We start from the raw sequence: 57,671 nt of genomic DNA on the forward strand, positions 1-57,671 counted from the left end.
GTTTCAGGTTTCAGGTTTCAGGTTTCAGGTTTGGATTGCGGTAACTTTGTCAAGGTTTTGGGCTTTTTTAGAGTTTACCTATCAAGTGAATATTCGCAATCATTGTCATTTCGAGGAACGAGAAATCTTCGTAAGAAACTAACGCAAAGTATTTCCTAAATTATGGAGCTACTTGCGAAGATTTCTCGTTCCTCGAAATGACAAAAAAAATGCGCATAATCTCAGGAAACCTTTATCTTCTCTTATTGCAAAGGTTTACCTTCTTTATCCAATGAACCGGATTTAATGACAATCATTTTATCTAACTGAATGTATTTTTTGATTGCATTATTGACTTGATCCAAGGTTGCTTTTTCGATATCTTTAGGATATTGTTCGATGTAATCTGGTTCTAAACCTCGTTCTATAAAACTCAAAATTGTTCTTGCCATTCCGTTTGTCGTAGACATTCCTACTTTAAAGCTTCCTATTAAATTGGTTTTCTTGTTTTCCAGTTCTTCTGTGGTAATTCCGTTTTTCACCCATTTATCAACCTGAACCATTGTTGCGTCTAGTCCTTTTTGAAATAATGTTGGATTAAATGAAGCATTTACCATCCAGTAACCGCCAGTATTAATGTTTCCTCCCATTCCTGATGAAATACTATAAGTTAATCCGTCGTTATCACGAACGGTTTGCATTAAACGTCCGGCAAAACCTGCTCCTAAAGTATAATTGGCGATGTAAAACGGAATGTAATCAGCATCGGCTCTTTTTAAACCTGTATATTGACCTATGAATAATTCGGCACTTGGTTTTTCGGCAATTGTAATGATCTCTGTTTTAGAAGGTGATTTTACAGCTTCTTCAAATTTCATGTTTTCTACAACTCCGCCATTCCAGTTTTTGAATGCTTTTTTTAGGGCAACATTTAAATTTGCTCCTTCTGTATCTCCCACAATTACAAGATGCATCGACGCTGGCCCAAAATATTTTTTATGAAAGGCTTTCACCTCATCAAGGGTTGCATTCTTGATATTTGCAATATTATCTTCTACGCTTAAACTATAATTTGGATTTGCTTTTGGATAAATTGCCTGCGATAATGCAATACTTCCCCTCTCGTCCGGATCGTTTAAACTTTGTTGTGTGTTGCCTGTAAATTGTTGTTTCAGGCTTTCAAATTCTTTGGCATCAAACAGCGGATTTCTTAATTCTTCTGCCAATAAAACAATAACCGGATCGAGATCTTTTTTGAGGCATTTAAATCCAATATTTACTTTAAAAACAGAAGCATTTACATTTATGTTTACTCCTAATTTTTGCAGTTTTTCAGAGAATTTAAACTTGTCGTTTAGCGTTGTTCCTTTTGATAACATAGAGGCTGTTAAGGACGGAATCATCGTATTTTTTGTTTCGTTTGCATAGTTTCCTAATGAAATACTGGCTGAAACGGTAACAAAATCTTTAGCCGAAGTTTTTACCGAAACGACATCAATTCCTGCTACTTTTTCTCTTTTATAAGCTGATGCTGTTTTTTCGATTCTATTTTCTGCTGCAATTTCTGTAGCGTTTTTTATTTCTTCTGATGAAATATTTTTTGAAATTTCTTTGTGATCGTGTCCGTGTTTTGGATCTCTGTAATAAAACGGTCCGTTTTCTGGCATAAAATTATTGGCTTGAGCCGAATCTTTATTTTGCGCACCATTTTGTTTCGGAATAAAATATCCGGTTGTACTTTGATCTTCAACCAGATATTTCTGCGCAACTCGAAGAACATCTGCGGGAGTTACTTTTTTCAATCGGTGAACTCCGGTAATATAATCTGTCCAGTCGCCGGCTGCAATGGCTTCGTTTAACTCAGATGCAATTACTCCTGAACCGTCGCGCGCCAAAATAGTTTGTGCACTAATTTTTGCTACTACACGATTTACCTCATCCTGGGTAACGCCATCTTTCTGAATTTTAGCAATAACTTCACTTATTTTTGCATCGATATCTTCGTGTTTCGAGGTTGTAGGAAATCCAACTCCAATCGTGAAAAGTCCCACTTCTTTAAAATTTGTAGCATTTGCATAAGCGTAAATTCCCATGCGGGTATCTACGAAAGTTTTGCTCAAAATAGCCGAAGGTCCGGAACCAATGATTTCCCCTAGAATATTCAAAGCGGGCAAATCTTCGTGTAAAGCACCCGGAATTTTATAAGCTTTGTTTACCACGCCCAATTCCCCCGGTTTTTTTACTACAATTTTACGTGGTCCGTATTGTTGTGGTTCTTCTGTATAAGGTTGTGGCATTGCGTTTGGCGCTTTTGTAATTTTACCAAAATACTGCTCGATTAATTCGAATACATTCTCTTTTTTAAAATCTCCAATTATGGTTAATGTCGCATTATCCGGCCAATAATAGGTGTTGTAAAAATTACGCAATACTTCGATTGGTGCTTTCTCTATATCAGATTTCCAGCCTATTGTAGAATGATGATACGGATGCGCAATATATGCCGAAGCCCATATTTCTTTGTCTAACAAACTATTTGGATCGTTTTCGCCTCGTTCGAATTCGTTACGGACTACGGTCATTTCGGCTTCTTTATCTTCTTTTAGTAATAAAGAATTTCGCATTCTGTCCGCTTCAATCTGGAGCGCCAATGCAATTTTATCGCTTGGCAAAGTTTCAAAATAATTCGTACGATCGTACCAGGTTGTAGCGTTTAGTTGCGCTCCGGTGTTTTGAAGGACATCTGTAATTGTTTTTCCGTTTTTCTTATTGAAAGTTGGCGTTCCTTTAAACATTAAATGTTCTAAAAGATGGGTTGATCCGGTGTTTCCTAAAACTTCATTTTTAGAACCTACACGATATACAATTTGCACAGTTACAACGGGTGAAGCATTGTCCTGCAAAAGCAAAACATTCATGCCGTTTGGCTGATACAAATACTCTTCTATTCCGCCTAACTCTTTTACCTTCTTAAAGTTAACGGATTTATTCTGCGCCGAAACAAGCATACAGAAAGCTAATGAGCAATAGCCCAGAAAGATATATTTTTTCATTTTTTATGATATTTTTTTATAGTGTTCAGTTTTCAGTTTTCAGTCGCAGTCTTCAGTTTGCAGTCGCAGTTTGCAGTCGCAGTTTGCAGTTAGCAGTTTTCACTGAGACTGAGACTGTGACTTTGACTGTGACTGAGACTGAGACTGCGACTGAAGACTGAGACTGAAGACTGCGACTAAAAACTGTGACTAAAAACTTCTTTAAGATTTACTAAAAATTTCTTTCAATTTAGACTGAAGTTCTGCTTCTCTCAGGTTTTTAGCAATGATTTTTCCGTCTGGTCCAATTAAGTAATTGGTTGGTACTAATTTTACACCGTATAAAGTTGCTACTTCATTTTGCCAACCTTTTAAGTCTGAAACATGTGTCCAGGTTAATCCGTCTTTTTCGATTGCTTTTTCCCAAAGTTTCTTTTTATCATCCAGTGAAACTCCCAAAACATTAAATCCTTTATCGTGATACGTTTTATAGGCTAAAACTACGTTTGGATTTTCTTTGCGACATGGTCCGCACCAGCTAGCCCAGAAATCTACCAAAACATATTTGCCTTTGTAGTCTGATAATTTTACGATTTTTCCGTTTACATCTGTTTGAGAAAATTGTGGCGCAACAGCTCCCGGAGCAGTTTTGTCGTTTAGGTCAATTGTTGCTTTTAATTGTTTGCCGTAAACTGATTTCTGAATTTCCGGTGTTAAAACTGCGTAGTATTTTTTTACTTGTTCCGGTGTTCCGTAAGATACTATACGGTCGCTGATTACTAATGCTGAACCAATTTTATCTTTGTTTTTCAGGATATATTTATCTGTCAAATCATCGGCGAAAACCTGAAGATCTTTCCATTTTTTATCCATCATGATTTGTTGTTCCGGTGTTAATTTTACTTTTCCGTTTTGCTGTAAGGAATCCGATAATTTGTAAATAGGTCCGGCAATTGCTTGTATTTTTTTGAATTCATTTTTATAATATGACTGGTAGATATCGTTTTGTGTGGCTCCGGTAATTTTCGCTTTAAAAATGGAATCTTTTTTGGCTTCAACTTTAATATTTTCATTATCTAATAAAAGAAAAGCACCGTATTCTTGTCCTTTCAATTTTATGGTGTACAATAAAGGCTCATTTACTTTTCCTTCAAATATAAAAGCGCCTGCTTTTATTTGGGTAGAATCTACAATTTGTTTGTTTCCTTTTTCATCTGTGTTTTCCAGATAAACAGTTCCTTTATCTAATCCGGCAATTGTACCGTTAATGGTGTAACCTTCCTTTTTAGTGCAGGAAGTAATTGTGGTTATGAACGCTAATGCGGCTAAACCTGATTTTAAGATTGTACTTTTCATGTTGTTATTTTTTTGTTGTTACGATGTGTTTTTTTTTATAGTCGCAGTTTTTAGTATTCAGTCGCAGTCGCAGTTTTTAATATCAGTATTCGACTGATTAACGGCACTGAATACTGCAACTGCGACTGAATTGCGACTGCGACTGAATACTAAGAACTATAAACTACGATTTCAAAAGTTCTTTTAATTTTTCTTCTAATGCAGCGCCTCTTAAGTTATCGCTTATAATTATGCCTTTACTATCTACTAAATAAGTGGCGGGAATTGTTTTTACATTAAAAGCATTGCTTACTTTGTTATCGTCTAAAAGATTGTGCCATTGCATGTTTTCCTGCCCCAGCGCTTTAAGCCAAGCTTTTTGATCTTTGTCGATTGAGATGCTTAAAATTTCAAACCCTTTATCCGAATAAGCGGCATAGGCTGTTTTTAAATTCGGAATTTCTTTTCGACACGGACCGCACCACGATGCCCAAAAGTCTATTAGAATGTATTTTTTTCCTGCTGTGATATCTTTTACATTCAATGCTTTTCCGTCTTTGTCATTTAAGGCAAAATTGGAAAGATTTGTCCCTACCAACGATTTAGGATTTACTTCCTTTTCTACCAATTGTCCGTAATAACTTTTCTTGGCTGTTTCAGAAAATTGTTCAAAAACTGGCTTTTGGTCAGGTGTAAAATAACTGTATTGTGTCAGCATAAAAAATGGTCCCCACCAGGTAGCTTTGTGCTTTGCTATTAAATTTTCAGAACTGGATTGTACTTTGGCAAAAAAGGCTTTTTCATCTGCTTCAAATTTTTTCCATTCTGGTGAGTTTCCAATAGAATCCATTAGCTTTTTATTTCCTGCTGTTCTGGCTTTTCCATATAAATTAGAAATGGCTTCGGTTCCTTTGTGATATGCTGCGTAGTCATTGTTTAAATCTTCCCTGAAAGCCGTTTCTTTTTTGAAATAATCATTTGATTTTGATCCTGTAACTACTTCATTTTTAAAATTGATTCTTTCATTCTCTTTTGAAGTTTCGGCTTCTGCTGTTACTTTTATTTTAGAATTTTCAATCAGAACGGGAATATATCCTTTGTTTTTTCCAAAGGAAAGATAAAATAAACGTGGTTCTTTTAATTTTCCTGTAAAGCTAAATTTGCCGTCTTTACTTGTAGTTTCTGCAACCGCGTTTTCCGATGAATGTGTTGCTCCGGGAATCAACTCAATTGTGGTTCCGTCACTTAATCCTTTTATACTTCCTTCAAGAATATATGATTGTGGAGCTGCCTTTTTTGTCTGTGCCTGATTGCTGTATGAAATCATGGAAAGCCCCAGACATAATCCGAATATTTTATATTTAATTGTATTCATATTTTGATTGCAGTTTTAGAAAAAGCTTCCTTTTCAGGGTTCTTAATCAGGAAGCTTTTAAGATTTTTATTTGTCTACATTTTGGGTAATTGTTCCGTTACCAGGGTTTTTAGTCGCGCCCTGAGGAAATGGCATTGTCCATAAATGAGAGGTTGACGATAAAGTATAGGTTGTTCCTGCATCTACTTTTGAGAAACTCACTTTATAAATTCCTTCTGCATTTAAACGACGCGCATCTGCAAAAGGAATAAGGGTTAAAATAAGTTCGTTATTCTTGGTTTTAAAAATAGCGTTTAATGCAGCCGTTTTATCTGTAGTTACAATATCCTGATACAAAACCGGAAGTATACGGGTTTTGCGAACTGTATTAAGTACTGTTAATGCATCGCTTATTTGTCCTGCTCGTGCCAGACATTCTGCTTTGATCAAATAAATTTCTACAGTTGTAATTCCGCCATAATTAAACATGCCTGACAAGGTTCTTCTGTAATAGGTTTCTACACCAACGGTCCTGATTTTCCAACGTGATTTAAAGCGGACATCTCCGGCTTCAAAACGCTGCGCACGGTCTACAGGAATACTAAATTCTGTAGATAAATAAGTGGTAGCGCCATGACGATACGTATAATTCTCAACATAATCATATCCCATTGGTGATGGTGTATTGGTATAAGAATTAGGCAAATCGATTATGGTTTTATTAGTGGTATAATAGGCGTTCCAGTCGTATAGTTTATTGTTTTCGGCAAGAGCCAGATTTGCATATTTTAAAGCTTCGGTATAATTACTCATTTGCAAATAAACGCGGGAATAAAACGCATAACCTGCTCCTAGATTAGGATGCAAAGCGGTTTGCGAAACTTTTGGTAAATAAGGCAATGCTTCTTTTACATCTGTCAGGATAAAATCATACAGTTCCTGAATAGTTACTTGTTTGCTTGGCGCATTAATATCTGCACTTGTAATTAAAGGCACTGATAATTTTGTCGATGCTGTTGATGCCTCGTAAGTATCTGCATAAAAATTTACCAGATTATAGTATGACATGGCGCGTAAAATTTTTGCTTCTGCCCAAACCACTCTTTTTTCAGCTTCCGTTGCTTCTGTTGTGGTTAAGGCATTCGAAATAATCAAATTAAAAGTAGAAATTCCTGCATATTGTCCGTAATACAATCTTTCGTCTGATTGTTTTAATTCGATACGATCAGCGGTTTCATCCCACATATAATTAGCTTTTGTCAAACGCTCAGCAGCGAGAGTGGCTACATCGATAAATTTATCGTTCATGAGGTTTAACGCTTGTGCTGCATCTACACTTTGGTTGGTGTATTCGTCACGAATAAAAGCTTCATAATCAGCTAGTGTTGTTGGTATTTTAGATCCTTTTGGTGCATCATTCAAATAATTATCACAAGATGCTACAACCAATCCTAATGCTAAAATGTATAGTATATTTATATATATATTTTTCATAGTATAGTCTTTTTAAATTAGAAGTTAATGTTTACACCAAAAACTAAACTTGGGGATTGAAAACCATTTAAAAGATATTTAGCATCTCTGCTTTTTGCTAGCGTAAAAACATTTTCTGCGTTAAGATTAAAGCGCACATCTTGTAAGTTCACTCTTTTTATCGCGTCTTTTGGCAATTGATAGGCTAATGAAACATTGCTTAATCTGATATTCGATGCATCAAGAATATTGATATCTGCGTAACGATAGATATCGCGGGAATCTGAAATAAAATCTGCTTCGTATTCGTATACCGCACGAGGTACATTAGTAAATGCTTCGTCGCCGGGCTGTTGCCAACGGTTTACGATATTTTTATTTACAGTGGTAATATCTGTTACATAACTTCCTAATGCGCTGGAATAATTATTCTCTAACATTGGCAAAAATGTATTTCTTATTTTATGTCCTAATTCATAGATAAATAATGCCGAAAGCGAGAAATTTTTATAGTTCACCGCAGTATGAAATGATCCGCTATGAGTTGGTACAGTTGAACCATAATCCTGAATTGCATTTAAATCAGCCGGATTATAAATCACTTTTTCGCCTTTTGCATTATAAACCTGAGGTAATCCTTTCTCGTTTAATCCTGCCCATTTATAACCGTAAATTGTGTTGTAATCGTTGCCTATTCTAGGATAAGCAGACGGATAATCTAATTGCAGGTAATATACGGGAGCTTCGACTTTTACATAATCGACTTTGTTTTTGTTATAGGCATATAGAACAGAAGCATCCCACGAGAATGAACCTGCTTTTACAATTGTTCCTCTTAAACTTGCTTCGATCCCTTTATTGGTCATTTCGCCGTTATTTATTCTATAAGTCGAATAACCAAATCCTTCTGTAGGAACTCCATTACTGCTTGCTAACAAATCTTGTCCTTTTTTATTGTAAACATCAAAAGTTCCGCCTAATCTGTTATTAAAAAATGCAAAATCTAAACCTATATTGGTTGTAGTAGTTTTTTCCCATGATAATTCAGGATTTGGTCTTGAATTAACATATCCCTGATTTCCACCCACATTTGTATTGGCATAATAACTGGCTGTTAAATATGGTGCAGAATCTTTGGCAACGTTTCCACCAATACCATATGATCCACGTAGTTTAAGAGAATTTATCCAATCAACTTTAAAAAACGATTCTTTATCAATATTCCACGCTGCTCCTGTAGACCACGTTGGTTTATTTTGGTATTTATTGTCTGTCCCCCAAAGGTTCGAACGGTCCCAGCGCAAACTTCCGGTTAATGAATATCTTTTGTCATATGTATAACCTCCTGTTCCGTAAAAAGAAACGTATCGGTTTACCAATTCGCGATCTGCTGCAAAATTATTTACTCCCATGCTGCCTCCAAAAACTGTTCCGTATACTTTTAGCAAATCAGCCTGATTTACCGGTGTATATGATAAAGTTTGTTCGTCCCAGCCGTAACGTGTGTTATCTCCGTATTCTACTTTTGAGTGACGAATTTCCAGACCTGCAATTGCGGTTACATCATGTACATTATTAAAAGTCTGATCAAAATTTAATTGCTGACGGAAGTTATAAGCATTTGTAAATTGATTTGTTTCTTTTAAAATATCACCATAAGGCAAATTATAAACTGCTTTGTTATTCGCAATAGTTACTAAACCATTTACTGTAGATCTAACATTAAACGATTCTTTTTCTCTTATTAAACTGCCGCGATCAACACCGTATTCGTACTGAAACATTGCATTATATGTAAGCGAATGACTGAATTTTACATTAAATTTTGCAAAAGTTCTGTTCAGGAAGTTTTTAGTTTCATTTATGTTACGTCCCAATTCATCCATTGGCGTAATATCCATGTTATAAAGACCATAAGTCTTCATGGATTGAAGCGTAAAATTATTATATCGAGATGCTGCTGTAGAAGTAAAATTTGATCCGTCATCATTTACTAACTGATTGTACATCTGAAATTTAAATTGTGGTTTGAGCATACTAAAAGGATCGTAAGTTTGTGTATCGCTTTTACTATAATTAATATAAGAACCTAAATCTAATGAAAGCCAGCTAGTAATATCAGTTGAATTTTTTAAATTAATTCCAATAGATTGATTGTCAGAATAACGGTTTTCGAATTTATTTCCTTTATAAGTCAGGGAAGCATTAAAACTATTCGATTCTGTTGCTTTGCCTAAACTTACGTTGTGCTGAATAAAATATTGATCGCGTTTTGCATATTTGGCAATATCATCATAATATCTGTATCCTTGCGATCCCAGTTGATTTAAACGGTTGTTCATATCTGTTTGGGAAATATTTCCTACATACCCATTTAAAAGAGTTTGCATTCCCTGGCTTGTAAATACGGCATTGTTTAATAGAGATTGTGCATAAGTATTTGCATTTGCTCCTTTTAAATTGGGATTTGCATCTGCCCAGCCTTTTTCCAGACCAATAATATCACCTGAATCAGTAAGGTTTCCGGTGTAATTTCTATAGGGAGTCACGGTCAGATTACTTGAAAATGAAATATTTGTTCGTCCTGCTTTTGCTTTTTTAGTCGTTATTACGATAACACCATTTGCTGCACGTGCACCGTAAATAGAAGACGCCGCGGCATCTTTAAGGACTGTAATGGTTTCAATATCTTCTAAGTTTAGGTTGGGTAAGCTTTCTGATAAACGAAAATTTTCATCATACTTTGTGTTCTCGATGGGGAAACCGTCAACTACATACAACGGATTCGTTAAACCATTCATAGAAGTTGTACCACGAATTTTACCTCCCTGATATCCTACAATACGTCCTTCCAGAATTTTGTCTAAACTGCTTAAACGCTGTTCCTGAAAATCTTTTGCTTTTAAACTTGAGAATGATCCTGTCGATTTTTGTGCCGAGATATTTTGATATCCAGTTGTCAGGACAACTTCGCCCAATTGCAGTGTTTCTTCTTTTAATATAACATTGATAACACTTTTGCCGTCTACTTTTATCTCTTGTCTGATATAACCCAGATAAGCAAAAGCCAATGTCGTTTCGCTGCTAACGGCAATAATTTGATATTCGCCATTAAAATCTGTCTGAACACCTCTTCCTGAACCATTATCAGAAATTGCTGCTCCTACTAACGGAATCCCTTTTTCATCTGTCACTTTACCTTTTACGATAAAATCCTGTTCTGGTTTTTCACGAACAGGCTGTACCGTTTCCGGTGCTTTTTTAGCCGTTAGAATAATGTGGGATCCTGAAACTTTATAATCTGTACCTGTATTTTTAAAGATCGTATTTAGAATCGTTTCGATAGAAACATCACTGAGCCTGATGTCTATTTTACGGTCTAAATCAACGGATCTTACATTGTAAACAAATCTATAATCTGTGGTATACTCCAGCTTTTCAATAACTTTACCAACGGTCATGTCGCTGGCATTAAGTGACATTTTTGCTTTTTGCGAGTACGAAACTCCCGCCTGCATCACTGTCAAAGTGGTCAATAAAAATAATGTAGTCAATTTCATCTTCAAATCAAATTTCAAAAAAGGCTTGTCGAACCTGATTTTGTTCAATAGTTTTTTCATACTTTTAAAATGTTTTTTTAATGTTGGTTGGTTAATTAACTGATCGCATTTATTCACCGGGAAATGTTGGCGCATTTTCCGGTTTTTTTATATAAAACACAATCCTTTTTTTTCCGGACGTTTTGTTACATAGGCTTTTTTAATTTTAGATTTTTTATTGTTAGATTATTAGACTTGTTAGATTGTTAGATTGTTAGACTATTTAGATTATTTACTATAAACTCACATCTCTATTTTCTATTCTCTTTATTCTTTCATCTTGCTTCTTTCATCTTTCTTATTTCCTCTTTCATCTCTTTCCTCTACTTAATCGTTATCTCATCTTCCTTTATCTTATAATCAATCGCATAACTATCGCTAAAATATTTCAGCACCACTTCGATCGGTTCATTGTCGAAACGGGCGTTGAAAATTTCTTTACCAAGTGCTTTATTTTTATTGATAAACGTTACGTTATAATGGCGTTCTAGTTTTTTGATAATCGCATCAAACGAAGCATTCTTAAATACGAGACTACCTTCTACCCAAGCCGTATAATAATCTGTATTTACAGGTTCAGCAGTGATTTTTTGCTGCCCTCTTGTGCTCGATCCTTTTAATCCGGGAGTTAAATAAACCTGATTGTCTGTTGTTTTTTTGTCTTTATAAAGCGAAACTTTTCCTTCGACCAGAACAATATCAGTGCTTGTATCTTCTGTATACGAGTTCACATTGAACTTAGTTCCCAATACTTCGACATTTACATCCTGAGTATTTACGGTAAAAGGATGTGTTTTATCTTTTGAAACTTCAAAATAAGCTTCACCAATTAAATACACCTGCCTGTTTTTATTTTTAGCAAACTGAACGGGATATCGCAATGAAGTTCCTGCATTTAAGTGTACAATTGTACCATCTGATAACTGGACTTCAAATTTTTTACCGTACGGAATTCTCAAAGTATTGTAGACTAATTCTCCGCTTGAATAAGCATTTGAATACACCAATCTGTTTTTCTCTTGTTTGCCAATTACTGTTCCGTATTTGTCCGTTATATTTCTGGCTTCGGCTGTATCGATTGTTTCAACAGATTCATTGTCTAATTGCAAAACAATATCATCTTCTCTGGGCACAACAACATTTTGTTTATGATGAAACAAATCCGATTTTTGATAGAAATAAAATCCGCCTAAAACCAGTACCAAAATTGCCGCATATTTATAATAAGATGAAAATCTTCTTTTTTGAAAAACGGTATTCTCTTTCTCAATTCTTTCTGATAATTGTTTTTTTACCTCGGCTGAATCAAAAGTGTACATTGCAGCATCAATTGCGTAGTTGGTTTTTACAAAATCCCGAAACACAATTTGATTCTCCTCTTCTTTAAGCCATTCCGTCAAGGTTTCGATTTCGTCTCTACTTGCCTGATTTGTGATAAACTTAACAATTAATCGCTCTGACTTTTTCACTGTCATTTTACTTGTTTTTAATATTATTACGAAGCAAAAAAACAAAACCCTAACAATTTGATAAAGTTTTTTTCATTTTGCTGATTTTTTTATTTTTCACAAGTCTTTTCTCTCAATAAACTATACTAATTTGATAGAAATAAAATAGTAAATGTTTTTATCTTTGCGTTTTTGCGTGTTTTTATTTGTACTAATTTTCAAATAGAAAATCAAAAAAAGGCTAAATTTCACAAAATACAGGGCGTATTTTAGTCCTAAAAACTATTAATTTATATATTTGATTCTATGAATATTGATGATTATACCGATAATGCGACACTAATTGATTCTCTCAGCAAAGGAGATGAAAGCGCATATACGTATCTTATCGACACCTATCATCATAAACTTTGTGTGTATGCCAATAGTCTGGTAAAAAATATTTATAGTGCCGAGGATATCGTGCAGAATGTTTTTATTAAGGTTTGGGAACAGCGCACGAGATTAAAACCCGATCACGCCATAAAAAGTTTTCTGTATAAATTAGTCTACAACGAATTCATTGATTTATATCGAAAAAACCAATCTTTATTCTCCCTCGAAAAATCGTATTATGACGCCTTAAACTCTGTTATTCAAGAAGATGACTCAGAGTCATTTCAGCGTGTGCTGAATGTGGTTAACAGAGAAATCCAAAACCTTCCGCCAAAATGTAAAGAAGTTTTTATATTAAGTAAAAAAGAAGGTTTAACCAATATCGAAATTGCAGAACATCTCGATGTATCCATAAAAACAGTTGAAGCCCAGATTACCAAAGCTTTTTCGATATTGCGATCGTCCTTAGAAGAAAAAGTAAGAAGTGTTTTATTTATGTTATTTTCTAAGAAAAAAAAATTCAGACTCAACTAATCGTTTCCTCTGAATTTCATATAATTTTATTTGAGTAGAATTTTTAAACACATAGAAACATCGCTTTTTGTTTGCTTAAAAAAGGCATTTCACTTTACATCAATTCACATAGCGATCCGCAGAAAACAGCTGACTTTTACAAAATGTATCAAGTCTATAATCTTTATTCTTGCCTCTATATTCTTTATTCTATACTCTTGCCTCTATAATCTTGCTTCTTGCTTCTTTACTCTTACTATTCTCCCTCCTTAAAACTCCAACACAGGTTTTTTCATATCGTGGTACAACAGCACTTTCCAATGTTCGTCTTTTGCTTGCTGTTCCCATTTTTTTCGCGATTCCATTGCACGTTTGCCATCATAATCTGTTTTGTAGGCAACATGCATTTTTAAATATGCTTCTTGTGGCAAGTCATCGGCTCCGTAAAAGGTAATTTCGTTATTTTCCTTAATCCAGAAAACCTGATGAAATGGCGAATGTCCTCCTGAAACTTCATAGAAAATTTCGTTTGTTATTTCTCCCTGATCTTCTTCAAGGAATTCTACATTTGGAAACTTTTTTATTTCATTCAAAATCTCCAGATTATAAGACGGATGTTGTTGGGTTAATGCAAAATCAAGTTCTCTTTTTTGCATGTAAATAGTTGCATCAGGAAAATTTTGAACGAAAGTTTCTCCTTCAAAAGAGCCAATTCCTTCGATATGATCTTTATGGAAATGCGAAATCAGGACTTTTGTAATTTGTTCCGGCCGAATGTTATGACTTTCAAGTAAATAATGAATAAATGGTTTGTCGTTTTTAGTAAATCCCAAACCTAAATCTAGTAGTATATAATCGTTTTGAGTAACGATCAAAAAAGGCTGAATCGCCATTTTTAATCCTGAATCAAGCGGAAATTCATTTATGAGTTTAAATTCTTTTTCGCCGTTTACAACGTAATTCCCTTCTTGTAATGGTATTATTTTCATTTTACTGTTGTCATTATTTTCTACAAAGGTCTAAAGAATTTCTATATTTGTAAAACCTTATTTTTCGATAGCATCAATCGATAAAACCGATTTACAAAATGGAACTCAGACAACTAAAATACTTTCTTAAAGCAAAAGAATTACTCAACTTTACCGAAGCTGCAAATAGCTTAAACATCAGCCAAAGTACTTTATCGCAACAAATTAAACAGCTTGAAGATGAGCTACAAATTTCGCTTTTTAATAGAATTGGCAAACGAATTACCTTAACCGAAGCCGGAGATTTATTCTCCAGTTTTGCCTTGCAAAGTATCAGCAAAGCAAATGAAGGGTTTCAGTTATTAAAGGATTTAAACAATCTCAATACCGGAAAAATTGCGATTGGCGTAACCTATGCTTTACGTGATATATTGACGCAAACTGTAATTGAATTCAATACAAAATATCCTAAAATCGAATTCGAAATTGTGTTTGGCACTTCTAAGGAATTAATAGAAAAACTAAATCATTTTGAACTGGATGTTATCCTTACTTTTGAAGAAATTATTACCGAAAATCATTTTAAATATCAGGCACTTTTTACCTCGCCAATGACTTTGGTAACGGCAACAGAATCTGCTTTAAAAAACAAGAAATCCATATCCTTAAAAGAAATCAGTAAATTATCCCTTGCGTTTCCTGCAAAAGGGTATAGTACGACCCAATTTATTAGTGATGCTTTTACCAAAAGCAAATTGCATCCAAAAGTGGCGATCGAAATCAACGATATTCCAACACTCTTAGAACTCGTAAAAAGCGGGAATTGGTACACGATTCTTACCCAAACCACCATTAAAAGCGAAAAAGGAGTTTCGTGTATCCCGATAGAAGGAAAAAATATGACGAGAACAGCAATGATAATTTCGATTAAAGAAGTCTATGAAAAGAAAGCGGTTAAGGTATTTTTAGATATTTTGAAATCGTTGGTTTAGAATTCTAATCAACAAAAAAGCCTTCAAAACAACTGTTTCAAAGGCTTTAAAATTATCTAATACTAACCAAAATATTAAATAATATGCTTAGGGTTTAAGTTCTGTAAACTTCGAATCGAGTTCGAAAGATTTCTTTACTTTTTCGACCGTAATTTCATTGGTTACTGAAAATTCAGCTGATTTTTTGATATCTAAAGACGACGCTCCAACCAAAACTTTATAGGTTCCGGCTTCAGCAATCCAGGCGCTTTTGTTTTCTAAAAACGAAGCCAGGTCTTTTGGAGATAAAGTCAGTTCTAACATCTGGCTTTCTCCCGGTTTTAATTCTTTGGTTTTCGCAAAAGCTTTTAATTCTTCTTTGGGTTTATCAATTAATTTTGAGGGAGCCGAAAGATATAATTCTACAACTTCTTTTCCGGATACTTTTCCGGTATTTTTTACCGTAACAGAAACTGTCAATTTATCTTTGAAAGTTGGTGAGCTTAATTTTACACCGGTATAATCGAATGTTGTATACGAACTTCCAAAACCAAATTCATACGATGGTTTTACATTGAAGGTATTAAAATAACGGTATCCTACATAAACGCCTTCTTCATAGGTTACTTCTTTTGGATTATCGACAGGAAATCCCGGAAAGTTCTTTGCCGATGGTGTATCTGCGTATTTCATTGGGAAAGTCATTGTTAGTTTTCCTGATGGATTTATTTTTCCGGAAACCACATCTGCAACAGAATGTCCGCCTTCCTGACCTGGCTGCCATGCTAATAAAACAGCATCTACTTTATCTTTCCACGATGCCGTTTCGATTACACCGCCAATATTTAAAATAACGACTACTTTTTTTCCTTTTGCATGAAAAGCTTTAGAAATCTTGTCCAGCATTTCGATTTCTTCATTTGCCATATTAAAGTTATCATTAACTACCCTGTCCCCGCCTTCTCCTGAATTTCTTCCTAAAGTCACGAATGCAATCTCAGAACTTGCCGCTTTTTTAGCCAGAAACGCATCGTCCATTTTCATTTCAGGAAGTCTTTCCGGCAAAGCCAGAATTCCTTTTTCTTTTCTTCTCTCTTGTTCAGCCGCAACTTCCTTTTCGGCATGTGGCTGATACAAATCAACCAATTCTTTGTCTAATTTATAACCTGCAGCCGTCAGTCCTTCTAAAAGCGAAACGGTATGTTTATTATTCACGCTTCCGCTTCCTGTACCGCCTGTAATCCATGCATAAGACGTAACTCCAAACAAAGAAACCTCTTTTTGCTTGTCAGCAAATGGCAATGCATTATTCGTATTTTTAAGTAAAACCATTCCTTCGGCAGCAGCATTTCTGGTTACTTCTGCATTTTTAGCCAGATTGGGTTTATCGCTGTATTTATATTTGGCAAAAGTGGGCGTACGAAAAATATATTCTAAAATTCTTTTTGCGTTTGTATTTGCAACTTCCTGAGGCAGTTTACCGGAGTTTAATGCTTCTAACAATGCTTTTTTCTGAACCGGAATTCCAGGCATCAAAAGATCATTTCCTGCAATCATTTGTTTCACTACATCTGAGCTTGACCCTTTTTGTATCGATTCAAAACCCGGAAAACCACCAAACCAGTCCGTCATTACAATCCCTTTAAAACCCCATTCGTTTCTTAAAACTTCCGTCAGCAAATCTTTACGGTCAGACGTATATTCGCCATTTAGTTTGTTGTAAGATGACATTACGGTCCACGGCTGTGACTCTTTTACAGTAATTTCAAAACCTTTTAAATATATTTCTCTGATCGCTCTTTCAGAAACGTGCGCATTGATTGTCAATCGGTTTGTTTCTTCGTTATTTACAGCAAAGTGTTTGATCGAAGTTCCCACGCCTTGCGACTGGATTCCGTTTACAATTGCTGCTGCCGTTTTTCCAGAAATCAACGGATCTTCAGAGTAGTATTCGAAGTTTCTTCCATTAAGCGGATTTCTTTGAATGTTTAAAGCAGGCGCCAATAAAACGTCAACACCATATTCCTTTACTTCATTTCCCATTGCTTTTCCAACCTCTTCTAAAAGTGCTTTATTCCAGGTCGATGCCAAAGCTGTTCCCACCGGAAACGCCGTTGCATAATAAGTTTTTGAGTCATTTTCTCTCTTTGGTTCAATTCGCAAACCTGCAGGACCATCAGCTACAACAGTTGCAGGGATTCCAAATCGTTCGAAAGCAGCAGTTCCTCCCGCCGCTCCGGGAACAAGACCTTGTTTAGAATCTCCAACAGGACCAGTCAAAACCTCGATTCCGGGCATTCCGGTACCAATAAGCAATTCGGCTTTTTCGGCATTGGTCATTTGTTTGATGATTTCGTCAATTCTTTTATCAACAGAAAGTCGGGTATCTTCCCACGGATCTAATTTTCCGTTTCTATTTAAATCTAAAAATTTAAATCCCTTAATCGTTAGAACCGGAGGATTTGTTTCATCATTCGGGATTTTATTCCAGGATAAATTAGAAAGCACTAACGCCGTCAAAAGAGTAAAGCGTGCTGATTTTATAAGTGAATGTTTCATTTTTGGAAATTTTAATTGTCTTTGAAATTTTAGAATTAAGTCTGTGGTATTTCATTGCTTCATTATGAAGCAATATTAAAAACTTTTTCTCATATCAACAAATAAAATCCAATAAAATTTCACTTACCATAATTATAAATAACTAAAAATGAGTTATTATCAACAATTAAAGGGTATCATAAGAAAATAACGAACTGAAGAATTAACCTGAAAAGTGCTTTATTTTGGATTATAAACAGAAGTTTAGCTTTTTTTACTTTATTTATAATTTTCAAAAACAGTAAATTTGGACACAAATCATTACAATGGAATTTAAAAAGATACTTGAAGAGCAGTCTGATGCAGCGTGGGAAAAATATATTCCGACACTTTCTATTGATTGCGTAATTTTCAGCTTTCATGAAACGGAGCTTCAGGTACTGACTGTCAAGATGAAAGATCAGGATTTATGGGGGCTTCCGGGTGGATATGTACAAAAAGAAGAAAACGTAGACGATGCTGCAATTCGTATCCTGAAGGACAGAACCGGAACGGAAAATATCTATTTGCAGCAATTTTATACTTTTGGAAATCTAAAGCGTTCTGAAAGTGCTTTTGAAGATTACGCTGATTCTTTATGGAATAAACAGCGATTTGTTTCGATAGGTTATTATGCGCTGGCAGAATATTCTCAGGTAAGTTTGGTTATCGACGAATACTCATCTGCTTGCGAATGGAAATCTATTGAGAATTTGCCTGTTTTCATGATGGATCACAGAACTATTTTTGACAAAGCTTTACTAACACTCAGGGAACAATTAAACAATCATCCTATTGGCTACAACCTTCTTCCTGAGAAATTTACAATGCCTGAACTTCAAAAATTATACGAAATCATTTTAGGTAAAAAACTGAATCGGGGTAATTTTTATCGCAAAATTTTACGTTATGATATCTTAACAAAATTAGACGAATCAAGAAAAGGCGGTGCACATAAAGCGCCGGATTTATATAGTTTTGATTTAGAAAAATACAATATTGCGCTAAAAGAAGGTTTAAAAGGAAGTTGGTAATTTGAAAATATTTTTAATTTAAAACATTCATCTAAATCAGTATTATATACTATCAAATTTCACAAAAAAAACGCCCCATTTCTGAGGCGTTTTCAACTTTACTGTTATTTTGATTAGTGACGATCATCATGTCCGTGACCTTTATCTTTAGAATTTCCTTTTGATTTATTAGAATTATCCTTTTTCCCGTTTCCGTTTTGATTTTTTGGCTTGTTATTTTGTTTTGCAGCCTTATCCGGTTTGTTTCCTCTGTTTTTTTGAGGAGGTCCCTGATATCCTTTAGGATAATTAGATCTGTGTTTGGTATGATACGTATAAGGCGCATCACCTTTATAATCATTTACCACAACTTTATAGCCAGAATACAAATCATATTGTCTGTATTTTGAAGGCAATCTGTTTTCGCGAACCCATTTACCATTATTATCATAAATAAACTGGCTTTGGTTAACATCATAATAGGTATCTATATCCGGTAAATAATAATATCTGCTGTCATCATACCCTTGTGGACCCCAGTTTGGCGGTGTACCAATATTTACATTGATCGAAACTTGCGCTTGGGCAAAAACACTCATCAAGAGCATTAGTGCGATTCCTAATTTTTTCATTTTGTAGTATTTAGTATTATTTGATTTGAATAAAGCTAAAGTAGTGCCAATAATTTGCCTTTACCCTATTCATTATACGGAAAGGCAAAACTAATCGACGAAAAGCACCTCACAACCGACATATTTATAAAATAAAAAAACGCCTCAGAACCTGAGGCGTTTTTGTTTTAACAATTTAATTTAAACAATGATCATTATACTACTATATTGATCATAAATTATTTCCAGCCACCGCCTAATGCACGGTATAAATCGACTACAGCTTGTAATTTCTGTAAGTTATCATTAATACCGCTTAATTGTGCCGCTAAAAGATTTTGTTCAGATGTTAATACATCTGTATAATTGGTAGCAGAACTGTATTCTAAAAGTTCCTGAGTAAAATCAACTGCTTTTTCTAAAGCTGCAATTTGTTTTTCTCTCGAATCTTCTTTTTCAACTGCCATTTCATATGCATATAAAGCATTCGAAACTTCCTGACCCGCCACTAAAAGACTTTGCTGGAAATTATTCATCGCCTGCACTTGTCTGGATTGTGCTGTTGTTAATCTTGCGTTGTTAAGTCCCTGATTAAAAATTGGCTGCGTTAAACCTCCTATCAAAGAATAAAAAACAGAATTAGTAAAGAAATCCGTCAATTGCAGATTCGAAAATCCACCGCTTGCCGTAAGCGTCAAACTAGGATAAAAATATGTTTTAGCCATATTTGTTGTTTCAAAAGCCGCTCTTAAGTCAAATTCAGCCTGACGAATATCAGGGCGATTCTCTAACAATTGAGCCGGTAAACCTATTGCGATTTTCTCAGGAATTACCTGATCTCCTAAAGTTCCTCTTTCAATTGGTCCTGAAGCTTGTCCTAACAAAATATTCAAAGCATTTTCAGTCTCGCGAATGCTTCTTTTTAAATCCGGAATCAAAACTTCTGCCGCATGTTGATTGGCTTCACTTTGTACTACAGACGCGCCTGTAACTATTGCGCCTTCTTTTAAAGCTTTTATAACTTCAACATTTTTAATACGGCTTTCTAATGTTGATTTAGTGATTTCTAATTGTTTATCATACGCTAACAATAAAAAATAATTATTTGCAATGTCTGAAATCAATTGGGTCTGAACTGCTTGTTTCGCCGCATCTGTAGAAAGATAAGATGCTAAAGCTGCTCTTTTAGAACTGCTTAATTTTCCCCAGATATCCGCTTCCCATGAAGTGCTTAAACCTAATTTATAAGTCGTTGTCAGGGTATTGATATTAATTCCTGCCGGAAAATTCAATCCCGCCTCAGACTGTTTATTACGTGTTACGTTCGCATCAGCATTTAGCGTTGGATAATACCCCAATTTAGCCTGACGTAAAGTGGCACGCGACTGAACGATATTTTCGATCGCATTTTTTAAGTTCAGGTTCTGATCTAATCCTTTTTGAATTAAGGCATTTAGTTTTTGATCTTTAAAAACAGTTTGCCAAGGCATATTAGCGATCGTAGCAGAATCAGCAGATGCCTGATCACGATACAGTTTATCTGTAGAAATTGTTGTGGGGCGTTCGTACTTTTTGGTAACGCAGGCACTTAAAAGTGTGACTGCGACTACCATTATAATATATTTATTTGAACTATGAGTCATCTCTGTCTTAATTAAATTATTACTGTTTATGAGCTTCGATTAGTTGTACTTCGTCATCTTCATCTTCATCATCATAACCTTCTTTTGCAGGACCGCTTACTTTTTCCTGTAAAGTCTGGAATATGATAAACAATACCGGAATAACAAATACTCCCAAAATGGTTCCAATCAACATACCTCCAACAGCTCCTGTACCAATCGATTTGTTACCAACAGCTCCTGCTCCTGAAGCAAACATTAAAGGAACAAGTCCTAAAATAAAGGCAAAAGAGGTCATTAAAATTGGTCTCAAACGTGCTACGGCTCCTTCAACTGCCGCTTGTACAATTGGCATTCCTTTACGCCTTCTTTCCAGGGCAAATTCTACAATCAAAATACCATTCTTGGCTAGTAATCCAATTAGCATGATTAAGGAAATCTGCAAGTAAATGTTACTGTTTAATTTGAATATGATCGAGAACAAATAAGCTCCTACAAGTCCAAACGGAATCGAGAATAATACGGCAAATGGTAAAATATAACTTTCGTATTGTGCACTTAATAAAAAGTAAACAAACACAAGACATAATATAAAGATAAAAATCGTTTCACTTCCAGATGCCAATTCCTCACGTGTTAAACCTGAGAACTCGTAACCGTATCCTGCCGGAAGATTTTCTGCAGCAACTTCCTGAATCGCTTTAATGGCATCTCCTGAACTAAATCCCGGATTTGGCGCTCCTGTAATAGAGATAGATGTAAACAAGTTAAATCTTGAAATAGATTCCGGTCCAAAAACTCTGGTCATTTTTACAAACTCTGTAATTGGTGCCATTGTTCCTGCACTGTTTCTGACAAATATTTTGTTTAATCCTTCCGTATTTGTACGGAACTCCGGCGAAGCCTGAATCATAACACGATATTGTTTACCGAATTTATTGAAATTCGAAGCATACAATCCACCATAATAACCTTGCATCGTAGAAAGAATCGAATTGACAGGAACTCCTGCATCTTTTGCTTTTGCCAGATTAATATCCATCATATATTGAGGGAAACCGGGATTAAAAGGCGTTGTTGCATATTGTATTTCAGGACGTTTTGATAGTTTTTCTAAAAAGTCTGTATTTACTTTATAGAATTCTGCCGTAGAGTGTCCTCCTTTATCCTGCAACTGAAATTCGAATCCACCACTTTGTCCAAATCCCTGAATTGTTGGCGGGGAAATAAAGAAAATATTAGCTTCACGAATACCGCTTGTTTTGGCAAAAAGCTGACCAATCACGTCATCTACACTTAGCTCACGTTTTTCCCATGTTTCAAGCTTTACAATAACCATACTGTACGCACTTCCTGCTCCTGCTGTAAAGTTTTGTCCAACAATACGCAGTGTGTTTTTAACACCCGGAATCGTTTTGGCGATACTATCCACTTTTTTCGCTATAACATCAGAACGCTCCATAGAAGCTGATGGCGGCAAACTAATATTGGCAAAAACAGTTCCCTGATCTTCTGCCGGAACGAACGCTGATGGCGTTGTTTTCATCATGTAAAATAAGGCTGCCCCGGCAAAAACAATAGCCGCTAATACAATCCATTTTTTTACAGAAAGAAACTGAACTGATCTTTTATACTTATTCGTAACATTATCAAAAGCAACGTTAAACGACGTATAGAATCTCTGAATAAAACTTTTATGTTTATGATCGTCAGCATGTGGTTTTAAAAGCAAAGCACACAATGCCGGACTTAAAGTCAAGGCGTTAATTGCCGAAAGAATAATCGCCACCGCTAATGTAATACCAAATTGCTTGTAGAAAACCCCTGTAGATCCGGTGATAAAAGTAACCGGAATAAATACGGCTGCCATTACAAGTGTGATCGAGATAATTGCTCCGGAAATTTCATCCATCGCATCAATCGTAGCTTTTTTAGACGATTTATAACCATGATCCAGTTTGGCATGGACTGCCTCGACGACGACAATCGCATCATCGACCACAATACCAATGGCAAGAACCATCGCAAAAAGCGTTAATAAGTTAATCGTAAACCCAAATAAATTCAGGAAGAAAAATGTACCTACAATCGCAACGGGAACGGCAATTGCCGGAATTAACGTTGATCTAAAATCCTGAAGGAAAATAAATACTACGATAAATACCAATATAAAAGCTTCAATCAAAGTATGAATTACTTTCTCGATAGAAGCATCTAAGTTCTCATTAACATCGACAAGAATAGTATATTTTACTCCTTTCGGAAATGTCTTTGCGGCATCTTCAATCAGTTTTTTAGAGTTGTTGATTACATCACGGGCATTCGATCCCGGAGTCTGGCTTATCGCCATTGCAGCAGATTCTACACCATTTGTTTTAATGGTTGAGGAATAACTTAAAGATCCCAATTCTACTTTAGCAACATCTTTTAATCGCAACATTTGTCCGTTTCCAACAGATTTTATTACGATATCTCCAAATTCCTGAGCGCTTGTCAAACGTCCTTTATACTTGATTACGTATTGAAAAGCCTGATCTCCGTTCTCACCAAATTTACCTGGTGCAGCTTCGATATTTTGTTCTGCCAAAGCAGCTGAGATATCACTTGGAATCAATTTGTATTGCTGCATGATATCCGGTTTCAACCAGATTCTCATAGAGTAATCTTTTGCTCCAAAAACGGTTACATCTCCTACCCCAACTACACGCTGAATTTGAGGTACAAGATTGATTTTGGCATAATTTTGAAGAAAAGTCTGATCATAAGCAGGATCATCACTATATAAAGAGAAAATTACCAGGTTACTACTCTGACTTTTTGTTACCGTTACCCCCGCCTGAGTTACCTCTACCGGCAATAAACTTGTAGCTCTCGAAACCCTGTTTTGAACGTTTACCGCTGCTAAATCAGGATTTGTTCCTACTTTAAAAAAGATTTTTATAGAAGCATTACCATCATTGGTTGCTGTAGAAGTCATGTAAGTCATGTTTTCTACACCATTAATTTGCTCTTCAAGCGGAATTACGATACTTTTAAGTACCACATCTGCATTTGCTCCTGTATAACTTGCCGATACGTTTACCGTAGGCGGAGCAATATCAGGATATTGAGAAATAGGCAGCTCAATGAGCCCCAATACACCTAAGATGACAATAATAACAGATATTACTGTCGAAAGTACAGGTCTTTGTATGAATATTTTAAACATTTTTTCTTATTTTAATTCAGCATAGACCGCTTCCGGGCTCTGAGTGTGAGTTTTAATTTCGCTTCCTTCTTTTAATGAAGCTACTCCTTCTAATACAATTTGGTCTCCTGCTTTTAAGCCACTTGTTACAACATAATAATTACCTGCTGTGTTTTCAAGTTTTGTAATATTGACGTTTTTCGTTTTTCCGTCCTTTCCTACTGTTACAGCAAAAATCTTATCCTGAAGTTCGAATGTAGCACTCTGTGGAACTAATATTCCATCTTTAATTTCATTCGGAATTCTTACTGTTGTGCTGCTTCCGCTTCTTATAATACCTTTTGGATTAGGAAAACGAGCTCTTATATTTACAGAACCTGTTTCTGTGTTTATAAGTCCGTTTACGGTTTCAATACGTCCTTGTTCAGCATAAGCAGAACCATCAGAAAGTAATAGTGAAACTGCTGGCAATTGTTTGATTTTTTGTGCTAATGAAGCTCCTGAACCACTTTGGGTGAAATTCAATAAGGCTTTTTCGTTCATTGCAAAATACGCATATACATTACCAATACTCGAAACCGTAGTTAAAGGTTCTGCCGTTGCAGAGCTTACTAAACTTCCTAAACGAAACGGGATTGAACCTACAACGCCATTAACAGGACTTGTAACTGTAGTGTATCCCAAATTAGTTTTGGCATTTACCATAGCGGCGTTTGCCTGTGCCAATGTTGCTAATGCTGATTCATACGTATATTGAGCTGATTCAAGATCATACTTACTTATGATTCCTTTCTCTACAAGTGGCTTTACTTTGTTTACCGCCAGTTTTGCTGAACTTAAACTTGCCTGTGCACTTTTTATACTTGCAGATGCTGTGCGTACTTGTTGCTCATATTCCGGCGCGCTGATTTTAAATAAAGGTTGTCCTGCTTTTACAACAGCACCTTCATCGACAAAAATCTTGTCAATGTAGCCTTCTACTCTCGGTCGGATTTCTATATTTTGCTGTCCCTGAATACTTGCAGGAAAGTCTGTATTTAAAGTGGCTGATTGTGGCTGTAAAGTCAGCGTTTTATACTCTTTTACTTGAGGTGCACCTCCGGCCTGAGCCGATTTGTCATTTTTATTACCGCAAGATGCGATAATAACAGCTGCAGCGAGAATGCTTAAAAAGGATTGCTTATTCATTGTGAAAATGTGTAATTATCAATTTATATCGAAACAAAATAACTAAAATATAACAAACAAAAAATTTCCAATAGACGGAGGGCAGGAAACAATCGATAGATATGTGGTAAGAACCGATAGAAGTTTATTTAGCAATATCAACACAATTTAGAACAGGCTCGTCGGTTCTAAAATGGTTTTTAAAGATTCTGATTCCATTTTTGGCGATTGCTTTTATATCTTTTATAAATATAATGTAATATTGTCACAAAATCACAAAATAAAATGACACCCACCTTTTTTAAACCATACATTTTCACAGGATTACACATTCTTGCCTGGTTATTATTGGGTTTTATAATGCTCTTTTATATACCAATAACCTGGAATGTGGTGCTGCCGTCCGTTTTTTGGCTTTGGCAAATGATTGTACTGGTTTTACTTATCGTAATATTTTATTCTAATGCTAAAATCATCGTTCCAAAAACCATTATTAAGGACAATACATCTCCTTTTTTGTTTTGGGCTTTTCTCATGATTTTCGTCATGCAGCTTATTGCTTATTTCTATACTTCGCAAACAGATCTACATACCAAAATAAGCCTGGTTTTAGGATTTAAAAAATACAAAAATCCCTATTTTGACAATTACGTTTTCATGCTTACTTTATTGGTATTAGGCATCAGCACAAGTTGGGCAATGCTTCATCATTGGCAAAAAGCCGCACAACACAAGCAAAAACTGGAACAGGATAAAACCATGGCAGAACTTGCTATGTTGAAAGCGCAGATAAATCCTCACTTTTTCTTTAATTCATTAAATAGCATTTATTCGCTTACATATACCAATATCGAAGATTCCCGCAGCGCGCTTCATACCTTAAGCCGCATGATGCGTTATTTGCTTTACAGTACTGAAGGTGAAAGAACTACTTTATTAAAAGAAGCTGACTTCATGAAAGATTTCATAGCTTTGATGAAGCTTCGGGCGAATAGCAAACTAACGATAACGACAGATATTCCGGAAAAAATACACGATTACCCAATTGTTCCCATGTTGTTATTACCTTTAGTAGAAAATGCTTTTAAACACGGCGTACATGCCACAGATAAAAGTGAAATACATATTAAACTCAGACAAAAAGAAAACAATCTTGAATTTGAAGTCATAAATACTTTTTTCGAAAAGACTTCAACAAATTATCAGGGCGGAATAGGATTAACGAATACAAAACGCAGATTACATTTAATATATCCACATCGTCATTTTATGACATGCGGTTTAGACCAAAATGGCAAATACAGAGTAAATCTGCAAATAACTTTAGAACAATGATCGTATTAAAATGTATAGCAGTAGATGATGAACCACTTGCCTTAAAACTGGTGGAAACTTTTATAGAACAAACCCCTTTTTTGCAATTGGCGTGCAGCTGCGACAATGCCGTTGAAGCCATGAGCCTGATTCGCGAACAACAGCCGGACATTGTTTTTCTTGACATTAATATGCCTAATTTAACGGGTATGGAACTGGCAAGGCTTTTACAGGAACAGCCCGGACCATTGCCCAAAATTATTTTTACTACCGCTTATAACCATTATGCGATAGAAGGTTACAGGGTAAATGCGGTAGATTATCTTTTGAAACCTTTTAGCTACGAAGAATTTTTAAGAGCGGCAAACAAAGTCCTGCAAATGTCTGAAGAAGCTGCAAATCAATACCACTCTGTAACTGCTGATGATGAATTTATATTTTTAAAGGTAGAATATCAATGGGTTAGAATTTCCTTAAAAGACATTTTATACATCGAGAGTTTAAAGGATTATGTAAAAGTTCATCTCGAAGATACCCAAAAATCAGTTATGTCTTTAATCTCCCTAAAAGCTCTTGAAGAAAAATTACCGGCGTCGAAATTTATGCGAATCAATCGTTCTTTTATTGTTCCGTTGGAAAAAATAAATTCGATTAGTAAAAATTCAATATTCATTAATAAAACCGAAATAACTGTTGGTGAACAATACAAGGAAACGTTTAAAACCATAGTAGAAAAATGGTTGAAATAATTATAATTTAAAATAAAATGGAAAAAAGATCAAACAAATACTATCTGACTTTAAGCCTGAAAGAATACGCTAACGGCGAAACAGAACCTGCAAAAGAACTGGGAATACAATTCGATAATCATGACGAAATATTCAGTATCATAGATAGAATAAAAGATAAAAACATTTTTGAAGATCCTAACGAAGCGACTCAATTTGCACTTGGTTTAAAATTATTTAGCGAAGTAAAATTAAAGAATCGCAAGAATCCACTCTTCGAAGAATTAAACGAAGTCTTCCCTATCTTCATGAAAAAACTAAAAAGCTTGTAAAACAATTAATCGTGTCATTTCGACCGAAGGGAGAAATCACACAAGAAACTCCGCAAAGTAAATTACAATCTTTATCGAATTACTTGTGTGATTTCTCCCTTCGGTCGAAATGACAAATTGTAATAAAATCTCGCTTTCTTAATTTTCTTAAATAAAGTAAAGCTTAATGAATCTTAATATCTTAATGGTGAAAAATAGTAAGCGTATGGCAAGGATTCGCAAGCGAAAACACAGATAAAAACGGATTTTTTTAAATTTACATTATAGTTTTTGTTATCCGAAATGACAAAAAGAAATAAATAATACCATAAAAAAACGCCTCATCTCTGAGGCGCTTTTTATTTATATATGCGATAAAAATTAAGCTTTTGCTTTTCTTTTTACGGTACAGCCAATTTCTTTAGTTTCAGTTACGGCAGGTTTTTGATTGCTTTTTAAAGCTGCAATTACATCCTCTGCATATTTTGTTTTTTCGGTTTTAGTTCCTTCAGGATCATTATCGATTGCTCCTACATATTCTACGATATTTCCTTTTGTTGTTTTAGAAACAATAAAAAGATGTGGTGTATGTTTTGCACCATATTGGTCTGTAACTACTTGTCCCTGATCAAATAAATATGGGAAAGGGTATTTTTTATCTTTTGCCAATTGTTGCATTTTATCATAAGCATCAGCTTTAGAAGCTTCAGGATCATTTGGGTTTATCGCGATTACAGGATATCCTTGTGGTTTGAATTTTTTATCCAGTTCGATTATTCTTTGTTCGTAAGCAACTGCATACGGACAGGTATTACACGTAAAAACAACAATAAAACCTTTGGCTTTTGGGTAACTTGCAAAAGAAACCTCTTTGCCATCAACATTTTTTAGTTTAAATTCCGGTGCCGGCTGTCCTGCTTTAAGTGTCGCAGTTTGTGCGTGGGCAAATAAGATACTAAATATTAGTACCGTGAATGTAGTAATGAACTTTTGCATAATTTATAGTTTTTTATATTCAGTTAATAATTGTTCGTAAGTAAGTTCAGATTCCAGAAATTTTCTTTTGTCGCCTTTTATAAAAAGTGTCGCCGGAATACTTCCTGACCACGTAGGATCTATTCGGTCAATATATTCCTGAGGATTGCTTTCATTCAATAAAAAAACCTGGCTTTTCATGTTTTTTCTTTTCACAAATGGAATAACCCCTGAATTTAATTTTGATTTAAAATCGACGCTTACCAACAATACCGCCAGTTTTTCTGACTTATATTCGGTATTTAGTTTTTCAAAATGTGGTAATTCTTTAATGCAGGGCGCGCACCATGTTGCCCAAAAGTTTACGACATATGTACTGTCTTTTCCGTTTTTGATTCTCTCCTTAAGCTGGTCAATATTCAACAACTTTACATTTTGACTGTATGATGTGATCGAAAAAGCAAAAAACAGGAAACTATAAATCTTAAATGCGTTGATTTTCATATTCAATGGCGTAAAATTATTTTTGCCTTACAAATATAAACTAATGAGGATTTATTTTTTGTTAATGAAAGTTTAATATCAAAGATTTGCTACAATAAGTATTGATGTGTTTACAAGTTGTCTTTTAGTGTCCACATTTTAAAGAATTTGGGCATTTTTGGGATATTATTATTGTTTCAGCATACTATTCTTCAGGACTTATTACGCAGTATTTTTTTCAAATATTAATATCTCCATTTTTTAACGGTTTTCTCGCCTACTAAATCAATAACAATTTCTTCTGTCCAATTGTCGATTTCCCTATTTGTTGAGAAATCATTTTGGGCAAAAATCAGGCAGCCTTTAAAGTAATAATCAACATTATCAAATATTTTGGTCAAATATGGCGCGTCGTCGTGGTCGTAGTAATAAATTTCTTTTGTTTCACTGTGAAAACAAAACATATTTCCATTTCCTAAATAATCGCTAAAAGTAATTAAATAAGGTAAAATCTCTTTGTCCTGTTCTGTAAAATCAGGACCATATTGCGGTGCATTAGCCCAAATATCTTTAATCCAGTCTACTTCCTGAAAATCCTGAAGCTGCTCCCCAATTTCAGCGATTCCAAAAGTCTGGTAAAATAATTTGAGGTTTTCAGGCAAAGCAGTTCCTAATTTGGTTTCGAGAGCCTCAATTTCTTCGTTCGAAATTGGTTCTTTCAAATCTTCACCAAAATTATCTGCAATAGATTCAATGATTTTTTGAGTATTAATTTTCCAATCTGCATCTCCAATTTTATTAAACGGAATGAGAATGTCTTCTTTCTTATTGATTTCAATCATAGCTTTGGCTGATAGTTTTTTAATCTCATTTAAGATTAATTTTTCCCTCTAAAAAAACAATTATTATCATTTGGCAATAAGCGAATCTTCAGGATCGCAGGGAAAATAAATAGTAATTTCTGTTCCTTCGTTTAATTTACCTACTGCCCGAATATTTCCGTTGCAGGTTTGCATGATTTTTTTGCATAATGCCAGTCCAACTCCGGATCCGTCGTATTTTTCGAGTGTATGTAATCTCGTAAATATCTTAAAAATAGATTCTGCATATTGTTGTTCAAAACCAATTCCGTTATCCGCAAAAGTTACCCAATGACAATATACTTTATTCGAATATTCGTTTATTTCAGCTTCTTGCGAGGCTGTAATTTTAATCTCCGGAACTCTGTCCGACGATGCATATTTTAATGAATTTTGTATAATATTAGAAAATAACTGCTTCATCAAAAATGGTACTGCATGAACTTCAGGAAGATTTTCGCACTTAATAACAGCTTTATTTTCCTGAATTATCTCTTTCATGTCCTGCAGGGTTTCCTCCATAACATAATTAAGATTCACAGTTTCAAAGGATTCTTTCGTGTTTTTTATTCGGGTATATTTTAGAATGTCAATTAATAAATTTTGCATTCTATTAGCCGATTTTGTTATGCGTTGTAATGAATCTAATACGGATGTCGAAGGAATTTCTTTAGTATCTGATAATACTTTTGAAGAAATTAGCTGAATCTTTCTTAAAGGTTCCTGCAAATCGTGTGTACTAATCCAGTTGATGTTTTCAAGTTCCAGGTTTGTTTCTCTTAATACATCGCTCAAATTTCTATATTTTCCTTCTTCTTCACTCAACAACAACATAATAATCTGATTGTGAAGAAAATGTGCATAACTCAAAGCTGCATTTAATTCTGGCTGTAACCAGACTTCACTTTGGTGTTTAATGATTTGTTTCCATAAATTAAATGAATTTCTGGGATGTAATCCGTTGCTGTCATGAATAATGGCTTTTTCAGGATCTCCTGCCCAATTAATCACGGCAACGGTTTCCGGCCTGTACCAAATAATGTTATTGCCATTTCCTAAAGAGAAATAAATAACACCTGAAACATGCTCGTAACTTTCTAAATCAGGTACATGATTGCTAAGTTTATTGGTACTGAAAGTTTTTCCGTACTCATTGGCATTCATGCTTAAAATAATTTTTTCTATATCATTATCTACAGGCGTGATTCCGCTTTTGTAGGTTTTATTTCCAATACAAATTGAAACTCCCGTAGCATTGCAAAGCTTTAATAGTTCAGGATCAGCACAAATAATTTCAAAAGACTGATGTTCCAGCGGAAGATTCAACGCCGTTAATCTTTCCAGCGCTACCGTAGTTTTACGGGCAATTTCGTACTCATCATTCGATTGTCTTAAATCGATTTGAGAAGTAATAAATTGTGCCTGAAGTTTGGCTGCCAATCTAATTTCCGGAGAAATATTTTTGGGCGAATAATGGTGACACGCAATAAGTCCCCATAATCTGTCGCGGTGAATGAGCGAAATAGTTAATGTTGCCCCAACTCCCATATTCTTAATATATTCCACATGAATTGGAGACGTGCTTCTAAGTGTTGAAAGGCTCAGATCGAGATTTTTATTTTCGCCATCGTCGATTGTAAAAATAGGAACCGGCTCATAACCAATATCAACGATAAGTCTTAAGAGGTTTTTCATGTACAATTCTCTTGCCTGAACCGGAATATCAGTATGCGGATAATGAAGCCCTAAAAATGGCTCGATATCATCTCTGCAGCTTTCGGCAAAAACTTCACCATTGTAATATTCATCAAAACGATAAATCATTACACGATCATAGCCTGTAATTTCGCGTGTACTTTCTGCAACCAGCGCGCACAACTCTTTTAGCGATTTAGTATTATTCATATTAGACACAAACTGAATGGTTTGTGCATAAAGGTCCGCCATTTGTTCTTTGCCACTGGATTGTGGTTCAGCTTCCAAAACATAAATATTACCCGATTTATGGATCGCAATTTGAAACGAAATCCCTTTTAACTCTAACGGAAGAGGAAAAACAGATTGCTCTTTTTGATTGTGTACATAATCATACAGGTCTTTTTGTGCTGTTGCCCCAAAAATATCGCTGAATTTCTGACCTAATATTTCGTTATAAACCAGATCAAGAAACACGTTAATATTAGCGGTACAAAACTCAATTTTCCAATCTAAATTTATTCCCAGCAAAAAACCATGAGGCTGTATACTTCCCGGAATGTGTATGGGTTCATGTTCACAATTTGTAAGTGTGACAATATCCCTGTTTACAATATCCCTAATTTTCATTATTACCGAAAATCAAAAAATGATTATAAATACAGTCAAAAGCATAAACAGCGCCTTGTATAATTTCATCTCCACAGTTATTTTCTTCCTCATAAGCAGTAAACTCATTTAAGAAATTTTTCCAGTAACTTCCGGTTTTATTTCCATAACCCGTAAAATAAGAAACTCCTTGCTGTTGATCTAATCCCGGAACAGTTTCTACATTTTTCAAAATAAATCTTCCGCCAAGTGTAGATCCTTCAACAACATACAATATGCCAAGTGCAAATGGAATATTTATGTCCTCTTTTTTGAAAACAGAAACATTTTTATCTTTTTTATATTTCAAAAAAGAAAGATCGGTATCAATTAAATGCGTTTTTTCTCTTTCTTTTAAGTCTGAAATAATATTTTCAAGTAAAGGATAAATGGTTTTCTCAATACCAGAATGTACATCATGCATCAAAGATAAATAATGACAATAATCGTTTATCTCCATTTTTGGAGAAAGTATAGAGGCTGAAACCGGAAGGCTTTCAAGATTTTTGTGTGCTGTTGCTGTTTGAGATTTTAGTTTTTCTAAAAAATCAGCAGCTATAGGAATATCCAAATTTTTAGTCATTGCAGAGTCTGATAATAATTTAACTGTAAGATATATTAACGCTTTTTTATTTAAATACGTGTAAAATATCAGTATTTGGTAAAAGTAATATTTTTATTGATTAAAAAATATCTTCCAAATTAAACTTTAGACAATCGTTTTACGACTATTAATTTACCTAACAGCCTATTTTCTAATACTAACAAGTCGAAATCCCATCTGTATTAAGCCAGATTAAAGGTTTGGCATAAAATGACAGATTTTAGCTGTTTTAAATTATTATATTTTGTTTAAAGAAAAAGCCATACCAATCTTAAAAATTTCAAGATCGATATGGCTTTTTTTGAATTAAATAATCAGACTATTTTTTTAGAAATTTAATAAACTCTTCATTAAATTTATCTTTTTCTTCTACGAACAAAGCATGTCCGCTTTTCTCAAACGGAACTAAAACAGAACCCGCAATTGCTTTATTCATTTGTTCTGCCAATGCAAAAGAAACAATCTTATCTTCTTTAGCATTAAAAATTAAAGTAGGCACTTTTATCTTAGGCAAATCACCTCTTAAATCTTCGTCACGCAAAGCAATCAAAGCCTGCTCCATGGCATATGGCGAAGACTGCATTTCGATACCGCCCAGCCACGCACCAATTCCAGGAGAAACCGATGTTGCTGACAAGGTAAAATAACCACCAATTGCTGCCAATAAAGCCGGACGATCAGAGTTGTTTAAGTTTACCCATTGCGTAATATCGTCTTTCGTAAAAAACGGATAAGGATAATCGGCTTTTTTAGTATGGCAAGGCGCTGCAGCTGCAAATAAAGCAAGTTTATTAACGTGCGCTCCGTCATATTTTGCTACATAATGCAAAGCGATTGCGCCACCCATCGAGTGTCCGCCAATTGCTGCATCCTTAATATCCAGTTTATCTAAAACCGTTTTAATGTCTGATGCAAACTGGTCATAATTGTACTTACCGTAAGGTTTATCAGATTGTCCAAATCCTCTTAAAGTAATCCCTATTACACGATAACCCGCTTTTACCAAAGCGCTATATTGGTATTCCCACATGGCATCGCTTAACGGATATCCGTGAATTAAAACTACTGGTTGTCCGTCTCCAACATCTGTAATATGCAACCTTACATTAGGTTCTACTTCGATATATTCTGCTCTTGCACCGGTTGTTGCAACTTTATTTTCTTCGGTTTTATCTTCTTTTTGTTTTGCACAAGATGATAATAACGTTACTGATACAACGACCAATAACAGGTTTTCTATTTTTTTTATAGTATTCATTTTTATATTTTAAGATTTTTATTTTTTGAAAAGGTATTTTTTAAGTTCAGCCGCAGCATGAACAAATAAAGATTTTGTCTGAGGAATATGCGCCAACGGATTCAACAATCCAAAATCATGAATGGTTCCGTTATAGCGAATCGTAGTTACGGTAACTCCTGCTTCGTCCAGTTTTCGTCCAAAAGCTTCTCCTTCATCACGAAGAACATCCGCTTCGGCAACCTGAATTAACGTAGGAGGAAAATCTTTAAGCTGTTCTAAAGTTGCATTTAGCGGAGAAGCATAAATTTGTTCGCGTTCTGCCGGATCTGTGGTATACAAATCGTACATCCATTTCATTAAAGAAGTCGTCAGGAAACGGTTTTCTCCAAATTGTTTATAAGAATCCGTATCAAATTTTGCTGCAACAATTGGCCAGAACAATACAAGAGATTGTAATTTGGGTCCGTTATTTTCTATTGCTTTCAACGCAGTTACTGCTGTCATGTTTCCGCCAACACTGTTTCCTACTATAGAAATTGTGGTTCCGTCAACATTAATTTCGTTTCCGTTTGCTGCAATCCATTTTGTAGCGGCATAGATTTCGTTTACAGCCTGCGGATATTTTGCGTCAGGAGTTGGTGTATAATTCACAAAAATTCCTGTGGCTCCGGATAAAACAACAAGATCTCTAACCATGCGTTTGTGTGTTGGGTAATCGCCTAAAACCCATCCTCCACCGTGAATAAAGATAAAAGCAGGAAGCGTTTCTTTGTTCCCTTCCGGTTCAACAATATTCAGTTTTATCGTAAAACCGTCTTGTTCGATAGCTTTCTCAGATTCCTGAATTCCGGAATAATCTACGTCTACAGATTTTTGTGCCCCAACCAAAACTTCTCTTGCATCCAGTGGTGACAAAGATTCTAGTGGAACTCCGCCAGAATTTAGCGCTTTTAAAAAAACTTTAATTTCTCTCGATATTGCAATATCATCTGCAACCGGAACTGTACTTTGATTTGTGTTCATGATTTATAATTTAATTATTAATGGTTTCATGAATAAAAGTTCAAAGAGCATTCCTTTATTTTAAATAACTGATTTATAGGTTTTTAAAAATAAATACAATTTCTATTTTTGACGATATATCATAGATTTACAGTTTGTTTTTTAAAATTAATAGCTTTAGTTTTAACGGGATTAAATTATACAGATATAAAAAGGCTTGAGCCAAAATAGTAAAGTTTAGCTAAAACCGGAGTCTATTGAAAATTTGTATTTCAATTCTTATATCTAAAAAAAAATTGAGATTAAATACTAAATGAAAAACTGCGAAAATCAGTTTATCCCGCTCAAATCCGTGGGAAAAAACTACTCTAAAAAATGCTGTTTTTTAATACCGAGTTTCTGCATTTTAGAAATTAATGTAGTCGATGGAATTTCTAGTTTTACGGCAGCACCATTTGGACCGGAGATTCTGCCATTGCATAATTTTATGATTTTTAGAATATATTCTTTTTCCATTTCTTTCAGGGACTTAATCTGAAATTCAGAATAAACCTCAGAAGCCAGAATTTTTTCATTATCTGATAAAAAACTCACCTCATTAATTACAGATCCATCTGCTAAAAGAATACTTCTTTCTATGCAATGTTCTAATTCTCTAATGTTTCCAGGCCAGGAATAATGTATGATTTCTTTTAAGGCATTTGCCGATAAGGTCTTGTTTTTATTTTTAGTACCGGAATGTTTATTCAAAAAATGCCCGCATAAATCCGGAATATCATCTTTACGGTTTCGAAGTGGCGGAATGGTGATTGGAAAAATATTTAATCTATAAAACAAGTCTTTTCTAAAACGTCCCTGCTGCATTTCTACAGGCAAATCCCTATTGGTTGCGGCAATAATTCGAACATTTACTTTTATGGCTTTTTTACCACCAATACGGTCAAATTCTTTTTCCTGCAACACACGCAATAATTTAGTTTGCATTTCAAGCGGAAGATCCCCTATTTCATCTAAAAATAAAGTTCCGTTATTGGCCAATTCAAATTTTCCAATTCGTTTTTCTATCGCTCCCGTAAAACTTCCTTTTTCATGTCCAAAAAGTTCGCTTTCGATTAAATGTACCGGAATTGCAGCACAATTAACCTTAATCATTGGTTTCTCGCTTCTGGCAGAATTAGTGTGAATTTCGCTGGCTACAACTTCTTTTCCTGTTCCGCTTTCGCCAAGGATAAGTACGCCGCTGTCTGATGGCGCAACCTGATTTATAAGGATTTTTATCTTTTTTATAGCATCACTGCTTCCAATAATTTTCGAGTTGTTTTCGTCTTTTTGAATATTTGAAACACTTGATCTGAATGAATTTAGAGAGAATAATTTTTGATCGCTATTTTCTATTTTCCGGGTAATTAAAATATTCGAAACAGCCAATGCTATTGGCAATGTCAGGGCTTTTAGTAAACGCATTGCGTTTCTATCCAGAGTTTGTGGCTTTTTGAAAAAGAGAAATAAAATCGAAGGATTATTTTTGTGATATTCTAAAGGTAAAATAACCAATTCGCGTATCCCAAATACGGTGGTATTGGCTATAAAAGAAGGTACCACAATTTTTTTTTGCTGTGGTAAAATCAAGTCAATCATAATGGGATCAGCAGATTGAAGCGCTTCATTAAAATAACAATCGGCTACATCATACAATAATCCCTGATGTAATTTTGCAATTTTTTGATCGCTATGAAAAAACAATTCATATTGTTTTTCATGCTGATCTGTAGTTCCTATTGCCAGAAAATCAAATCCCAAAATGTCTTTTAATTCCTGATTTACAACCGATAAAAATTCATCATAATTAGAACAGCGCGCAAAACTATTGCTGAGAGAAAGCAAAAGAAAATGTTCACTTTCGCTTTCCTGCATTGCTTTCAACGCGGTTTCAGTTTTGTTCATAAGTCAGTTGAATCTTTTGTTTTAGAATAAAACGTAAATTTAATAGCAATCTCGGTTTTCAAACGGATTAAATGTAATAAATATTCAAAACAGTTTTTGCCGTTATTATTACTGAATATTCAATTTTGCAAGCTTTAAAAATATCCTTGTTTGATTTTTAGTTTTTTGATTTTTGAGAATAAAGTCGAAGGCGATATTTTTAATAATTCAGCTGCTCCGCCTGCGCCATAAACTTTACCGTTGCAAAGGTTTAAAGCGTTCATAATATGTTCGCGCTCCATATCCTCCATCGATAAAATACCGTTATCTATTTCTTTTTTTTGCGTTGGGAAATCTTGCATCATATCAAATTCATTGATTTCGTTTCCGGCTGTCAATAAAATACTTCTCTCGATCAAATGTTCCAGTTCGCGTATGTTTCCCGGCCAGTTATAATCTTGTAATTGCTGCAAGGCTTTCGCCGAAATTTTATTGATATTTCGTTTGGATTGTACCGCAAATTTCTGAAGAAAATAATACGCTAATTCCTCAATATCTTCTTTACGATCGCGCAAAGGCGGCAATTCTAACGGAAATACATTTAAACGATAATACAAATCGAGTCTAAATCTTCCCTCTGCAACTTCAGACGGGAGACATCTGTTTGTGGCTGCAATAATTCTGACATTCAATTTAATTGTTGCATCTCCGCCCAGTCTTTCTATTTCTTTTTCCTGTAAAACCCTCAGCAATTTTACTTGCGAATCTAAAGGCAATTCGCCTATTTCGTCTAAAAAAATGGTTCCGCCATTGGCTTGTTCAAATTTCCCGATTCTTAAATTATCTGCTCCGGTAAAAGCGCCTTTTTCATGACCAAACAATTCAGATTCTATCAATGATTCCGGCAATGCAGCACAATTTACAACAACCAATGGTTTAGTATTATTGGCGGATAAAGCATGAATTAAATGCGCAATTTTTTCTTTTCCGGTTCCGCTTTCTCCCAAAATCATAACCGAAGTTTCTGTTGGCGCAACGATTTCGATCTTCTGGATTAAATCAAGGAGTTTTTTATTTTTACCAATAATCTCCAGATTTTTATTTTCTTTTAAAGGCTTTTTCTTGTCTTTGTTTTCTACTGCATTTCCTTTTTCGAAATTGTATTTATAACGGGCAATATCAAGCATTACAAACAAATCGCGTTCTCGAAACGGCTTGACCAAAAAACCATAAGGCTGGGTTTCTTTTACGGCATTTAAAATGGAATGATTGGTATTTGCCGAAATGTATAAAAACGGAATTTTCTTTTTTTCTAATTCCCATGCAAGATCAATTCCGGTAAGATCACCTTTGAGGATAATATCGAGCAAAACCCAATTTGGTTTTTCTGAAGCGATCAAAACACGCGCTTCATCGACAGACGCAGCAATTCCACAAACTTCATAGCCGGCTTTCATCAGAATAATTTTTAAATCATTCGCAACAATAAATTCATCTTCGACTATTAATATTTTCTCACTCATTTTCAATCTTCTTACTCTTTTTTATGCTTTTTTGCTGCCTTGAAATTTATAGTAATCGTCAGCCCGTTTTTGTTTTCAATATTGAATGTTCCATCAACTTGTGAACTTAAACCGTGCATTAAATTCATGCCCAGCGAGTTTCTGTTTTTTAACTCAAAATGTTCCGGAACTCCTACTCCATTATCTGAAATTATCAATTGATAGGTTTCATTTTCTATTTTCTTTAACCTGATATTTACTTCGCCCTGAATCATTTCTGGATAAGCATATTTTATGGCGTTTACAATGGCTTCGTTTAAAATTAATCCTAACGGAATCGCCTGAGAAATATCTAATTCGACACATTCGATATCGAGTTTATAGGATATTTTTTTATCTGTATTAAAAGCGCCTTTCAAATAATTTACCAACTCCGGAATGTACCAGCACATATCGATAATTTCGAGATTTTCGCTTTCGTATATTTTCTGATAAATAAGCGAAATGGCATTCATTCTGTGCTGACTGTCTTGTATCGCCAAAAGCGCATCTTTGTTTTCCAGATAAGCTGATTGCGTATTGAGAAGGCTGATCACGATTTGCAAATTGTTTTTTACACGATGGTGCAATTCCTTCAAAAGCCAGTCTTTTTCTATATATAATTTGTTTAATGCTTCATTTCGTTTGCTGATTTCTTCTTCTTTTAATTGTAAAATCTCAAGGTTGTTTTGCTGTACTTTTCTGGACCTGAAAAACAATCCCAAAATTATAAATACTAATCCCGGAATTACTATAAAATCATATCTTATTGGGATTATAAGGCTATTTTTTTTCCTGAACTGGTTTTCGTTTATATTTTTAAAATGAGAAAGAATCGTTAAAAGTGCTTTTTCTGAATGGTTTATTCCGCAGCAAACCTGTGCTTTTATGGTGTTGATTTCGATTTTTCTGGATTGTGTGCAAACACTTTGATTGGTGATTAATAACGAAATCACAAACCAAAAATGGATATGTATTCTATTAAAACAACACTTTTTGTACATCATCGCCGCCGTTTTTGATCAACTCATTATTTAGGATCTACTTTTACCGTTCTATTTTTAAGATAGCAAAAAATCATAAAAATCCCGGGAATCAAAACAGGAACTAATCCCCAGTTTTTACCCGCAATAGCGCCTAAAAAACAGCCCAATAAAAATCCTCCAATGGTAACAAATTGTTTTTTAAAGCTTAACTGACTGTTCGAATCTTTGAATTTTGATTTTAGCAATGTACCAATATCAAGAGCAGCCTGAGTTACATTTCCGGTCATCATGGTTGTTGGTCCGTGTGTTTCTTTGCTGAAAATTTTTCCAAAAGCATTCTGCAATCCCATGGCAAAAACGATTAACATGGCGATGCAATACATGGTCCATAAATTCTGGATTTCAAGATAATAAAACAAAACAGACAATAGGCCGCTTAGTGTTAAAATGCATCCTTCCCAAAATAATATCCTGTATTTTAAGCTGGATTTCGAAGCTATATATCCTCCTATAATTACCGAAAGGATAAATATGGGAAATGTTAGTAATTTGATCCAGGCATAAACATCATTTCCGTTAATTACCTGATAGGCAAATACAATAAAGTTACCCGTTACGTGGGCAGAAAATAAGGTGTCTGCGGCAACAAAAGTCAGTGTATCGCAAAATCCTGCTATACAGGTAAGCAATAATGTAATGTACCAAATGCTTTTAGGCTGCTCCATAATTTTTATCTTAAATGTGAACGTAACATCCACGCCATTTTTTCGTGTGTTTCCATCAGTCCTGTGATATAATCGCTTGTTCCTAAATCGTGAAAATCGTTGGCAAAAACCGTGATATTTTCACGTAAGTGCATGATAATACTTTCGTGATCGATAAGCAATTCTTTGATAAATCCTTTGCTGTCGTTTTTCTCTTTTATTTGCTCAGAAAGGTGTGTTAGTTCCAGAAATTCTTTTAATGTTGCTGGTGCATAATGACCTAACATTCTGATTCTCTCTGCAACTCCGTCAATGATTTCGTCTAATTGCGTGTATTGTTCTTCAAAAAATAAATGTTTATTGTAGAAATCATCTCCTTCAACATTCCAGTGCGATTTTCTGGTTTTGGTGTATAGAATGAATTCATCTGCCAGGATCTGACATAACGAATTTACTACTTTTGAGATGTTTTCCTGCTTGATTCCAATTTGAGTTTCCATGCTTAATTGCTTTGTATTAATGAATTTAAAATGTAATAATCTACTGAATAGTTGCCTGCTCCTAATGCGAGTAAAAACAATAATGTGATGGTATAGATGTACGGAACGTCCCTGACTTCAAGAGAATCTTTTTTATGCACGATAAAATAACCTACGGCTGTAACGCCAATTGTGGGCAAAAGAAACAAACGGGTTCCTAATCCCAACACTAAAAAAACAGGCACAACGGTATCTGAAAATGCTGCAACGAGACTATTTAGTTTTTCCGGCAAATGAAACGGATTGGGTAAATGTTCGCGTTCTCCGTTTTCTAACTTGAATTTTTTCATGCCGTGAACCCGAAACAATTCAATAGCTACTAAAATTCGAAACACCAATAAAGCGATGTTGTTGAAGTCTGACCCAACATCTGAAAAAAGCAATAATTTAATTATTTCCATATTTTTATGTATTAAAAAGCAAAGCATGAACATCCTAAAGCGCCCCAGAATGCGTTATAATTGTTTACCGGAATATTACTCATTCGTGCCGCATTATGATCGTGCGCATGAACATCGCAGCTTCCGGAACAGCAATGAATTTGTTGTGCCGCATTGTTTATGGCTGAATTTGATTTTTGAAGTTTAATGTCGATGGCACTTTTATTATGAGATTCGGCATGATAATATCCGTTATAGATATTCGTTGGCGACCAATCCGGAAGTATTGGGATTGATGGCGGCGAAAAAGAAGAGAAATCTCCTTTTGCGTAGACAATTTTTCCGTTTACAACTGTCAAAACCGATTCTATATTTTTGATATCTTCCTCCTCTACCGTAAAATAATCACGATCCAGAACGACAAGATCGGCAAGCATTCCGGTTTGAATATCTCCTTTTTTATTTTGTTCCTGCGAAAACCACGCACTTCCTCTCGTATACAATTGCAAAGCGGTATCACGGCTCAAACGGCTTTCGTTATACAATTGCAAACCTCCAACGGTTTTACCCGCGGTAAGCCAATACATAGAAACCCACGGATTGTAACTGCTAACTCGTGTCGCATCAGAACCTCCGCCAACGGGAATTTGCATGTCGAGCATTTTTTGTATTGGCGGTGTATTTTCGGCTGCTTTTGCACCGTATCTTTCTGTAAAATATTCCCCTTGATACGCCATTCGGCTTTGTATCGCGATTCCGCCTCCAAGCGCTTTTACGCGTTCGATATTGCGATCGTCAATCGTTTCTGCGTGATCAAATATCCAGGGTAAATCGTTGAACGGGATTTCTTTGTTTACTTTTTCGAATACATTCAAAAATCTGGTAATGCTTTCGTTATAAGTTGCATGAAGTCTGAAAGGCCAGCGATTGGCAACCAGTAACCGAATCACTTTTTCTAACTCGGCTTCCATATGTTCCGGAAGATCCGGTCTTGGCTGTAGGAAATCTTCAAAATCTGCTGCCGAAAAAACCAGCATTTCCCCTGCACCATTATGGCGGTACATATCATCGCCCTGATACAGTTTTACTTCCTGGATCCATTCGTCAAAATCTTCAAATTCCTGTTTTGGGCGTTGGGTAAATAAATTATACGCAATACGAACCGTAAGCTGTTTTTTCTCATTAAGCTCGTTTACGACTTTATAATCGTCAGGATAATTCTGGAATCCGCCACCGGCATCGATCACACTTGTGATCCCAAAACGGTTTAGTTCCTTCATATAATGACGTGTAGAATTGATCTGGTGTTCGTAGGAAAGTTTTGGTCCTTTTGCCAGTGTCGAATATAAAATCATGGCATTTGGCGAAGCAATAATTAATCCGGTTGGTTCACCTTTTGCATCTTTTTGAATCACGCCGCCTTGTGGCGCAGGCGTATCCTTTGTAAAACCAATTACTTTAAGCGCTGCACGGTTCAGGAAAGCACGATCGTACAAATGCAGGATAAAAACCGGAGTTTCTGGCGCTATTGCGTTGATTTCGTCAAGGGTTGGCATTCGTCTTTCGGCAAACTGAAACTCAGACCAGCCTCCTACCACACGAACCCATTGCGGCGATGGCGTTCTGTCGACTTGTTCTTTCAACATTCGCATTGCATCTGCTAATGACGGAACACCATCCCAACGCAATTCAAGGTTATAATTCAATCCGCCGCGAATCAAATGAATGTGCGAATCATTTATTCCGGGAACAACTCTTTTTTGATGAAGATCAATCAGTTTTGTATCAGGTTGACTGTAGGCTAAAATTTCAGCATCACTTCCTACAGCAATAAATTTACCGTCTTTAATGGCAACTGCCCTAGCGGTTTTATTGATGGTGGCGAAAGAATGTATTTTTCCGTTGAATAAAATAATATCTGCTTTCATATTAAAATTCTTAGTTGATTATTAGGGAGCTTATTTATCAGGTATTTTGTGCTTTCGATTGTGTTTTGACAACTTACAATAAAGATACCTAAAAATTTAACCCGCTATAAAACAACTGTTTTACGGTTTTGACCGTGATTTATTTTTACGATATATCGTTAATTTGTGACTGATTTATTAAATGTGGATAATTTTTAAAGTACAATAAATTCAATTGGTGATATTTAATCAACTTATTCTCTTCTTAAAAAAGAGAAAGCGGAAGATTTGAGGTTCTTTATTACTTAAAAAATCAACTGAATTTTTATTAATACTACACTTTTTTAATTCTCAGTTCTTTAAAATATAATTGTGCCGGGTTTCTTGTTGTGATAGCAATTTTAACTTAAAAATGACCTAGCTTTGCCTCTCTGTACTTTGATTTTTCTGGTAAGAATACCTTATTTTACTTAAGTCTTGTACTTGTATTTTTCAAATTAAAAAAAAAACCTGAAAGCAATTATTCAATCTTTATTATGTCGCAATTAATACGAACCGGTATTTTATTTCTCTTCCTTCAATTTGGCTTTATTGTATCGGCTCAGCCAATTGCCAGACAAAAAGGTGATATCCTGAAAATGGAATTAGAAAAAAAACTGAATGATACTGTTCGTGTTCTAAAACTTCAGGAATTAAGTCTTTATTATGTAAAGAAAGTTGGTGAGCTCAAAATTGATATGGACAGCAGTTATGTAGTGGCCAGGGAAGCTGAATTACTAAGCGACAAAATTAATTTTAAGAGAGGAAAATGGATGAGTTATGTTTTGTATTCTCAGATTTATAGAGAAGGTCAAAACCCTGAAAAAGGAAGAAAGGAACTGAACAAAGCATTTGCGATTGCCAAAAAAAATAAAGTAGACTGGCTTGAAGGTGAAGCTTATCTTGAACTTACCAATTATTATGAATTAAATACTACTGGTCTTAAAATAAGGATTGAGAATATAGAAAAAGCCCTTGCTGCTTTTAAAAAAGCGGGTCAGAAAAAAAAGATGGCAGATCTTCTGGTCTATTTTGGTGCGCATTATTATTATCTGGGCGAGTTTAAAGAGGCACTTCATAAATACGACGAAGCAAAAAAAATATATACAGCTATTGGCAGCAATGATCTGCAAAACTTTTACAGTCAGGTTTTTAAAACTTATTCTAAACTGGGTTTATATCAGGAAGCAATAAAATATGGTCAGCTTGCGGTAAAATATGGCGAGAGAAATAAGGATGCTTTTTTTATGGCAGACGATTATAATCATTTGGGATATGCCTATTATTATGTCGAAAATTATGAATTAGCGCTTGAATGCCACAAAAAGTCTTTTGCTTTAAGCCTGAAGGTTTTTCCTGATTACATGAATTTTTATATCGCAAATTCGATTATAAAAGAAATGCTAAAGCTAAAAAAGCTGAAGGAAGCTAAACTCTTTTTAGATACTGAACTTAAATCCCAACAAATAAAAGACGACCGAGATTTGATCTGGTACAGAATAAGTCAGATTAATGTTTATGACGCTTTGGGCAATCTAAAACTGGCTGATAAATATTGTAATGAAGTGATGTATCTTCAGGAAAAGAACAAAAAAAACTTACTGCAAATTTCCAGTTTTGAGGTAAACAATACGATTATAAGTCATTTGTTTAAGATGAAAAATTATGAATTGGGTTTAAAATATCAACAAATAAATAAAGCTACATCTGCTAAAATTAAGGATATCAATATCATCATGAATGGTTATTTGATGGAGTTTAAGCTCGACTCTGCATCCGGCAACTACATGTCAGCGATTAGCAGTCTTAAAAACTATCACAAAATAAAAGACAGTCTTTTTAATGAGGTAAAATCATATCAGATTTCGAATCTGGAAGTAAAATTTCAAACCGAAAACAAGGATCAGAATATTCAATTATTAACGAAAGAAAGTGCGCTGCAAAAAGCTAAAATCCAAAGTGATAAAGTGGCAAAACTAATCGCCGGTCTGGTTTTGTTTTTAGTCCTTATTATTACGGGATTAATTTTTAGGGGATATCAAAATAAAAAAGAAAGCAATAAAAAACTGGAGGCTAGTAAAAACCGAATCGAGAAAAAGAATAAAATCCTGCAAAATGTGGTTCAGGAAAAAGAATGGCTGCTAAAAGAAATTCACCACAGGGTAAAGAATAATTTGCAGGTTGTGATGAGTTTACTAAATACACAATCGTCTTTTCTAAAAGATGAATCAGCAGTTATGGCGATAAAAGAAAGTCAGAACCGTATAAATTCGATGTCATTGATTCACCAGCGTTTGTATCAGTCAGAAGGTCTTTCGTGTATTAAAATGCCTGAATATATAAAGGAACTTATAAGTCATTTGAAAGATAGTTATCCTGTAAATTATAATTTTGTTGTTGCTGTTGAAGACATCGAAATGCACGTTTCGCAAGCAATCCCGATTGGATTAATCCTGAACGAAGGAATTACGAATGCTATAAAATATGCTTTCCCAAATGAGGAAAAAGGGACAATTACGGTAACATTAAGCCATTTTGAGGATGATTATTTCCGACTTGAAATTGCGGATAATGGTGTAGGAATCGAAGGCGAAATTGATATTTCTAAATACAATTCGCTTGGTATGAAATTAATAGAAGGTTTAAGCAGGGATCTTAATGGAAAATTTGAAATTATAAATTCTAATGGTTTAAAAATAAGGATAACGTTTGTTTACGATTATGCTTTTAATTTTAAATAACCTTTTATTTAATTTCTTCCAGAATCAGTTCAGAAACGGCATCAATTGCCCGAGCAATACTATTTTATTCTCCCGTTTCGCTATGTGGCGCATCTACGGGTTTGGATTGTGAAGATCCTTTTTGACGTAAAAAAATGGACAATACAATAATAGCAAAAACAGAAAGGAATTCGCTTTGCCAATTTTGAAAAGATTCAAACCAAAAACGGGATTCTCCCCAATAGTCTGCTAAAGAAATTTGTGGATTTCCTTTAAGCATATTCGCTGAATTTTCGTCTTTGAAACTGCCGTAAAAATGGAGGGCAAAGGAAGCAAAAAACAGCAAAAATAAAATTATGGTCAATGAATTTTTATAAAGCCATAACCAAACGCCACCTTTTTTAACAGGCCATGGCGCGCCTTTACGTTCTGGAGAAGGTTCACGATCTACCGCTTCTTTTCCGTCAAAACCTTTAGATTCTGATGATCCTTTTTGTTTTAAAAATATAGTAAGCCATACAAATAAAGCCATTTGCAAAAACTCACTTTCCCAATTCTCAAAAGTAGATTCGATAAAATGTCCGGTGGTCAGATAATCACTCATCGTAACTGCATGACCGCCATTTTCTATAAGCTCTTTGTTATATTCATCAATACCAAAAAATACCTGGCCAAAAAAGGCTCCGATAAAAAGTAACAGAAACACAATAGACAGACTGTTTTGGTATAAAAATTTTTTCATGTTTTGCTTATTAAAAATTACATTTCATCAATTCTGTTTTTAATGAAACACACAGAAATACAGGTATTCAATTTTATATGAAAGCTATATTTCTGCGTGTTCTTTTTATTTTAATTTTATATGAGATTTAAGAATTATGCTTGTTTTAGCAGGTCTTCTCTTTCCCAGAAACGGTGTCTTCCCATTGCTTTTATAAAAGAAGTTGCTAGTGCTTTATCTCCTATTTTTTCGCTTGTTAAGATTCCGGCATCTTTATGAACATCATCTTTTAACGGCAGAACTTGAACTCCCTGACCTTCGGCAGCAATAAATTTGCAGTGGTGGTAAGCATCTTTTATAAATTCGCCAACTTCTTTCTTGTTTTTAAGTGCTGTAATTCCTTTTCCTGCAGGAATAAATACGGCATCAAATAAAACAGATGAAGCGATAAGATAACTTTGATCTACCGGAATTTCAAGACCTTCCTCTGAAACGATAGTTCCTAAATGCGGTGCAATAATTACTGCTTTTGCTCCAGCATCTTTAAGAGCCAGTTTCATCGTTTTTACTGAGTCGGCATTTACACCTTCTGCACATAAAAATGCAACTTGTCTGGTGGCAATTGTATTCGAGATTGTTGGATTTTTAAGCATGCTTAACGCATCAGAACTTTCAATAGATTGTTTTACTTCCGTTGGTTCATGTTTTCCGTTATCATCAGCTCCAACTCCGTGGTTAATTGGTTTTTCAAGTTCTGTTGGTACAGTCATCCCTAAAGCTTTTGCTACTTTTGCAGCAAGATTTTTATCTATTTTAGAGATTAATCCCAACATTCTTTCTCTGATTGCTTTTGTTTCTACTTTTCCAAGTTCAAAAGACAAAGCGTCTGCAATATGATTTTGTTCTATTGGCGTCTGGCTGTTAAAGAAAAGTTTTGCCTGACTAAAATGATCTGAGAAACTTTCGCTTCTTTCGCGGATTTTTTGAGCATCGATTCTTTCGTTGAAACTACTAAAACCTCCTTCGTCTATTTTTGCCTGAAACGGACAACCACCGCCTAATGAATTAGGGTGATAACTTACTCGCCCAGTTGGAATTTCCTGACGCATATGTCCGTCTCGCTGGTTGTTGTGCATTGGCGCAACAGTACGATTAATTGGAATTTCATGAAAATTAGGACTTCCTAATCTTGATAATTGTGTATCTGTGTACGAAAATAAACGTCCTTGTAATAATGGATCGTTAGAGAAATCGATTCCGGGAACAACATGTCCGGGATGAAAAGCAACTTGTTCTGTTTCTGCAAAAAAGTTATCCGGATTTTTGTTCAGCACCATTTTTCCTATAATTTGTACAGGAACTAATTCTTCCGGTATCAATTTAGTTGGGTCCAGAAGATCAAACTCAAATTTATGTTCATCAGCTTCCGGAACAATTTGTACGCCTAATTCCCATTCAGGGAAATTTCCTCCTTCTATAGCTTCCCAAAGATCTTGTCTGTGGAAATCTGAATTTTTACCTGAAATTTTTTGTGCTTCATCCCAAGCAACAGCGTGTGTTCCTAATTTAGGTTTCCAATGAAATTTTACAAAATGTGATTCGTTATTTTTATTGATAAATCTAAAGGTATGAACTCCAAAACCTTCCATCATTCTTAAACTTCTTGGAATCGCCCTGTCACTCATTACCCACATTATCATGTGCATAGATTCCGGCATTAACGAAATAAAATCCCAGAAAGTATCGTGTGCTGATGCTGCTTGTGGCATTTCATGATGTGGTTCCGGTTTTACGGCATGAATTAAATCAGGAAATTTCATGGCATCCTGAATAAAAAATACCGGCATATTGTTTCCTACTAAATCATAGTTTCCTTCTTGTGTGTAAAATTTAACCGAAAATCCGCGCACATCACGTGCCAAATCTGTAGAACCTCTTGATCCTGCAACGGTCGAGAAACGTACAAAAACGGGGGTTTTGATACTTTTATCGTTAAGGAAACCTGCTTTTGTATATTTTTCCATAGAATCATACAATTCAAAATATCCATGAGCTGCAGATCCTCTCGCATGAACAATTCTTTCCGGAATGCGTTCGTGGTCGAAATGGGTAATTTTTTCTCTCAGAATAAAATCTTCCAATAACGAAGGTCCTCTCTCACCAGCTTTTAATGAGTTGTTGTTGTCGTTAATTTTTACTCCTTGATTGGTAGTCAAAAATTGATTGTCAGCATTTGATTTATTGATCTCTAAATCTCTTTGCTTATCATCAGCGTGATCCTGACTTGGTTTCTTTGAATTTTTCATTTTTTTGATAGTTGTTTAGGATTTTTAAATAGTTTTAAAAAAAACAGTATTTCTAATTCTCTAGTTATCATTAGCATTTTGAGAATTATCAACTGTAACAAGCCTGACAAATTTACTTTTCTATAAAACCAAGTGCTTACATGATTATACACAAAGATTACATCATTTAAACATTTGAAAATCAGCAATAACATTAATTTAAAAAATAGTAGTACCTCTCTTGAAAAAAGTTATATTATTTGTACAAATACTTACATTATAATTAACTGTTAATTATACAATTAGATTTTATTTTTCTGTAAGGAATCAGGAAGTATTAGGAAGTAGATTTGTATAATAACCTTATGAAAAAGCTATTATGAAAACTACCGATCAAAAAAACAGCAGCACTGCAACATCAGGTGCAAAGTCTACAGATAAAAAAACAGACAAGAAAGAAACGTCTCCAAAAAGAGAAACTAAACCAAATGCAAAGGATGAAAAAAAGCCTGCAACTGCAAAAAAATAATTAATTCTAAATTATAGTATAATAGAAAATAGAGAAAATCAAAATTATGGTCAAGAAAACCGTGATTTTAATCAGGACTTAGATACTCTTATCGATAAAGAAAATGCCAATAAAGACAATAGATATAAAGTTCAGGAAGAATTTATAGACGATGTCAATCACCAAACGAATGATTATAACAGAAATGAAAATAATCCGGGCGAAGAGCCAATCGTAAATGATGAGGAGCAAATTACAAATGATGAAGATCCGGAAGATTTAGATGATTCATTAGAAAAAGACGGAGATCTGGATGACGATGATTCAGAAGAAGAAAAAGAAGAAGAAATCTCAAGAAATCTGGAACGCGATATTGATGAAGTTTCGCATGATCCTTTTCCGAGTATTAGTCCGGAAAAATTTTAGATCATGAAATATTACTATTAGATAACCGTTAGGATTTAAAACTTAACGGTTATTTTTTTTATGATCGGTACTGAAATTTTATAATAAAAAATTAAAACTATATAAGCTTAATAGATTGAATTGCAGTAATTTTAAAATATCTGTTTTGAATACAAAAAGTGATTAAAAATTTTTAATTTGTCTATATGGATATTACAATTCAACTTATCTGGTTATTTGTTCTCGCTATTCCAATAGCTTGCATTAGCTGGACTGTCACGCATGAAGAAATATTTAAAGAGCCTCGTGAATGGTGTGTCAAACATTCTAAAAACGATAGAACAATTTTAGCCAGAAAGGCATTTTATCTCTTTACCTGCGAATATTGTTTTAGCCATTATGTCACAATTGCTTTTTTAGTCCTTTGTAATTATAAACTTTTGCTAAATGATTGGCGCGGCTACATTTTGGCAGGATTTTCGCTGGTTTTTGTAGCAAATGCTTATATGAGCCTTTTTGCTTTATTAAGACAGGCCATTAAAAAAGAAAAAGTAGAAATCGAAAAAATTGAGAATGAAAATGATAGTGAAAAACTATCGTCATAATAATAGTTAACTAAATAAATTAAACAAATCATGGAAAATTTAAATTTTATAGACCCATTATTGCACGGAATTACGCCTGAAACAGTAGGAAACAAAATACCAAATCTTTCTGTAAAACACTTAGTTTGTGCGGGAGTAGGTTCACTAATAGCTGGTGCTGTATTAAAAAAAGCAGGTCAAAATAAAGCTGGTGCCATAGTAGGAAGTCTTGCTTTACCATTATTGGCTTCAGCATTTTACAAGCAAATTTCTAAAACAAATAAAGCAAAAAGAGAGTTAAACGAAAGCAGTGGTATCGAATATAATCACTAAATTTGTTAGAGGCTCTGCTTTCAGATTTCAGACTCTGTAAAAAACAAATAAAAACAAATATTGGTTAGCCATCAATTCATGGGATTATGCTACATCATCAGCTACTAAAGATTAGTGAATTGATGGTTATTTTACCAAATAGTATTATAATCAAAAAGCCTGTAATTAATTACAGGCTTTTTTTGTTTTTTGGCTTTTGCTGCGTTGCAAATAAAATCCCTAAAGAAAATTGCTGCATCTCAAAATAATATATCCGAATTATTTAACCTGGATATTTCCTTCGACCCAATTTAGGGCTTTGTTGAAATCTATTTTTTTAAATCCTTTAAATTCTCCCGGAACTACATAACTAAATCCGTTTGTGAAAGTGATTATTTCCTCAGAATCTGTTACGATTGCAGCCCTGTTCCATTTTCCAAGATGTTTTAGTCCTAATAAAGCATCCTGAAGCCACGCTCCTGCTGTGAAGTTTTGAATGTCTGTATCTAAAACCAACAAAAAGTTGATTTCGTTAATTTGTTTTACCAAATGTTCGACAGAAGGAACTACTACACGTAAAAAATCTTCTTTGGTTACTTCTGCTAATGCTCTAAAAGCTACAATATTGTCTGTTGTATCGATTTGATGTATCATTTTATTTTCTTTTTTTGAATTGTTTCTAATTTTATCATTCTCTGAATTTTCATTTAAGTGCCGAAAATTACTTTCAAATTTAATTATAGAACTTATCACGTCCCTTATAACATCTCATCTGATTTTTATATTATAACTATCTGGATTTTAAAAGGTTCTAAGGAACAAAGTTGCAAAGGGACAGAGGTTTTTTATTGTAACGATTTGTATTGTGTGATTAATATTGACAAAGATTTTCCGTAGAGACGCACAGCAGTGCGTCTAACAACAGGATTTTGTTTGAAACAATTGGAACAGGATTCAAAATTTATGAATTAAAATAACAAAAGCCCATTTCTTTCGAAACAGGCTTTTTGTAAAAAAAATAAAAAATAAACTAACACAAATTTTTTAATATCCTTGATTTTGTTTGAATACCTTTTGGTCAATAACGGTTTGCGGAATTGGGAATGCTCTTCTAAAAGGCTGTGAAGCAACTTTTGCCGTTCCTGCTAAGTCAAATTTTCCAAAACGAATACTTTGTGGTCTTCTTTGTAGTTCCCAATATAATTCGAAACCTAATTCTTTGTATAATTGTTCTGAATCTACAGCTGTAAGTGCTTTTCCCGGAGCATTTGCATATAATGATTCTCTTTTTCTGCTTGTACGCAATTTATTAAGATCGATCAATGCTAAACCTGTGTTTCCTTTTCTAAAATAAGCTTCGGCTCTCATGGCATAAATTCCTCCTAAACGAAATAACGGGATATCAACATTACTGTTTCCGTTTCCTCCTTCTGGATCAAATTCGTATTTAAAAACACGCGCTCCCTGATTGATTTCGTTTTGGGCAAAAACAGATTTACTAGGATCTGCAAATGTTAACGATGGCGTAAAATTCATTCTTGTTCCGGTACTTTTTTCCATAACTAATGGAGAAACTTTGATACGGTTTCCTATCATTTCAAGAGATCCTGAAGCTAATAATATTGGACCGTATTGAAGTCCAGCCTGAATTCCTCTGTTAAAGTGAAACCAAGGTAATGCCGGGCTGCTTTTAGGTACGATATCTGTTGCAGGAACACTTACATCTGTACCGTTGTTCATAAACCATGTACCATCAGCATATTGGTAATGTTGTTCGAATCTTGGATCATCGTGATTACCATCCCATGTTGCATAAAATTCAGGAGTTGTACAAGCAGCATTTGTTCCTCTGTTTGCAGCAGATGTTCTCTGGTTACGCTCCATACATACATAAGCAAAACTGTTTGAACCGTTGCGGATATAATCTATTTTTTGAGAAATGGCAAAAATAAGTTCTTTACCATTATCATTATCTCTTGCAAAGTTTTTGAAAAAATCACTTTCTAAACTAAATTTTCCTGAATCTATCAATAGTGATGTATAATAAATAACACGGTCCATATCTGTTCCTGTGCTTCCTGCAACTGCCGGCTCATTAAAATTAAAAGCAGATGTTGCGTTGTAACGGTCTTTAAATACGGCACGATTTAAATACATCGTACTTAAAAAAGCATAAGCAGCTTGTTTGGTAAATCTTCCGTGGTGTGTTCTTTGCGAACCAATGTCAGCTAGATTTGGTAATAAAGCTTCTACATCCGTAATTAATTTATCAATCTCAGTCTCTGCTTTTAAAATTTGCAAAGGCGCATCTACGTTCAACGGATCTCTAAATGGTGCTTGTCCGTAAAGATCTAATGTCGTGTAGGTATAATAAGCCAAAAGTGCTTTTGATTCTGCCAGAAATAATGATTTCTCTGTAAAAGAAGTTTCTTCTGCTGACTTAATTGCGGTCAAAGAACGCGTGATTCCGTTTGTCAATAAATCCCAGTTACCCACAATAATAGCATTACTTGATGTCCAGGTAAATTCGTGCATGTCCCTCCATTTTCCACCATCTCCCCAGTCACTTCCGCGAGTTGGCAAAATAGCTTCGTCTGTAGTATATTCCTGCATGGCAAAAACTGCTCCGTGATCTACGAAAGTTCCGTCTCCAAGTCTGTCATAAGCGGCAGCAAGTGCGCCTGCAGGATCTGTAGCGTCAGTTCCTAATTTTTCGTCTAATACAACTTCATCAAGATCTGTACAGCTGTTTAATAGAAAAAGAAAAGAAAATATAGTTATAATTTTTATGCTGAAAAATGTCTTTGTCTTCATGATTTATAATTTTAAAGTTGCTCCGAAACTGAACGTTCTCGAAGTTGGATAACTAGCGTAATCAATACCAATAGATTGGTTTCCTCCGTTAGATTTTGGACTGTTGATTAACGGATCGTAACCTGTATAATTCGTAATTGTTATTAAGTTTTGACCTGTTACATAAAGTGTTAATCCGTTTAACCAGTTTACTCCTTTCAGATCAAAATTGTAACCAATACGCGCTGTATTTAATCTGATAAAATCTGATTTCTCTAAGAATAAGGTTGATAGAATTGGTGAGTTTGTTGCGTTTGCACCAGATTCATAATATCCTGTAGCAACATTTCGGTCAGAAGCCAGGTTATTGATATTTAATGCATTCAATCCTGTATTATTCAACAAATAACCTCCGGTTTGACCAATGATTGAGAATGAAAACGAAAAGTTTTTGTATCTCATATCACTATTAAAACCATAGTAAAAAGTAGGCAATGCACCTTCGATAATTATTCTGTCGCTGTTATCGATTTTACCGTCTCCGTTTTGATCTTTAAAAATATTTCCGCCTTTATCATCAAAACCAATATGCTCTAACAAATAAAATGAACCTGCTGCATATCCGCTTTTGTAAATATTAGCATTTACTCCTGATTGTCCAGGCCCTGAAATAGTTCCTGTTAAGATTTCTGAAACCGGCAAGTCCTCTATTTTATTTTTTAAAGTTGCACCGTTCAAATCGATATTCCAGGTAAAATTCTTCGTATCAACTAATTTTGAACCTAACATAAATTCAAAACCTTTGTTAACGATTTTTCCGTCGATATTTGTCCAAACTGTTGTTGTAGGTTTCAAAGGACTTGAAGGAACGTTTAAGATTGCATCTGTAGTTGTTTTATTGAAATAATCTAAAGTTCCGTACAATTTATCACTCCATAAATTGAAGTCTAAACCTAAATTGTATTGTGTAACTACTTCCCATTTTAAATCAGGATTTGCTGTTCTGGTTACAGAAACACCGTTTACCAAAGTCAAATCATCATATAAATAATATCCATCCGGACCAGATAACGAATAACTTGCTTTAGTCAATTTGTTTTGAACTTCCTGATTTCCTGTTTGTCCCCAGCTCGCTCTTAACTTTAAGTTATTGATAGCCGTTACATTTTCTAAGAAACTTTCTTTAGCAACATTCCATCCTAAAGCAAATGAAGGAAAGTAACCGTATTTATTGTTATCACCAAAACGAGTAGATCCGTCAGCTCTCATCGAAGCAGTTAAAAGATACTTATCGTTGAACGTGTAATTTAATCTGCCAAAATAAGATTGCAATTCGTTTTCCTGAGCATAACCCGTAGTTCCGGATTGTGTTCCTGCAAAACCAGGATTAATAGATGGTTTGATACCAACACCTTGCGCAGAAATTCCGTCGATACTGAAACTTGTTCCTGATCTTTCGAATTTTTGATAAGAGAAACCTCCAAGAACTTCAAATTTATGTTTGTCCAGTAATAAATTATACGTTAGATAATGTTCTACCAAAGAGTTTTTAGAATCTAAATTATTCTGAACGTATTTTCCTTTTGGATTTAAATCTGTAACGTTTGGATAAATTGTCGTGCTTCTTTCTGCCGTAGAACGATCAATACCAACATTTAATTTATATTCTAATCCGTTTACAATTCTTAACGAAGCTTCAAGATTTCCTAAAACTCTCAACGTACGTGTTTGATCCTCATAGATGCTCAATAAATAAGCAGGATTATAATGCGCATTCATGTTAAAGTTGGTAAACTTTCCGTTTGCATCATAAACTGATCTTGTTGGGTTTGCCATCAAAGTATGTACAATCAACTGACCGTTAGAACCTCCGTCATCACTTGTAGGAACTCCATCATCTTTAGTTTCACTAGCGGTAAGATTCACTTTTACTTTTAAACGTTTGTTATCCAGAAAAGATTCGGCAGCATTAATTCTACCAGACATACGTTTGAAATTACTATTGCGAACAATACCTTCCTGATCCATCTGCGCTACAGATGCATAGTAATTACCAGATTCTGTTTGTTTAGAGAAAGACAATGCATTGTTTTTTGTCACTGCTGTTCTGTAAATTACATCTTGCCAATCTGTGTTTCCGCCATGATCAAAAGCAGGTTCTTTAATTGCGCCTCTATATTGGCTTGCACTTAAAACATCCAGTTTATTTGCCACAGTCGAAAGTCCTGTATACGTATCAAAAGTCAAAGTTCCTTCGCCTTTAGAACCTTTTTTAGTCGTAACCAAAACAACTCCGTTAGATCCTCTCGCACCATAAATTGCTGCTGCAGATGCATCTTTAAGAACCGTAATAGATTCGATATCACTGCTGTTCAAAAAGTTTAAAGGATTTTTAGCCGCAGATGCTCCAAAACCAACATTTGTTCCTGACGGACTCACATCGTCATTTGCCAACGGCACACCATCAACTACGAACAAAGGTGTACTACCGCTTCTGATAGATCCAACTCCACGAATTGTAACGTTTACACCTGCTCCCGGTTCTCCACTTGTACTTACAACACGAACTCCGGCTACTTTTCCTTGCAATAAATTATCAGGAGAAATATTGATTCCTTGTTTAAAATTTGCTGCCTCAAGTTGTGTTACAGCTCCGGTAACATCTTTTTTAGATTGTTTACCATAACCTACAACCAAAACCTCATTTAGTTCAGCCGTATTTGGCTCTAACTGAATTGTCATAAAACCACTTTGCACCACAACGGTTTTCGTTTTATAACCCATGTATGAAACCTCGATTGTTTTTCCTTCGCCAACAGTAAGATCAAACTCTCCGTCGAAATTAGAAACTGTTGAGTTTGTAGAACTCGTTTCCATAATGGTTGCACCAGGAATAGGCACTTTGTTTTCGTCAACAATTTTACCTTTTACCTTAACTTTTTCAACTACTTTATTGCTAATTGTTTTAGGAGCAATTGTTTTCTGAATTAAAACTAATTTGCCATTAATACTGTAATTGAAACTTGCTTTTTTAGATAAATCACTTAAAATTAAAGCTATAGATTCATTCGTATAATTTACAGTATAAACAGTATTATCAGCAATAATAGCTTGTCCGTAACTAAATTTATAGTCCGTTTGTTGTGTCAATTTTGAAAAAATAGAAACAAGAGTAGCTTTTTCTATTTTATTTTTTACTTTTGATTCTCCAGAAAAATTAGTTTTACTGTAACCACTTTGAACGGCCAGTAACGCCAGTACTAAAAAGACGATTCTCTTTAGATTTAAATAGGTAAGTTTAAAATACATGATTTAAGTTATTGGTTTTTTTTACGATACTTAATTATAATGGCAGTTGTTCTCAGCAACTGCTTTTTTTTGTTTTTAATCCACTCTTACTATTTCGTCATAAACTTTAAATTTTAGGTTTGTGATATAATTTATTTGTTGTAAAACACTTTCTAACGTCGCATCCTTTTTAATGAATACCGTTAGCGGAGTTGCCAATACACGCTCGTCATTGTATTGAAATGAAACTCCGTATTTATATTGTAAAATGGTAATTACCTGTTTTAGTGTTGTTTGATTAAGAGTAATATCTGTAGTGTACCAATTGACCAAAAAGGATTTCTCTGCCAGTTGTTTGGTTAATTTTTGTGCCGTAAACAAAGCTTCTTCATTAGGCACCAAATCAACGTTTTGTCCTTTTGTAGAAACATTTACTTTTCCGGTCACTACAATAACTTCGCATTTTGATTTCGAATACTGAATGTGAAATGAAGTTCCCACAACTCTCGTTTTTACTTCTCCGGAAGTAATTATAAAAGGATGTTCTTTGTCTTTGGCAACTTCAAAAAAAGCATTTCCTTTTAGTAAAGAAACCTTTCTCTCGTCGCCCATAAATTTTTCAGGATACTGAAATGATGAATTTGCTGCCAGATAAATTTTCGAACCGTCACTTAATTCGATAGATTTGGGGGTATCTGACGTTTTAAATGATAATTGCTTTTCGGTTGTAGATTTTGGTTTAAAGAAAAAACCTAAACCAACCAAAAAAAGAATGCTGGCAGCTGCCATATATTTTAAATAAGGATTAAAAGATTTTTTCTTCCCTATTCTTAATTGTATATTTTCGTAGATATCATGAGAAACTTCTTCAGGATTTCCCATTGCGGTTTCATCCCAATTTGAGTTTTGATATTGATTTAAAGCAAAATCATTCAGTAAATTTTCTTCTGCC

General features: G+C 34.7%; 43 protein-coding genes (2 of these 43 running past the window's edge). 11 read left to right on the forward strand and 32 right to left on the reverse strand.

Annotation, left to right across the window (positions count from 1 at the left end):
- A protein-coding gene (locus ASF10_RS24190) for a hypothetical protein (RefSeq protein WP_131726573.1) crosses the window boundary here: on the forward strand, positions 1 to 142 show its 3' portion. 44 nt of this gene lie to the left of the window's left edge; only the last 142 of its 186 coding nucleotides appear in the window; its start codon lies beyond the left edge, outside the window; its stop codon occupies positions 140 to 142.
- A 100-nt stretch (positions 143 to 242) separates the two neighbouring features.
- On the opposite strand, the gene ASF10_RS22635 is transcribed toward ASF10_RS24190, so the two are convergent.
- The 6 genes from ASF10_RS22635 to ASF10_RS22660 form a co-directional block, all read right to left on the reverse strand.
- Positions 243 to 3,032: a M16 family metallopeptidase gene (locus tag ASF10_RS22635; RefSeq protein ID WP_056254650.1), complete on the reverse strand. Its 2,790-nt coding sequence runs from the start codon at positions 3,030 to 3,032 to the stop codon at positions 243 to 245.
- A 201-nt stretch (positions 3,033 to 3,233) separates the two neighbouring features.
- On the reverse strand, positions 3,234 to 4,367 hold the full coding sequence (locus ASF10_RS22640; protein ID WP_056254652.1) for a TlpA disulfide reductase family protein: 1,134 nt from the start codon (positions 4,365 to 4,367) through the stop codon (positions 3,234 to 3,236).
- 163 nt (positions 4,368 to 4,530) lie between these two features.
- A complete protein-coding gene (locus ASF10_RS22645; RefSeq protein ID WP_056254656.1) occupies positions 4,531 to 5,721 on the reverse strand; it encodes a TlpA disulfide reductase family protein in 1,191 nt (396 codons plus the stop codon).
- Positions 5,722 to 5,787: 66 nt separating this feature from the next.
- On the reverse strand, positions 5,788 to 7,194 hold the full coding sequence (locus tag ASF10_RS22650) for a RagB/SusD family nutrient uptake outer membrane protein (RefSeq protein ID WP_056254659.1): 1,407 nt from the start codon (positions 7,192 to 7,194) through the stop codon (positions 5,788 to 5,790).
- A gap of 17 nt (positions 7,195 to 7,211) precedes the next feature.
- Positions 7,212 to 10,793, reverse strand: coding sequence for a SusC/RagA family TonB-linked outer membrane protein (locus ASF10_RS22655; protein WP_056254867.1), 3,582 nt, complete (start codon positions 10,791 to 10,793; stop codon positions 7,212 to 7,214).
- Between the two features lie 302 nt (positions 10,794 to 11,095).
- The gene (locus tag ASF10_RS22660) at positions 11,096 to 12,247 is read right to left on the reverse strand and encodes a FecR family protein (protein ID WP_056254662.1); all 1,152 of its coding nucleotides are present in this window, start codon (positions 12,245 to 12,247) and stop codon (positions 11,096 to 11,098) included.
- 279 nt (positions 12,248 to 12,526) lie between these two features.
- Between ASF10_RS22660 and ASF10_RS22665 the strand changes: the two genes are divergently transcribed.
- Positions 12,527 to 13,129 (forward strand): RNA polymerase sigma factor, encoded by a 603-nt coding sequence (locus ASF10_RS22665; RefSeq protein WP_056254664.1) that lies wholly within the window; start codon positions 12,527 to 12,529, stop codon positions 13,127 to 13,129.
- Between the two features lie 248 nt (positions 13,130 to 13,377).
- Here ASF10_RS22665 and ASF10_RS22670 read toward each other — a convergent pair whose 3' ends face one another.
- Positions 13,378 to 14,097 (reverse strand): MBL fold metallo-hydrolase, encoded by a 720-nt coding sequence (locus ASF10_RS22670; protein ID WP_056254667.1) that lies wholly within the window; start codon positions 14,095 to 14,097, stop codon positions 13,378 to 13,380.
- Between the two features lie 98 nt (positions 14,098 to 14,195).
- Here ASF10_RS22670 and ASF10_RS22675 point away from each other — a divergent pair, with 98 nt between their 5' ends.
- Positions 14,196 to 15,068: a LysR substrate-binding domain-containing protein gene (locus ASF10_RS22675; RefSeq protein ID WP_056254670.1), complete on the forward strand. Its 873-nt coding sequence runs from the start codon at positions 14,196 to 14,198 to the stop codon at positions 15,066 to 15,068.
- Between the two features lie 87 nt (positions 15,069 to 15,155).
- Here the strand turns inward: ASF10_RS22675 and ASF10_RS22680 are convergent, their stop codons facing one another.
- The gene (locus ASF10_RS22680; RefSeq protein ID WP_056254673.1) at positions 15,156 to 17,606 is read right to left on the reverse strand and encodes a glycoside hydrolase family 3 N-terminal domain-containing protein; all 2,451 of its coding nucleotides are present in this window, start codon (positions 17,604 to 17,606) and stop codon (positions 15,156 to 15,158) included.
- A gap of 305 nt (positions 17,607 to 17,911) precedes the next feature.
- Here ASF10_RS22680 and ASF10_RS22685 point away from each other — a divergent pair, with 305 nt between their 5' ends.
- Entirely contained in the window at positions 17,912 to 18,658 is a 747-nt protein-coding gene (locus ASF10_RS22685; protein WP_056254675.1) for an NUDIX hydrolase, read from the forward strand.
- A gap of 113 nt (positions 18,659 to 18,771) precedes the next feature.
- Here the strand turns inward: ASF10_RS22685 and ASF10_RS22690 are convergent, their stop codons facing one another.
- From ASF10_RS22690 to ASF10_RS22705, 4 genes are all read right to left on the reverse strand, one after another.
- On the reverse strand, positions 18,772 to 19,269 hold the full coding sequence (locus ASF10_RS22690) for a hypothetical protein (RefSeq protein WP_056254678.1): 498 nt from the start codon (positions 19,267 to 19,269) through the stop codon (positions 18,772 to 18,774).
- Between the two features lie 218 nt (positions 19,270 to 19,487).
- The gene (locus ASF10_RS22695) at positions 19,488 to 20,861 is read right to left on the reverse strand and encodes an efflux transporter outer membrane subunit (protein WP_317039060.1); all 1,374 of its coding nucleotides are present in this window, start codon (positions 20,859 to 20,861) and stop codon (positions 19,488 to 19,490) included.
- A 49-nt stretch (positions 20,862 to 20,910) separates the two neighbouring features.
- On the reverse strand, positions 20,911 to 24,078 hold the full coding sequence (locus ASF10_RS22700) for an efflux RND transporter permease subunit (protein ID WP_056254684.1): 3,168 nt from the start codon (positions 24,076 to 24,078) through the stop codon (positions 20,911 to 20,913).
- Positions 24,079 to 24,084: 6 nt separating this feature from the next.
- Positions 24,085 to 25,245, reverse strand: a complete 1,161-nt coding sequence (locus ASF10_RS22705; protein WP_056254687.1) for an efflux RND transporter periplasmic adaptor subunit — start codon at positions 25,243 to 25,245, stop codon at positions 24,085 to 24,087.
- A gap of 264 nt (positions 25,246 to 25,509) precedes the next feature.
- On the opposite strand from ASF10_RS22705, the gene ASF10_RS22710 reads away from it, so the two are divergent.
- Genes ASF10_RS22710 through ASF10_RS22720 form a run of 3 tightly spaced genes read left to right on the forward strand, consistent with a single transcriptional unit; the run spans position 25,510 to position 27,598 of the window.
- Positions 25,510 to 26,559, forward strand: coding sequence for a sensor histidine kinase (locus tag ASF10_RS22710; RefSeq protein ID WP_056254688.1), 1,050 nt, complete (start codon positions 25,510 to 25,512; stop codon positions 26,557 to 26,559).
- The gene (locus tag ASF10_RS22715; protein WP_056254691.1) at positions 26,556 to 27,287 is read left to right on the forward strand and encodes a LytR/AlgR family response regulator transcription factor; all 732 of its coding nucleotides are present in this window, start codon (positions 26,556 to 26,558) and stop codon (positions 27,285 to 27,287) included. The genes ASF10_RS22710 and ASF10_RS22715 overlap by 4 nt, the downstream gene beginning before the upstream one ends.
- Before the next feature lie 17 nt (positions 27,288 to 27,304).
- Positions 27,305 to 27,598, forward strand: coding sequence for a DUF3861 domain-containing protein (locus ASF10_RS22720; protein ID WP_056254694.1), 294 nt, complete (start codon positions 27,305 to 27,307; stop codon positions 27,596 to 27,598).
- Between the two features lie 360 nt (positions 27,599 to 27,958).
- On the opposite strand, the gene ASF10_RS22725 is transcribed toward ASF10_RS22720, so the two are convergent.
- From ASF10_RS22725 to ASF10_RS22790, 14 genes are all read right to left on the reverse strand, one after another.
- Positions 27,959 to 28,573, reverse strand: coding sequence for a thioredoxin family protein (locus tag ASF10_RS22725; protein WP_056254697.1), 615 nt, complete (start codon positions 28,571 to 28,573; stop codon positions 27,959 to 27,961).
- Between the two features lie 3 nt (positions 28,574 to 28,576).
- On the reverse strand, positions 28,577 to 29,056 hold the full coding sequence (locus ASF10_RS22730) for a TlpA family protein disulfide reductase (RefSeq protein WP_056254699.1): 480 nt from the start codon (positions 29,054 to 29,056) through the stop codon (positions 28,577 to 28,579).
- Between the two features lie 224 nt (positions 29,057 to 29,280).
- Positions 29,281 to 29,877: an SMI1/KNR4 family protein gene (locus ASF10_RS22735; protein WP_056254702.1), complete on the reverse strand. Its 597-nt coding sequence runs from the start codon at positions 29,875 to 29,877 to the stop codon at positions 29,281 to 29,283.
- A 66-nt stretch (positions 29,878 to 29,943) separates the two neighbouring features.
- Positions 29,944 to 32,220, reverse strand: coding sequence for an ATP-binding protein (locus tag ASF10_RS22740; protein WP_056254705.1), 2,277 nt, complete (start codon positions 32,218 to 32,220; stop codon positions 29,944 to 29,946).
- On the reverse strand, positions 32,210 to 32,809 hold the full coding sequence (locus ASF10_RS22745; RefSeq protein WP_157849079.1) for a biliverdin-producing heme oxygenase: 600 nt from the start codon (positions 32,807 to 32,809) through the stop codon (positions 32,210 to 32,212). The genes ASF10_RS22740 and ASF10_RS22745 overlap by 11 nt, the downstream gene beginning before the upstream one ends.
- Positions 32,810 to 33,161: 352 nt before the next feature.
- Positions 33,162 to 34,100: an alpha/beta fold hydrolase gene (locus ASF10_RS22750; RefSeq protein WP_082472494.1), complete on the reverse strand. Its 939-nt coding sequence runs from the start codon at positions 34,098 to 34,100 to the stop codon at positions 33,162 to 33,164.
- 18 nt (positions 34,101 to 34,118) lie between these two features.
- Positions 34,119 to 35,105: an alpha/beta hydrolase gene (locus ASF10_RS22755; protein ID WP_056254710.1), complete on the reverse strand. Its 987-nt coding sequence runs from the start codon at positions 35,103 to 35,105 to the stop codon at positions 34,119 to 34,121.
- Between the two features lie 342 nt (positions 35,106 to 35,447).
- Positions 35,448 to 37,028 carry a sigma 54-interacting transcriptional regulator gene (locus ASF10_RS22760; RefSeq protein ID WP_056254714.1) on the reverse strand — a complete coding sequence of 527 codons (1,581 nt, stop codon included), beginning with the start codon at positions 37,026 to 37,028 and terminating at the stop codon, positions 35,448 to 35,450.
- 134 nt (positions 37,029 to 37,162) lie between these two features.
- Complete coding sequence (locus tag ASF10_RS22765) at positions 37,163 to 38,530, reverse strand: sigma-54-dependent transcriptional regulator (RefSeq protein ID WP_056254717.1); 1,368 nt, start codon at positions 38,528 to 38,530, stop codon at positions 37,163 to 37,165.
- An 11-nt stretch (positions 38,531 to 38,541) separates the two neighbouring features.
- Positions 38,542 to 39,555, reverse strand: a complete 1,014-nt coding sequence (locus ASF10_RS22770) for a sensor histidine kinase (RefSeq protein ID WP_082472495.1) — start codon at positions 39,553 to 39,555, stop codon at positions 38,542 to 38,544.
- 23 nt (positions 39,556 to 39,578) lie between these two features.
- Positions 39,579 to 40,259 (reverse strand): YoaK family protein, encoded by a 681-nt coding sequence (locus ASF10_RS22775; RefSeq protein ID WP_056254722.1) that lies wholly within the window; start codon positions 40,257 to 40,259, stop codon positions 39,579 to 39,581.
- 5 nt (positions 40,260 to 40,264) lie between these two features.
- On the reverse strand, positions 40,265 to 40,738 hold the full coding sequence (locus ASF10_RS22780; RefSeq protein WP_056254725.1) for a Dps family protein: 474 nt from the start codon (positions 40,736 to 40,738) through the stop codon (positions 40,265 to 40,267).
- Positions 40,739 to 40,740: 2 nt separating this feature from the next.
- A complete protein-coding gene (locus ASF10_RS22785; protein WP_056254727.1) occupies positions 40,741 to 41,178 on the reverse strand; it encodes a DoxX family protein in 438 nt (145 codons plus the stop codon).
- 11 nt (positions 41,179 to 41,189) lie between these two features.
- The gene (locus ASF10_RS22790) at positions 41,190 to 43,085 is read right to left on the reverse strand and encodes an amidohydrolase (RefSeq protein WP_056254730.1); all 1,896 of its coding nucleotides are present in this window, start codon (positions 43,083 to 43,085) and stop codon (positions 41,190 to 41,192) included.
- A gap of 515 nt (positions 43,086 to 43,600) precedes the next feature.
- On the opposite strand from ASF10_RS22790, the gene ASF10_RS22795 reads away from it, so the two are divergent.
- The gene (locus tag ASF10_RS22795; protein ID WP_056254734.1) at positions 43,601 to 45,844 is read left to right on the forward strand and encodes a histidine kinase dimerization/phosphoacceptor domain -containing protein; all 2,244 of its coding nucleotides are present in this window, start codon (positions 43,601 to 43,603) and stop codon (positions 45,842 to 45,844) included.
- A 64-nt stretch (positions 45,845 to 45,908) separates the two neighbouring features.
- Here the strand turns inward: ASF10_RS22795 and ASF10_RS22800 are convergent, their stop codons facing one another.
- Positions 45,909 to 46,565, reverse strand: a complete 657-nt coding sequence (locus tag ASF10_RS22800; protein ID WP_056254736.1) for a DUF6766 family protein — start codon at positions 46,563 to 46,565, stop codon at positions 45,909 to 45,911.
- A 134-nt stretch (positions 46,566 to 46,699) separates the two neighbouring features.
- A complete protein-coding gene (locus tag ASF10_RS22805; RefSeq protein WP_056254738.1) occupies positions 46,700 to 48,850 on the reverse strand; it encodes a catalase in 2,151 nt (716 codons plus the stop codon).
- A gap of 358 nt (positions 48,851 to 49,208) precedes the next feature.
- Here ASF10_RS22805 and ASF10_RS24295 point away from each other — a divergent pair, with 358 nt between their 5' ends.
- The 3 genes from ASF10_RS24295 (at position 49,209) to ASF10_RS22820 (ending at position 50,659) form a co-directional block, all read left to right on the forward strand.
- Positions 49,209 to 49,358, forward strand: coding sequence for a hypothetical protein (locus tag ASF10_RS24295; protein ID WP_157849080.1), 150 nt, complete (start codon positions 49,209 to 49,211; stop codon positions 49,356 to 49,358).
- A gap of 590 nt (positions 49,359 to 49,948) precedes the next feature.
- A complete protein-coding gene (locus tag ASF10_RS22815) occupies positions 49,949 to 50,347 on the forward strand; it encodes a hypothetical protein (RefSeq protein WP_056254743.1) in 399 nt (132 codons plus the stop codon).
- A 30-nt stretch (positions 50,348 to 50,377) separates the two neighbouring features.
- Entirely contained in the window at positions 50,378 to 50,659 is a 282-nt protein-coding gene (locus tag ASF10_RS22820; RefSeq protein ID WP_056254746.1) for a hypothetical protein, read from the forward strand.
- Positions 50,660 to 50,917: 258 nt separating this feature from the next.
- Here the strand turns inward: ASF10_RS22820 and ASF10_RS22825 are convergent, their stop codons facing one another.
- From ASF10_RS22825 to ASF10_RS22840, 4 genes are all read right to left on the reverse strand, one after another.
- A complete protein-coding gene (locus ASF10_RS22825) occupies positions 50,918 to 51,292 on the reverse strand; it encodes an STAS/SEC14 domain-containing protein (protein ID WP_056254873.1) in 375 nt (124 codons plus the stop codon).
- A 390-nt stretch (positions 51,293 to 51,682) separates the two neighbouring features.
- Positions 51,683 to 53,452: a RagB/SusD family nutrient uptake outer membrane protein gene (locus ASF10_RS22830; protein ID WP_056254748.1), complete on the reverse strand. Its 1,770-nt coding sequence runs from the start codon at positions 53,450 to 53,452 to the stop codon at positions 51,683 to 51,685.
- A 3-nt stretch (positions 53,453 to 53,455) separates the two neighbouring features.
- Positions 53,456 to 56,740, reverse strand: a complete 3,285-nt coding sequence (locus ASF10_RS22835; RefSeq protein ID WP_056254751.1) for a SusC/RagA family TonB-linked outer membrane protein — start codon at positions 56,738 to 56,740, stop codon at positions 53,456 to 53,458.
- 75 nt (positions 56,741 to 56,815) lie between these two features.
- On the reverse strand, positions 56,816 to 57,671 hold the 3' portion of the coding sequence (locus tag ASF10_RS22840; protein ID WP_056254754.1) for a FecR family protein. The gene runs 68 nt beyond the window's last position; the window shows 856 of its 924 coding nt (coding positions 69–924); its start codon lies beyond the right edge, outside the window; it ends in the stop codon at positions 56,816 to 56,818.

This window comes from Flavobacterium sp. Leaf82, from assembly GCF_001422725.1.
Classification (GTDB): domain Bacteria; phylum Bacteroidota; class Bacteroidia; order Flavobacteriales; family Flavobacteriaceae; genus Flavobacterium.

What these genes read in the sequence shown, in the direction of transcription:
- ASF10_RS22635 (WP_056254650.1), bottom strand. Translation starts at nt 3,032, where the DNA reads ATGAAAAAATATATCTTTCTGGGCTATTGCTCATTAGCTTTCTGTATG.
- ASF10_RS22640 (WP_056254652.1), bottom strand. Translation starts at nt 4,367, where the DNA reads ATGAAAAGTACAATCTTAAAATCAGGTTTAGCCGCATTAGCGTTCATA.
- ASF10_RS22645 (WP_056254656.1), bottom strand. Translation starts at nt 5,721, where the DNA reads ATGAATACAATTAAATATAAAATATTCGGATTATGTCTGGGGCTTTCC.
- ASF10_RS22650 (WP_056254659.1), bottom strand. Translation starts at nt 7,194, where the DNA reads ATGAAAAATATATATATAAATATACTATACATTTTAGCATTAGGATTG.
- ASF10_RS22655 (WP_056254867.1), bottom strand. Translation starts at nt 10,793, where the DNA reads ATGAAAAAACTATTGAACAAAATCAGGTTCGACAAGCCTTTTTTGAAA.
- ASF10_RS22660 (WP_056254662.1), bottom strand. Translation starts at nt 12,247, where the DNA reads ATGACAGTGAAAAAGTCAGAGCGATTAATTGTTAAGTTTATCACAAAT.
- ASF10_RS22665 (WP_056254664.1), top strand. Translation starts at nt 12,527, where the DNA reads ATGAATATTGATGATTATACCGATAATGCGACACTAATTGATTCTCTC.
- ASF10_RS22670 (WP_056254667.1), bottom strand. Translation starts at nt 14,097, where the DNA reads ATGAAAATAATACCATTACAAGAAGGGAATTACGTTGTAAACGGCGAA.
- ASF10_RS22675 (WP_056254670.1), top strand. Translation starts at nt 14,196, where the DNA reads ATGGAACTCAGACAACTAAAATACTTTCTTAAAGCAAAAGAATTACTC.
- ASF10_RS22680 (WP_056254673.1), bottom strand. Translation starts at nt 17,606, where the DNA reads ATGAAACATTCACTTATAAAATCAGCACGCTTTACTCTTTTGACGGCG.
- ASF10_RS22685 (WP_056254675.1), top strand. Translation starts at nt 17,912, where the DNA reads ATGGAATTTAAAAAGATACTTGAAGAGCAGTCTGATGCAGCGTGGGAA.
- ASF10_RS22690 (WP_056254678.1), bottom strand. Translation starts at nt 19,269, where the DNA reads ATGAAAAAATTAGGAATCGCACTAATGCTCTTGATGAGTGTTTTTGCC.
- ASF10_RS22695 (WP_317039060.1), bottom strand. Translation starts at nt 20,861, where the DNA reads ATGGTAGTCGCAGTCACACTTTTAAGTGCCTGCGTTACCAAAAAGTAC.
- ASF10_RS22700 (WP_056254684.1), bottom strand. Translation starts at nt 24,078, where the DNA reads ATGTTTAAAATATTCATACAAAGACCTGTACTTTCGACAGTAATATCT.
- ASF10_RS22705 (WP_056254687.1), bottom strand. Translation starts at nt 25,245, where the DNA reads ATGAATAAGCAATCCTTTTTAAGCATTCTCGCTGCAGCTGTTATTATC.
- ASF10_RS22710 (WP_056254688.1), top strand. Translation starts at nt 25,510, where the DNA reads ATGACACCCACCTTTTTTAAACCATACATTTTCACAGGATTACACATT.
- ASF10_RS22715 (WP_056254691.1), top strand. Translation starts at nt 26,556, where the DNA reads ATGATCGTATTAAAATGTATAGCAGTAGATGATGAACCACTTGCCTTA.
- ASF10_RS22720 (WP_056254694.1), top strand. Translation starts at nt 27,305, where the DNA reads ATGGAAAAAAGATCAAACAAATACTATCTGACTTTAAGCCTGAAAGAA.
- ASF10_RS22725 (WP_056254697.1), bottom strand. Translation starts at nt 28,573, where the DNA reads ATGCAAAAGTTCATTACTACATTCACGGTACTAATATTTAGTATCTTA.
- ASF10_RS22730 (WP_056254699.1), bottom strand. Translation starts at nt 29,056, where the DNA reads ATGAAAATCAACGCATTTAAGATTTATAGTTTCCTGTTTTTTGCTTTT.
- ASF10_RS22735 (WP_056254702.1), bottom strand. Translation starts at nt 29,877, where the DNA reads ATGATTGAAATCAATAAGAAAGAAGACATTCTCATTCCGTTTAATAAA.
- ASF10_RS22740 (WP_056254705.1), bottom strand. Translation starts at nt 32,220, where the DNA reads ATGAAAATTAGGGATATTGTAAACAGGGATATTGTCACACTTACAAAT.
- ASF10_RS22750 (WP_082472494.1), bottom strand. Translation starts at nt 34,100, where the DNA reads ATGAATACTATAAAAAAAATAGAAAACCTGTTATTGGTCGTTGTATCA.
- ASF10_RS22755 (WP_056254710.1), bottom strand. Translation starts at nt 35,105, where the DNA reads ATGAACACAAATCAAAGTACAGTTCCGGTTGCAGATGATATTGCAATA.
- ASF10_RS22760 (WP_056254714.1), bottom strand. Translation starts at nt 37,028, where the DNA reads ATGAACAAAACTGAAACCGCGTTGAAAGCAATGCAGGAAAGCGAAAGT.
- ASF10_RS22765 (WP_056254717.1), bottom strand. Translation starts at nt 38,530, where the DNA reads ATGAGTGAGAAAATATTAATAGTCGAAGATGAATTTATTGTTGCGAAT.
- ASF10_RS22770 (WP_082472495.1), bottom strand. Translation starts at nt 39,555, where the DNA reads ATGATGTACAAAAAGTGTTGTTTTAATAGAATACATATCCATTTTTGG.
- ASF10_RS22775 (WP_056254722.1), bottom strand. Translation starts at nt 40,259, where the DNA reads ATGGAGCAGCCTAAAAGCATTTGGTACATTACATTATTGCTTACCTGT.
- ASF10_RS22780 (WP_056254725.1), bottom strand. Translation starts at nt 40,738, where the DNA reads ATGGAAACTCAAATTGGAATCAAGCAGGAAAACATCTCAAAAGTAGTA.
- ASF10_RS22785 (WP_056254727.1), bottom strand. Translation starts at nt 41,178, where the DNA reads ATGGAAATAATTAAATTATTGCTTTTTTCAGATGTTGGGTCAGACTTC.
- ASF10_RS22790 (WP_056254730.1), bottom strand. Translation starts at nt 43,085, where the DNA reads ATGAAAGCAGATATTATTTTATTCAACGGAAAAATACATTCTTTCGCC.
- ASF10_RS22795 (WP_056254734.1), top strand. Translation starts at nt 43,601, where the DNA reads ATGTCGCAATTAATACGAACCGGTATTTTATTTCTCTTCCTTCAATTT.
- ASF10_RS22800 (WP_056254736.1), bottom strand. Translation starts at nt 46,565, where the DNA reads ATGAAAAAATTTTTATACCAAAACAGTCTGTCTATTGTGTTTCTGTTA.
- ASF10_RS22805 (WP_056254738.1), bottom strand. Translation starts at nt 48,850, where the DNA reads ATGAAAAATTCAAAGAAACCAAGTCAGGATCACGCTGATGATAAGCAA.
- ASF10_RS24295 (WP_157849080.1), top strand. Translation starts at nt 49,209, where the DNA reads ATGAAAACTACCGATCAAAAAAACAGCAGCACTGCAACATCAGGTGCA.
- ASF10_RS22815 (WP_056254743.1), top strand. Translation starts at nt 49,949, where the DNA reads ATGGATATTACAATTCAACTTATCTGGTTATTTGTTCTCGCTATTCCA.
- ASF10_RS22820 (WP_056254746.1), top strand. Translation starts at nt 50,378, where the DNA reads ATGGAAAATTTAAATTTTATAGACCCATTATTGCACGGAATTACGCCT.
- ASF10_RS22825 (WP_056254873.1), bottom strand. Translation starts at nt 51,292, where the DNA reads ATGATACATCAAATCGATACAACAGACAATATTGTAGCTTTTAGAGCA.
- ASF10_RS22830 (WP_056254748.1), bottom strand. Translation starts at nt 53,452, where the DNA reads ATGAAGACAAAGACATTTTTCAGCATAAAAATTATAACTATATTTTCT.
- ASF10_RS22835 (WP_056254751.1), bottom strand. Translation starts at nt 56,740, where the DNA reads ATGTATTTTAAACTTACCTATTTAAATCTAAAGAGAATCGTCTTTTTA.